This window comes from Alteromonas sp. DY56-G5, assembly GCF_041414725.1.
GTDB lineage: Bacteria > Pseudomonadota > Gammaproteobacteria > Enterobacterales > Alteromonadaceae > Alteromonas > Alteromonas macleodii.
Map to the genome: position 1 here is coordinate 1 of NZ_JANHZQ010000040.1, position 42,531 is coordinate 42,531.

A 42,531-nucleotide genomic window follows, 5' to 3' on the forward strand; every position below is an offset into this window, starting at 1 on the left:
GTCATGAATGTTCCCTTTATTTTTTATCTTACTGAATTTTAGTCATTATTTGTGGGGATACCTCAGACTCTGACCCCTTTATTTTTAGAAACGTCGCGTTGGCTCAACTAGCTCAAACCTGCGAACACTTAACCACAAACTGTTTGGAAATAAGTTAATGTACTCTGACCCCATTTTTTATATCGCGACTTGGAAGCTTATTAATGTACTCTGACCCCAATATTTTGCAGCAGCTGTTTGGTTTTTCGGCGTTTCGCGAGGGACAGAAGGAGGCAGTGGAATCACTGCTTGGTGGAAATTCAACGCTAGCGATTTTTCCCACTGGCTCGGGCAAATCATTGTGCTATCAGTTTGTTGCTACGCAATTGCCACACTTGACCTTGGTTGTGTCGCCACTATTAGCGCTGATGAAAGATCAGCTGGAGTTTCTTCATAGCAAAGGCATTGCAGCAGCGAGTATCGACTCTACGCTAACGCCCGAGCAAAACAAGCAGGTGATGAACGACGTGCGTTCTGGGCAGTGTAAAATTTTAATGGTGTCAGTGGAGCGTTTTAAGAACGAGCGTTTTAGACAGTTTATTGAATCTGTTCAAGTAAGTATGCTAGTTGTCGATGAAGCACACTGTATCTCTGAGTGGGGCCACAACTTTCGCCCTGACTACTTAAAACTCCCCGCGTATCAGAAAGAGCTTAATATTCCGTTAGTACTTCTGCTCACAGCTACTGCCACTAAAAAAGTAAAAGAAGATATGGCAGCGCGCTTTGATGTTGCGCCAGCCAACATTATTCAAACAGGGTTTTATCGACCCAACTTGAATTTGCATGTTCGCCCAGTACATGAACCATATAAAAACCAAGCCTTACTTGAAGAAATTCAAAAACAGAAAGGTGCGGGTATCGTTTATGTCACGCTGCAAAATAGTGCAGAAGAAGTAGCCCGGGTCCTACAGCAACAAGGGTTTGCTGCAAAGGCTTATCACGCTGGTCTCGACAGTGATGTAAGACAAGGTATCCAGCAAGATTTTATGCACAATAAGCTTCAAGTTGTTGTGGCTACCATTGCATTTGGCATGGGCATTGATAAGTCGGATATTCGCTTTGTTGTTCATTACGACTTACCAAAGTCTATTGAAAACTACAGTCAAGAAATTGGCCGAGGTGGACGAGACGGTAAAGCCGCAAACTGCACGGTTTTAGCTAACCTTGACGGGCTAGTCACCATAGAGAACTTCGTTTATGGCGATACACCAGATAAAAGCGCCATTCAATGCGTAATAGATGATATCAGCGCACAGGCCCCCGCTCACATAAATTCAGCGGCGCACAATGATTCACCTACCAACGGCGAAAACAATGTTTACCAGTGGGAAACGCAAATTAATAGCTTATCGAGTGCCAGCAACATACGACAGCTTCCGCTTAAAACCCTGCTGGTACAGCTTGAACTCGCCAACGTTATTCGCCCTTTGTATGCCTATTTTGCTGAATACAAATTTCGCTTTATTTCAGAGAAAACCACCATACTCGGCCTTTTCTCAGAAGAACGGGCTCGCTTTCTAGACGCCGTATTCACTCATTCAAATATGAAAAAGGTGTGGGGCATTGTAGATTTCGACAGTATTTATCAGCATTACGGCGCAGAGCGTGCAAGAGTGGTTGCCGCACTAGAGTATTTACATGAACACAATCATATTGAGCTTGCCTCGCGCTTAATAACTGACGTATACCGCGTGGACTACGAAAAACTGCAAAATGCCGACTTAGCTAATAATCTGGCTCACTATTTCGCTGAAAACGAGCGCAAAGAAATAGAACGTATCGCCGCGCTGGTAGGCTTCTTCGAACTTAATACTTGCTTAAGCTATAACTTATCGGCGTATTTTGACGATTCCCAAGCGCCCAATGAATGCGGGCACTGCAGTGTATGTCAGGGAAATGTGGCTAAGCTCAGCTATTCAAACCCAATTCCCACACCGAACCCAGACCAAATATCAGAGGCCATAGCAGCACTAAAAGCGCATTTGAGCGGAAAATTTGATGGCCCAATCACATCATCTATTTGCTGTCGTTTTCTAACTGGCATGACCATGCCTTTGTTCACTCGATTTAAAGTGAGACAAGTAAAGGGCTTTGGGTCTTGTGAAAACTGCCGATACGCTGATGTGAAAGCAATGGTAGATGCTATAAATCAGTGAACGTAGCAAATACCCTAAATCTAATTTATAGTGTTGAGTGAATCACAATTAGCAAGTGGTAAAGGAAAATATGACGCTAATTCAGGGACAAGAACATACTCCTAAGGGATCGCTAGTTGTAGTTGGCACTGGAATCAGTGTTGCGGGTCAAATGACGATAGCGACCAAAAGCCACATCGAAAATGCTGACATTGTGTACATGGGGATTATGAACAAAATTGGTGAACACGTGGTCACCAATATTAACCCGAACAGTGTGTCTTTAGACGACCTTTATCAAGAAGGGAAATCTCGCGCTGTCACCTATGCCCAAATGGCCGACCGCATCGTGCAATCAGTTGTTGAAGGTAAAAAAGTATGCGTGGCTTTTTATGGTCACCCAGGCGTATTTGTTACGCCTTCTCATGAGGCTATTCGCAGAGTGCGGGAACTTGGCCTAGATGCGCAAATGCTCCCCGGCGTGTCTGCAGAAGACTGCTTAATTGCGGATTTGGGAATAGATCCCTCTCGCTTTGGCTGTCAGTCTTATGAAGCAACTCAATTTTTGTTTCGCGATTACCGCATTGATCCTCACATGACGCAAATCATCTGGCAAATAGGTTTAGCCGGAGAAGCAACGCTAAGCGTGTTAGATGCTAATCACAGTGAATCTGGGCTTGCCATGCTGGCTGACATTCTGGCCGAGCACTACCCAGAAGATCACGAGCTGATTATTTACGAGGCAGCCACCCTGCCCCTTTGCGAGCCAAAAATACAAAAAGTGTTGCTTCGCGAATTACAGTTCGCCAAGCCAACATTAATTTCGACCCTAGTTGTACCCTCACTTGGCATGCCAGCATACCGTCAGGATCGTTTGGCAAAGCTAGGTTTAACTGAGCAGCAAGTTATTGACTTTAGATCTCCAAAAGTAAACTAAAAGGAAAAAACGACATGGCAAAGAAAACAATTGTAGATTTCTTGGTTGAGCTAGACAGCAACAGCAAACTAATGGATGCGTATAAAAAGGACCCTGTGGGCACTGCAGAAAAGTACGGTTTATCTGGTGAAGATCTTCAGCTAATTAAAGACCAAGACTGGGACGAAGTAGCCAAACGCTTTGATGATACAAGCAAGGCTACCCGCGTAATTAGCTACTAGTCGTTATCTTTTTAAGCTAGCTGAAGTAGAAAGTGAAGCGCCGTTTGAAATGTATCTTCGCTATCGTTTGTTTTACGATGGCGCTTCCTACTTTTGCGCTTTTAAAAGAACCACTTAACACCACATCATCAGTCACTACGCTAGACGAACTGAAACAGCGTATTCAAAACAACGATGAGTCTGTAGAAACCACATTCACCGAGCTAGGCTACTTCTTCGACGCCCATCCGAATGCTTTTCAACAAGCCCGCTTATTCAACCTAAGAGCTTATAAGCACATACTTGAGCAAGACCTTGTTGCGGGGTACGAAACTCTGTTGGAAGCCCGCAAGCTTGCGAAAAAAGGCGGCAACACCATGGCGCTGGCAGAATCTTTTCGCTTAGAAGGGCTAATTTTGGACTTGTCAGGTGAGCATGCTCGTGCACTCGAAGCGCTCAACAAATCCCTTGCTGCTTTCATTGAAGTAAATAGCGATAACGCCTTGCTTGTATATAGCGCTATGGGCAATGTGTACATGTCGCTGCAAAACTACGAAATGATGTTGCAGCTAGGTCAAAACTTCCTCGCCGCAGCCCAGCGTTTAAATGATAAAGAAAACAAAGCCATTGCTTACTTTTTCCAAGGTTACGCGCAAACGGAACTGGGCGACTATCAAGACGCTAAAATAAGCCTTCTGCTGGCAGAAGAATTGTTCAAAGAGGTGCACTACCCCTTTATTGGCATTGTTCATACCAAAATGGCTGAGCTACATATCGCCCAAGGCAATTTAACTGAAGCGCTGACCATGTTGAACCGCGCTGCGGAATCAGATCGCAAAGTTGGTTTTAAATACAACGAAGGGTCTAGACTACTGCGCTTGGTCGACATCTACATTAAACGCAATCAAATAGACTTGGCTATTAGCGAACTTGAAGGTGGATTAAAAAAAGACGCCATAAAGAACGACAAATCAGTGGTTTTAAGCATGTTGGAAAAGCTCATTTCACTCCTTGAATCAACCAACAATTTTGAAGCCGCATTAGAATATTCAAAGCTATACACGAAAACTTATGAAGAGAGTTTTAATGAACAGCAGTCAAGATTGTTAGCCCTTAACCGCGTGCGGCTTTCTATTTCCGAAAAAGAAGAAACCATCAAGCTTCTAGAGAAAGACAACCAGTTAAAAGAGCAGCGTAACCTTATACAGAAAAAGCAAAACACGTTTCAGCTGTATTTCATCGGTTTCGTGATCCTTTCATTGGGCTTAGTCGTTGGCCTATGGCTTAGAACTCGCCAACAACGTAAGGCGCTCGATGCACTTACTCAAGACCTTCAGAAAGCAACAAAAGCAAAATCTGACTTTCTTGCACGCATGAGTCACGAAATTCGCACGCCGCTTAACGCCATTATCGGCCTGACCAAGCTTTCGCAGCGGGCTGCAGAAGATAAAGATCAACAAACGAACCTTATTCAGATAGAAGGCGCATCGCAAACCCTACTAAGTATAATTAACGACATACTCGACTTCTCGAAAATAGAAGCGGGCAAGCTTGATATTGAATCGACGCAATTCAATTTAGACGCGCTAGTAAACCAAACCATTAGATTGCATTTAGGGCGCGCTGAGGAAAAGCACATAGAGCTTATTCAGCATATATCACGTGACGTACCGTTAAACCTTATCGGCGACCCGTTACGCATACAGCAAATTCTAAGCAATTTAGTTAGCAACGCTCTTAAGTTTACCGAGGATGGACTGATTTCGGTAAGCGTTAGATGCACGCATAATGTAGAAGACATTCAGCTTGAATTTGAAGTTAAAGACACAGGGATTGGGCTAAACAGCACGCAAAAGGCATTGCTATTTCAACCATTTAACCAAGGTGATGAGTCTATATCTCGCCGATACGGCGGCACCGGCCTAGGCTTAGCAATATGTAAGCAGTTAGTCACATTAATGGGCGGAGAGATCTGGGTTGAGAGCCAACTTGGAAAAGGCGCAAGCTTTCATTTTACCGTAACCGTTAAACAGGATGCTTCCCAACAAATTGTATCGCCGTCTAAGCAACTTTCGTTACTTAAGGTGCTTATTGCTGATGACATTGGCGTGTCGCGCGACGCTATTATCGAGTCGCTATCGGTAGCTAACATTAGAGCGGATGTTGCGACCGGCGGTAAAGAAGCCGTAGCCAAAATGCGTGCTGCTGTGGGAAACAGTGCGCCTTACGACGTACTTATTTTAGATTGGAATATGCCTGACATCGATGGATTGGAAGTCGCAGCCATCATGAAACAGGAATTTTCAATTAAGCCACCGAAGGTGATAATGCTGTATGCATTCGAGTCGCCTCATATGCGAGAGCAGGCGAACCAACTAGGTATTCGAACCTTCATTAAAAAGCCTTTTAGCACCAGTGAGCTTGTAGATAAGCTACAAGAGCTTTGCTTAAACGTGAACACAAGAACCCTACCAGCAGATGCTGCGCCTGTGCCTAATCTGCGAGGAACGAAGATCCTTTTCGCAGAAGACAATACGCTGAATCAAAAAGTAACCCTTGGTCTGTTAAACGACACCCACGCGAATATTGAAGTGGTTAGCAACGGCTTTGAAGCCATAAAAGCCTTACGTGAAGATAACAGCTATGACGTGGTATTGATGGATATTCAAATGCCCGTTATGGATGGGTTAACAGCAGCTAAAAAAATCAGAGATGAGCTGAAGTTAACGTTGCCGATTATTGCCATGACGGCTCACGCCATGCAGCAAGACATCGACAAGAGCCTGGCAGCGGGCATGGACGGCCACATCAACAAACCGGTTGACCCAAACCGCTTCTTTGACGTGCTTGTTGAAGTGCTAAATAAAGGAAAGTCGACGGCGACCACTGAAGTAACCGGCGAGGCGAGAATAGAGGCATCATCATTGACATCCATAGACAAGCCTAAAGCATTACAGGCGGTAATGGGTGATGATGAACTTTATAATGACCTACTAAACGATTTTCTAGAGCTAGAAGATGAGCTTAACGCGCTTAAACAAGCCATAGATAATCGTGACTTCCCTTCTATTTCGCGAAATGCGCATATTTTCACAACTGCTCTTCGGTACATCGGCGCTTATACGCTTGCGGAATTGGCAAGTTCAATAGAATTAACCATAAAACGTAACGAGCACAAAACAGCAGATAAATTCAGTAATCAATTAGAAGTGCTATACAACGCTTTATTAGAATTAAGAGAAAAAGTTAAGAAAAGGTAATTTAAAGGAAGGACGCAAAGAACGTTCATTTACTCTCGCACTATGAACGTTAGTAATCATTGTGGGCTTACACAATGAGACAATGAAACCGCGAACTGATTTTTTCCTTGTTTTTTAGCTTTATAAAGAGAACTATCCGCCTTTTGATAAGCAGATTCATACTGTGCGTAAAAATCGTTAATTGGTGCAACTCCAACGCTTACTGTAACTTGGATATTCACACCATTATCTAAATAAAAAGATTCGCTAGAAACGCTTTTTACCAACCTATCAGCTAACTTTTCTATTTTATCTTCAGAGCACACAAAAATTACGAACTCTTCTCCTCCTAATCTAGCGAGAACATCTCCGCTTCTAACTACACTTGATAAACGTGTGGAAACTTCCTGAAGGACTTTATCGCCATAAGAGTGTCCATAAGTATCGTTAATCTTCTTAAAGTCGTCGATATCTACAATGAGAAGAAAGCCACTGGCATCGTCTTTTATACTCATTGCAGCTTCAAAACCTCTGCGATTAAGTAATGCAGTAAGCGGATCATGATTCGCAGACGTTTCAGCCGCTTTTAAAGCTGATACTCGCTTTTTATTCAAAATTCCGGCTATCGTTAAAAGTGAAAAGAAAAACAATAGGTTTAATGCCAATATAATAGAAAGCATGATGGTATTAGCCGCGACTTCTTGATACTCAATGACGGCATCGGACACTGCTTCTACTGCAGAGGAAGAAAACAAAACAGCCAAGAAAGATAGCTTTTTCACTGATGTCCCTTTCGCTTAAGTAAATAAATAATTTCAATGAAAAAACAAGGAATACTAAAATAGACGACAGAGATTAACCCCACAGCTAAAACAGGCCCTGTAAGTAATATAGGTAATGATGAGAGCAACACGAGCTTTGCTGCTAGAAGATGCATCCACCCCATAACAAGCAACATTAATCCACAATAGCGAAATGGCAATTGCGTCATGTTACGGTGAAAAATCATTAACCCAATAAGGAAAATGCTTAAAGAAATGGCAGCGTATACGTTTGCTGTAGTGTGTAAATTTGCTAATAGGTTACTAAACGTTAAATCACTGAAATTCCAAAATTCAGGCAATCGAGCTAGAGCAAAAAACTCTAGATTGGCGAAGAGGTTTATAAAATCTAAAACCGGGATGGATAGCTTGTCTTCATCGATATCCAGAAGAAATATAAGCCTAGCAACAAAGAAAATTGAGAAAACAGATAAGAGCAGAGTAGTGTAGTTAAGCTGCGGTGACAGCTTTGGTGAGTACTTTGCTCTTGCTGCCAATTTAGTTTGGGAACTAAATTGATTTGTTTAGTGACTCAAAATTCCCAAAGTAACAACAACTTCGACTCTAGCATTCCAATTTTTATTTTTAAGGCCTTGATACTACTACTTGAGAGTATTTGGTAGTGTTAAGGCTCTATATCAAAACAGCGCGGTTCTGATGCAATGAGCGCCCTTCGTTAATTCAACTGACCAATATAGATTGAGTCGCAACTATTAATTTTTTTATTCTTCGAAAAAGCCAACTCATCATTAGCCACGCGGCTTTTAATGAAATAACGTATAGTTTAACCACACCATGAACCTAATTAAACTTTTCTTCATGTTTAAGTGAAATTTCGACGACGCCTGCTTTATTAACCTTCTTGTGTTTCACCAACCGAATTTAGTCAACATATTGAGGTACTCACATGAGAAAAAAATAAATTGATATCCTGGCTGAGTCAAAGAGGGACAATAGTATAAATAAGCAATTTAAGTTCCGCTCTACCTTATCTGTTTTCCGCTCATTTTCAATGCAGACGAATCACTCGGTGCACTGACGGTCGTGGCTATATAACGTTAAGGTATTTGAACAGGCAGCTATGAGTGAGGATCGTTCTAGCTAACCCCTTTTACGCAATTTCTCTATAAGGCTGCCTAGTCAGCCCAGCTCGGAAAGCCGCATCACGTTGCTGATTGCGGCTTTTTTACTCCCTTTACAGAATTTAATTACACAGGGCTAAATTTCTATTTAGTCGCGCGTCAACACGTGAAAACCTTTCTAATATTCATAAAAGCACATCAAAAAGATGGTAAATTGGTTAAATCGTAGAAGCCGCGCTTAAAAACTACGTAAATCAAACGCTGTTACCTTTTCTAATAGAGTCACAAAATAAAGGTACGTTTAACGCGAGACAAGGTGACGTGCGTTGAGGTTTTACCAAGGAGTAAAAAGTTGTTCAGGGTTGGACTATTCATTTTAATAACATTAATGAAATTTGCTCATGCAAATTCGAGTGACAGCATTGAGCAGAATAATGTTCTGGCGTTTCACGCAGACAATGCATTTCTTACTGAAAGGGTAAATCTGCAAGGCAATCCCTATTCTACTTCTGTCGATACGGTACAAATGCTAGTTGATGAAATAGGGTATACAGATCCGGTGCTTCATGTTCCTCTTGTGCGTTCTTTTGCGTATATGCAGCATGGCGAAAACATTTGCGTACTTAATAAAATAAAAGCACCTGAACGCGAAAAAAATCACCTTTACTCACTACCGCTTAGCTTTTTCCAGACACAGCGTTTTTACCAACTGGCTTCACTGCCACCAATAGAAAAAGAATTTTTGGATGAAAAAGGCAGAATACTGAGCATATCTCGTGTATTAGAAGCCTTTCCAGACTCTTTTATTGTGTTACCAGAAGAATACTCATTCGGTGAAAGGATAGATGACGATCTAAAGCAAGTTAATCGAGAGCAAATCCTTCGTATAGCAAATAATATTTATTACTCTCGCTTTATGGAAATGTTTTCAAAAGGAAAGTCTGATTTTGCGCTCATTTTTCCAGCAACTTTATACAGAAGTTTTGGAGAGAACATGCCTATTAAAGTGCGTAGTTACTCTATTGCAGATAACCCTGACTACGTATCAGGCCACGTTATCTGTCCCAATACGCCTCAGGGTGCAGAACACATAGAGCGTATAAACGCTGCAATTAAACGCATCTATTTAACACCTGCGTTTATTAATGCTCATACGCGCTATTTGCCCGCTCAGGACAAACAAAACTTGCGAACTATCATCGAGCAATCTATTGAAAAGTTAATGCTGTCCAATTAATGACTTGGTTATTTTTTGACAAGTTTGAGTGACTATGACAGCTTAGGTAAATTCAATTATAAAAAGAAACTCGCGCCTGATAGCGGGAAAGGGAATTTCAAATGTATCAAAAGCTTGTCTGTGTTTTTATCGGCGCCTTACTTACTTTTAGCCTTAGCTTTCACGTAAACGCCAAAGTGCGTGGCGAGGCCGTGGTTACAACAATAAAGTCAGAAATTTTGAATGAGTCGCGAGAACTGCTTATTCACTTACCTAATAACTATTCCCGCTACAAAGAATCCACCTACCCAGTTTTATACTTGCTAGATGGACAGCGTAATTTTGCCCATACCGTAGGCACGCTTGATCTGCTAAATCAGTCTGGAATGGCGCAGGAAATGATTGTTATCGGTATTACCAACACCGAGCGCACGCGAGACTTCACACCTACCTATGATGAAAGCTACAACCAGTGGGGAATATCTGGTGGTGCCGACAACTTTTTAGACTTTCTAGAAAAAGAACTAAAGCCTTACGTAGGGGCAAACTATCGCACCAATAACTACGCGATTGTTTCTGGGCATTCATTAAGCGCCCTTTTTACCTTATACGCACTGCAAGAGCGGCCTGAACTGTTTCAAGCTTACTTCGCATTTAGCCTAAGTTTGTGGTGGCACGACGAAGTGATATTTCCAGAGGCAAAAGCGTTCTTTGCGTCAGATAGCGACCTTAACAAATATCTATACATAAATATGGGTAACGAAGGTGGAAACATGCTAAGCGCATACGAACGTTACGCTGAACTGCTAAATAGCAGCGAACGAAAAGGGCTTACCTTTGATACCGAACTAGATACATCTGAAAGCCACAATACGACTGCTCTTGCAGGTATGAGCTTGGCGCTTCAAAAGCAGCTTAATTCGCTACGCCCAACAGGTGCGATAATACAAGAAGGTATTCCTGCGGTAGAGCAATACTATAAAGACCTTTCTGCAAAATACGCTTTTGAAGCAAAGCCAGAATATAAAGCCGTAAACCACGCGGGTTATGCGGCGCTAAACAACCAAGAGTTTGACTCTGCCATTACAATTTTTAAGAAAAATATAGCTCGCTTCCCTAACAAATCTGATGCCTACGACAGCCTGGCAGACGGTTATGAAGCTAACGGCGATTTAACCATGGCACTTGAAATGCGAGAGAAAGCGCTAGCAATGAGCTATGAAGAAAATGTTGAAAATGGTGCTTTTAAAACGCGGCTGGCAAACTTACGACAGAAGATTGCGGAAGGTACAGGCGACTAGCTATCAAGTGCCTGAACTAGAAAATCGTCAGCATTGACCGAATAATAGTAGGAACGTACTCTGGTACGTTCACTCGTAATGGAATACACATAATGACATCAATCAAGCTCTTTTCCTCTTTAACACTTTCGTTTTGTTTAGCTTCGTTATTGGGCTGTACAGAGTCTGAAACCCTGCCCGCCTCCCCTTCTGCTGCCGCAGAATCGCAAGAAGCCAACCTTTTAAAAACTGGGCTTACTGAACGCATTCGAATTGAAGGGCAAGAGGTTGATTACCAATCTTTGGAGCAAAGACAAGCGCATTATGATGTACCTGGTGTGTCTGTCGCGTTTATGAGAAATGGACAAATAGCTTGGACCATGCAAAGCGGCGTTAAAGATTTTACTTCTGAATTGGCTATTGATGAAAACACGGTGTTCCAAGCAGGCAGTATTTCAAAACCCGCATTTGCGGCAGTATTGATGAAGTACCGCGAAGATAACCCACTAGATTTAGATGCAGATGTTAATACCTTACTCACCAGCTGGCAGTTGCCTGAACATGAATGGACTGGGCAAGACGTTGTTTCTTTACGCAGATTGTTAAGCCACACGGCGGGTACCACAGTACATGGTTTTCCTGGTTACGCAGCGGGCGAACCAGTACCTAACTTGCAGCAAGTGCTAGAAGGTGCATTTCCAGCTAATACCGATGCCGTTGTTGTTGATATTCAACCTGGCACGCAAATGCGTTATTCCGGTGGCGGCACTACGCTTGCTCAGCTTACCTTGCAGGACGTAGCTAACGAGCCCCTGCCAACTATGTCACAACGGCTTATGTTTAAACCTTTAGGCATGACGCGTTCTGGCTTCGAACAACCCATATCGACCAACTTATCAAACAATATGGCTACGCCGTATGACGGAGACGGTGCGCCAATTAAGGGTGGCGCGCATACTTACGCTACGCTTGCAGCAGCAGGTATGTGGAGCACGCCATCAGACATGTTGAAATTGGCAAGTGGCGTGCGCAGTGCGTATTTAGGGCAGAAAACCGACTGGATATCGCAAGCCACCGCGCAGGAAATGTTAACCAACAATACGCCAAGCACTGAGCCGCCTAATGTAGGAATAGGCTTTTTTATCAATATGGATGATAACGGTGAAATTTTAGGCTTTGGTCACGGCGGCGCAGATGCTGGGTTTATGTCCCAACTATACATTGAGCTAGATACCGGCAACGGCTACGCCATTATGACGAACGGCAACAACGGTAGGCAGTTAATAACTGAACTAGAAATACGGCTAAAAGAAGCGTTAAACGTAGGCTACTCGGAAGCTGAAGTTAGGAAGTTAGTACCCATAAGCCAAAAGGAATTAAGTAAATATACTGGAACCTATGTGGTGACCAACCCAGTGAATGTTGATGTGGTGTTAGAAAAAACAGCCAATGGCTTTGTACTTAACGCGTTACCTTATGTTGAAAATGAAAAGTATTTTCATGAGGGCGGCGGTCGATTTTTTGCCAAGAATGGGAGTAGTATTCGTTTTGAGGGTGATGCTGAAAGCGATGGCGGATTGGTTAAGGCGCTTGTGATGGATGGGGGGATTCGGGGTGTTAGGAAAGAATAATTGGTAAAAGAAAAATTATTGAATTGTATTTAAAAAGTAGAGCGCGCTCAAATGTGACTCCATACATCCAAGGTTAGCCTAAGGCGCCCACCACCAACAACTTAATATTATTTCCTAAACCAAAGCAGAAAGCGCTAACCCGCTCTAAAAATGATGGCTCAGCTAGTGAAATTATTATTTTTTGACAATGGACATTCGGGTTATTACTTCTGTGGTATCGAGGCGCCAAGAATACTACTCTTCAATGCAACGAGGTTTTCTTGGTAGTGGGAGAGAATCTCTTCTATAACCACTACGGCTTCGCCCGGTAACCCTTCACGTACCTTCTCTGCTTCGCTTTTTTTATCATTCAGCGTATTAAGTTTTGTCTCTAATATTTGGTAATTACTTAGAAGTTCTGAATTTGTCGTCTGGAATGTCTTTAAGTTACTTTCCGCAGTGGTAAGTGTATTTTTTACTTTTTGCATTTCTTCATTGGCATCTTTGTATTCTCGGAGCAATGTTTTCGTGGGATTATCACTTGCCGTTACTTCAGACTGCTTTGAGGCAAAAGCGTCTTCTGCTTCTCGAAATCGCACTCGCGCAGAAGCGATATTCTGCTGCCTGACATCGAGCTCTTCAAAATAGTTTGTCAACGCCTGTTTCTCTGCCTTCAAGGCTGATTCCGTCGACTGCACTTCACTTTCGAGACTTTTAATCTCGGCATCTTTGGCCTTAATGCGAGCTGCGTAGTCTTCGTAGGTAGATGCTATTCGCTTCCTAATTCGCTGTTCAATGTTGCTGCTTAAGTCATCCGACTGCGTGCCTGTCGAACTACCAAATAACATACTCTGCGCTTGTTGCGTTGCTTGCTGCATGCCCGCCAAATTTCCTATAACATTTTCTGCCGTAGTCATGCCAGACGCTAATTTTGCCGCACTGACTAATAGGTTGGTACCTACTCTTTTATACGCCTGTAACATTTCGCTGGGGTCATTGTCGTAGTTTTTTAGATTCCAGTTTCCAATATCGTCTTTCACAAATACCATACTGGTTTTGCCATTACCCTGGGCAAATGCTGTATTGATTTTGGACCAGTTGTTGTCGTTAATAAGCCTTTCAATCATGCGAGTTCTGCTTTGCACAGGCCATTGCCGACTTTTTCTCGGTGTGGCATCTAACCACTCGAAAAGGTTTAAATAATCTGTACCTTCAGATTCTCTTAAAAACACACTGGTGGGCAAGAATTCCGCTTTTGCTTCGCCTCGCTGTTGCCGCACAATTGCATCAGTGCGAGCAAGAATTTCGTTACCTAATTCAGCAACAGTCACCGCTGCTCTTGCAATGGCGATGCGAGTGCGTTTGGAATTCGGCAAAATAGCCACCTGCGTTGTTGCCCAATGCTCTGCCCCTTCCGTTAAAAGCTTACCAACATTGGCAATGCGAGTAAGGCAGTCTTCGGTGACGCCCAAGCTGTGCTCGTTACCCGTGCCTGTTTTATTTGATTCACTTGGCGATGTAAGCAAGGTTTTTCTGCACTCCAGAATATTGTTTTTACCTTGATCAATCTGTGACACTCCTTTGTTATAAATATAGTTAAGTACGCTAAGTACGTTGAGCTTTACATCCGCTAACTGGGGACAAATTTGATGAGGTTGATCTTCTTTTTTTGTGGGTATGGTGGTATATTCGTACGGTTGTAAGAAGTCAAATTTGAGATGTTCGTCAGACCTATTGCTACTTGTAGGCTCTCGCTTTGTCGTCATCAAACTAAACCAATTGTGATCTTTCTCCGGGAAAATAGTAGAAAATAACCTGTCAACGGTTGCAGGGGCTTTATCTACTGATTCTAAAATATCTAATTCAGAATAGTAGTGTGCCGGAGCAGTACACTGCTTTATCATCTCATTCGGGTGCTCGGTACCAAATTCGCTTCGCGTACCGAAACAACCCAGTCTACATTCGCTGACTTGAATCGCCCGGGTTATGTTTTCCAAAACATGGGCAGTCAGGTTGATTGTGCCTATCAACTCCGCCTTTTGCACTTCCAAGGTTTTGCTAAGTGGGCCGTCGTACACCTCCACATCTATTCGCATAGCCCCTGCAGCATGGACCATAACAGGAAAAAGTGACGCTGCAATTAAAGTGAGTGCTTTCATAGTGCCTCTCCTTGGCAAGACAAACCAGCTGCGCTGACAACCTGGTTGTCATCGTGTAGCGTTGCTTCAACGGCTTTTGTCAGTTCACATAATGACGCTAACTGGTCACTATCCGCAGCCGCGTCAAGCAAATGCTTTTTCTGTGTCAACGCTTCTTTGGCTTCGCTCAACCGTAATTCAGCCTCAACCAAAGGTAGTAGTTGCGGCTCGTTCGCTTGGTGGGCGTTTAAAACTTGCTGTGATAACTGCTTGAGTACTTGTGTAATGGGTGAATTGTCAACGTACATGGCCATAATAAGCCTTTCGTCCTGGTCGAAGGTACGCCACCCTTCAGGCCCAAGTACCTGGAAGCCTTTGTGTTTGCTCATCTCGCAATTTATAGTCTCTGTTTGGTTTGCAAGCATTGCTTTTGTACCTAAAACTGAAGCTGAAGAAGATATTTCGACTCCTGTTGCTGCTTGCAATTTCGCATTCATTGCGGTGCGGATAGAGGCTAGTACACTTCCATAGTTGTTATCGCCATTGAGATAACTATTTTCAGCCACTGCCGCAAGCAAAACGCCGCTTTGATCTATCAGCGCTTTTGCAACGTTATCTTTATTCGCGAGAAGAAGTAACTTTTTCCCATTATCAAAATCCAGCGAATCTGGAAGATTATCAACGCGACTTGGCAGCTGCGAAATGTAGGCCAATATTGTATCAACTCTCTCTGATAACTTCTTTTTTAACGCCTCTCTATGCTCTGGCGTTAAATCTTTGAAGGTATCATCTGAATCTCCTTTTGCTAAATCCTTTAGCCAATCTAGCACCGAGGTAAAATCAGCGGTGACAACCGCCAGTTCTGTATTTTTTGTTTTGGCATCATCCACAAACACTTGAGCAAACTGTTCTGAAAAAGGCGTTGTGCCATCTGAGCCCGCGATATTCGATATGTCTTTGTTATTGACAAGAAATGTCGACAAGGCATTAACGTAAGTTTTTTCGTTAGCGTTAAAGTCCAGCTTTGGGGTTAACTGCCCTGTTATCATTGCATCCCACTTCGTTTTTGAATTTGGGGAGCTGAGAAAATTATCTGGTAACGAAGCAGAGTTAACAGCGCTGTCCAAATTTTCCTTCATCTTTTGGATTACCTGGACTTTTAACCATTCGAGAGACAATGTCTTAAGCTTCGCATTTAAGGCGTCTTTGTTTGCCTTAATCAGCGCCGCTCTTTTTTGAATCACTGCTTCTGCGAGGTTTTCTTTAAATGAGTTGTCGAGGGCACTTTTGCTTTTTAGAATGTCGCCGCTTAATGTTGTGTCAAACTTTGCTGCGTCTGCAATATCCCTTTCTTCAAGCACTTTTAACAATTCAACATGAACAAGGTTTTGTACGCCGGATTGCTCATCCACGAGTTTAAGGATTCTACTGTATTCTTTCTGTAGGCTTAGATACTCATCCCATGCTTGTGCTTTTTCTGCTTTTGCCTGGGTTTCGTTTTCAGATACATACCGATAGCGCTTAATATTTTCATCATAAATTACCGCTGCCCCTAACGGGTCTATTTCCCAACTCTTCAAGCTTCCTGATTCGAATTTGATGTTATTCGTAGACGTGTTGGCTTTACCCGTCATGGTAAACCGATATAACCCATCTGATGCAGGCACATTCGGATGTTTGCCATCTTGCCCTTTGCAATAATCAAATACTCTAAAATAGTAAGTGGTCCTAAAAGCGACGTTTTTATCCTGAAACCTGGGGTCAGACCCTGTTCTGACATGATGCTCTGGTGCAACACTACAACCGGCTAGCATAATAGTAGCAACGCTAATGGCAACTAGCGGCTTTGTTAGCTGCGCTAAACTGACTGTCTTTCTCATCATCCTTCCTTAGATTTCTAATAAATTAATACAACCCCACCGCTTTGCGTAGCACAGCTAAATGTTCATTATCTGAAGGTACTTCGGCACTCTTCCAGTAGGCCGTGTGGGTGAAACCATCTTTTATTTTTGAATAATCCAGTGCAATCTCTTCAATGGGGGTTTTGAACATGTCGCTGGGGGGCGTCATAGTGCCATTGGCCACATCAAACGCCTCAAAGCTATAGTTTAGGCTTACCGGGCCTGAGATAAGATCTCCTTTAATATAGCAGCCGTGTGGCATGTAAATGTTCGTCCACTTCACTGCACCAAATACTGCGCCATGATGCAGGTAATATTCACCATCGCCCCCGTAATACCAGGCACCGTGTTCGGTGAGCGGCGGAGAAGTAGGTAGCTCTCTATCCAGCTTACGCTTTTCAAAGTTTTCCTGATTTTTATAAAGCAACACATCGGCATAAGTAAGTGGCGAACCCAGAGTGATAAAATCTGAAATCAGCCAGTTTTTATCCGGGTCGTTTTCGATGAGAGAACTGAAAAGTTGTCGCTGCGTTTGCCAGTACGTGTCAGCATCGAAAGCATCAGTACCGCAGCTTTTGGCTAGTTCCGTTAACGCGTTGCAATGCTCACGAGAAGCCTCGCTCAAGGGGGTAGGAATGTCGTCATGATCTTTAAATTTATTATGCCGTGCCCACAAATGAGTAAGAATGTCATAGGCCACATAAGACCCTAAGCTATGACCCACAAGCACAATCCTATCGTAATCACCGGTTTGATGAATACGCTCCAGTAACTCCACACCTCCCTGTCTGATAGCTTGGCGGATGGCAATATTGGCGGGCTTAGCTTGAATGTATCGAGCCACATCACCGAAATAATGGGTGAAGAAACTGCGGGCTTTCGCTACAAGGAACGCCCAACCTGCACTGGCTACTGTGACAAACGTCAGGGTTAAGCCCGACAGATCATCCGAACTGCTGAAGATGTCACGCCACCACAACGCTAGAAAAAAGCCAAAGACAATAAGTCCCCACAGGATAAACCAAAGTGGCTTTAGCGTATTGGCATGGTTGTCATAGCGACTGGGTAAACAGAAAAGTAACGCGCTGATCCAGCCCCAAAAATGCTCCCATTTAGTACCTACAGTTCGGTGCGCCCAGTAGTATTCAAAAAAGTCCGTACGCTGAACGGGTTCTTCTTTTCCGCTGGCTTGTGGCCGGTCTGTGGTAAGGCGTCTCTGCTCGAAGGATTCACTAACTGAACTGGGTTTGTTCCAAAAGTGTGGGTAGGTAAGGTTTGGATCCTGTTTCCAAACATGAGTAACAAATTCTCGAATGGTATCCATGGGGCGTTGTTCGCCCATACCGTGAATTACCACTACAGCCTGCTTTTTCGCACTATTTGCGCTAGCTGATGATGTTGCCATTGCCTGTTCCCTTTAGCAGAGATTATCTTGCTCTAAGCAACTGGCAAGTACCGCACTTTGTATTGAACAAATAATAACCAGACACTTTAGTATGTCAATATAAAATTTATAGTGGTTAGTATTACATCGAACACATGAATTTATTAATTTCTCGCCTTTTCTGTTCAGAGATATGTTCTGCAGGAGTAATTATTCGCTTAAAAACTGGAATCTGCAAATAAGTCCCGCAATTTAGCGCTCAATTAAACCGCTGCACAACCTGCGTAAATTTTGAACTTAAATTTTGCGATTTAGACCTATATACCGATGCTTTAGGATGAATTTCGACCTTATTCCGGCTCATTCCCTGATTTCAAACAGATCTTGGCTGTCATCGTAACATCTGATCTACTTTAAACAGGTTCACGAAGGTGAATAGCATGGCTAACTGTGAGTCATTTTTTATCAATTCCTTATAGTGAGTGAAAACACTTAGCTTGTTACACTCACTGACAATCTTAACAAAATAAAAAAGCGAGCACTTATGGCTCGCCTTTCAAATCTATAAACAGCTTAGTCGATAACGAACTTTATTAAAACGTTCACAAACTTCATTCGAAACTGACAAACACCCTATTCCTCAACATAACTCTCAATGCTAGGGCAAGAGCAGATCAGGTTTCGGTCGCCGTAAACGTCATCAATACGGTTAACCGTTGGCCAGAACTTGTTTCTGTGTACTTCTGGTGCTGGGTACGCCGCTAGCATGCGGTCGTAGTTGCGGTTCCAGTCGCTATCACAGATGTCAGCTAGCGTGTGCGGTGCATTGTGTAGCGGGTTGTCAGTCGCATCCCACTCGCCGCTTTCTACTTTGGCAATTTCTTGGCGAATGCTAACCATGGCGTTGATGAAACGGTCTAATTCGTACTTGGCTTCCGACTCGGTTGGCTCAATCATAAGCGTACCCGCTACTGGGAAGCTCATGGTTGGCGCATGGAAGCCGTAGTCGTTTAAGCGCTTCGCGATATCTAGCTCGGTCACACCGCTTGCTTCTTTAAGCGGGCGAAGGTCGATAATACATTCGTGCGCTACGCGGCCATTGTTGCCTTTGTAAAGCACTGGGAAGTGCCCTTCTAGCTTCTTAGCCACATAGTTAGCGTTAAGAATAGCAACTTCGGTTGCACGGCGAAGGCCTGCGCTACCCATCATTTTGATGTACATGTAGCTAATAGGCAGAATTGATGCACTGCCCCATGGCGCTGCCGATACCGCACCACAGTCTTTGCCCGCCGTTTCTACGTTAACAACAGTGTGGTTTGGTAGGAATGGCGCAAGGTGCGACTTAACACCAATTGGTCCCATGCCTGGGCCACCGCCACCGTGTGGAATACAGAAGGTTTTGTGTAGGTTAAGGTGCGATACGTCTGAACCAATGAAGCCAGGTGACGTAATGCCCACCTGCGCGTTCATGTTCGCGCCATCCATATAAACCTGACCGCCGTATTGGTGAACAATGTCACAAATCTCGCGCACGGTTTCTTCATATACACCGTGAGTAGACGGATACGTGATCATGGCGCACGACAGGTTATCGCCCACTTCTTCCGCTTTCTTGCGAAGGTCGTTAAGGTCTACGTTACCTTTGCTATCACACGCTACTACTACCACTTTAAGGCTAACCATTTGCGCAGACGCAGGGTTAGTACCGTGGGCAGAGCTTGGAATTAAGCACACGTTTCTGTGACCTTCGCCACGGCTTTCGTGGTAGCGCTGAATAGCCAATAGGCCTGCGTATTCACCTTGCGCACCTGAGTTAGGCTGCATTGAAAGCGCGTCGTAACCTGTTACGTTAATTAACCACTCGCTAAGCTCGGCAATCATTTCTTGATAGCCCGCTGCTTGGTCTAGTGGCGCAAACGGGTGAAGCTGACCGAATTCAGCCCATGTTACTGGGATCATTTCAGCCGTTGCGTTTAGCTTCATGGTGCACGAACCCAATGAAATCATTGAGTGGTTAAGCGCCAAGTCTTTGTTTTCAAGGCTCTTGATGTAACGAAGCATCTCTGTTTCAGAGTGATACTTGTTAAACACTTCGTGGGTTAGGAAGTCGCTAGTACGTACTAAACCTTCAGGAATAGATTTTACGTCTTGCGTGGTTACTTCTGCATCCAGACCTTCCACTGTTAAGCCGTGCTCTTCACCAAGAAGTACGTCGAATAGCGCAACAATGTCTTCACGTGTGGTAGTTTCGTCTAGCGACACACCTACCGCACCTTCAAGGTCAGCACGTAAGTTCATGCCTTTTGCGTAGGCTTTTGCTAGTACGTCTTCTTTGTTGTCTACCATTACGGTTAGCGTGTCGAAGTACGTGCTGTGCTTTAGAGCTACACCTTTCTGGTTTAAACCAGTAGCAAGAATGTCGGCGAAGCGGTGAATGCGCTCAGCAATAGTTTTAAGGCCTTGTGGGCCGTGGTACACCGCGTAGAAGCTTGCCATGTTGGCTAGCAGCACCTGCGCTGTACAAATGTTCGAGTTCGCTTTTTCGCGGCGAATGTGTTGTTCACGAGTTTGTAGCGCCATACGAAGTGCTGGGCGACCACGGGTGTCTTTACTTACACCAATAATACGGCCAGGTAATGAACGCTTGTAGCTGTCGCGTGTAGCAAAGAATGCCGCATGTGGGCCACCATAACCCATAGGTACACCAAAGCGCTGTGCACTACCAAGTGCAACGTCTGCACCTAGCTCGCCAGGCGACTTAAGCATTACCAAGCTCATAAGGTCAGCGGCTACTGCCACAATACCTTTTTTCGCTTGAACTGCAGCAATGATGTCGCTGATGTCTTTCACTTCACCGGTAGAGGTTGGGTATTGAAGTAGCGCACCGAATACGTCGTGTTCTGCTGCTTCTTCTGTCGCACCTTTGATGATTTCAAAACCGAACATTTCAGCGCGAGTTTCTACCACGTCAACCGTTTGCGGGTGAACGTCGTTTGCAATGAAGAACGCATTCGCTTTTTTGTTCTTAGATACACGCTTAGCAAGGCCCATGGTTTCAGCCGCCGCTGTACCTTCATCAAGTAATGACGCCGATGCTAGCTCTAGGCCAGTTAGGTCAATGGTCACTTGTTGGAAGTTAAGAATGGCTTCCAAACGACCTTGGGCAATTTCTGGCTGGTAAGGCGTGTACGCTGTGTACCAACCTGGGTTTTCTAGCACGTTGCGAAGAATAACGTTTGGTACGTGGGTATCGTAGTAACCCATACCAATGAAAGAACGGTTAATTTTGTTCTTTTGTGCAACGGCTTTAAGTTCACTTAATGCTTCAACTTCTGTCGCCCCCTCACCACATTTTAGTGGCTCTGGTAGCGCAATACCTGCCGGTACAGTTTGCTCAATTAAATCGTCTAGTGAGCTTGCACCAATAGCAGACAGCATTTCTTCAATTTCGCCTTTACCCGGGCCAATGTGACGGCGGATAAATGTATCTTTTTGCTCTAGTTGAGCCAATGTAGGGGAAGTATTCGACATAACGTTGTTAAGCACTCGTAATGGTTGCCGCAAGGGCGCGTTAAATCTTTAAGTTAAAAAGGGGCTGAATTATCTTCATGCCCCTTTTCAAATTATGGTTCTTTTAAAACTGCGTAACGAATTACTCTTCGTCGATGCTGTTTTCGTAGCCTTCAGCGTCTAGTAGACCTTCTACTTCTGCCGCATCGTCAGCTTTAATTTTGAATAGCCAACCGTCGCCGTATGGGTCAGAGTTAACTAGTTCTGGTGAATCTTCTAGGTCTTCGTTAATTGCTACAATTTCACCTGAAATTGGCGCGTAAACGTCAGACGCTGCTTTTACCGATTCAGCAACACATACGTCGTCGCCAGTGCTTACTGCGTCGCCAACATCTGGCAAATCAACGAAAACCATGTCGCCAAGTAAGCCTTGTGCGTGCTCAGAAATACCTACAGTGAAAACACCGTCACCTTCAGGGCGAACCCATTCGTGCGTAGCGGCATAGCGTAAATCAGTTGGGATGTTGCTCATAATCGTTCCTGTTATTCTCTGTTAACTTATAAAACACTTTTTCCATTGCGAACAAAGGAGGGCTTAACCACTTTTACTGTAACCCACTTTTTGCGCATTTCCACTTCTACTGTTTCACCAACATCACTTGGTACTCGTGCCATCGCAATTGAGTGACCTAGTGTTGGAGAGAACGTACCTGAAGTGATAACGCCTTCGCCGCTTTCTGTTTTCACTTTAAGACCGTGACGCAGCACGCCTTTTTCAGTCATCACCAAGCCTACTAGCTTGTCGGTACCTGCTTCGCGCTGCGCTTCTAGTGCTTTACGCCCTACGAAATCACGATCAGCCGGTTCCCATGTAATTGTCCAGCCCATGTTTGCCGCTAGTGGTGATACGGTTTCATCCATATCTTGGCCGTATAGGTTCATGCCTGCTTCTAGGCGAAGGGTGTCGCGAGCACCTAGGCCGCATGGCTTAACGCCCGCGTCTAGTAGTGCTTGCCAGAAGCTTTCCGCTTGCTCAGCTGGCACCATAATTTCGTAGCCTGCTTCACCGGTATAACCTGTGGTGGCAATGAACAAGTCTTCTGCTTGTACACCAAAGAATGGCTTCATGCCCGCTACCGCTTCTTTTTGCGCTGCGCTGAACAGGTTAGCGGCTTTTTCTTTTGCGTTAGGGCCTTGTACGGCAATCATGGCAAATTCAGGGCGCTCGGTGATGGTTACGTCAAAGCCTTCTGCTTTGCTCATTAACCAGTTCATGTCTTTTTCGCGCGTTGCTGAGTTAACCACTAAACGATAGTTAGTTTCGTCGAAGTGATAAACGATAAGGTCGTCTACAACACCGCCTTCTTCGTTAAGCATGCCGCTGTATAGCGCTTTGCCTTTGTCTTTTAATTTTGCCACGTCGTTGGCTAAAAGGTACTGAAGATACGCTTTGGCTTGCGCGCCTTTTACGTCAACAATGGTCATGTGAGACACATCAAACATACCGGCGTCTTGACGCACAGCGTGATGCTCTTCAATTTGTGAACCATAGTTAATTGGCATATCCCAGCCGAAGAAATCGACCATTTTCGCACCGGCTTCTAGGTGCTTTGCGTGTAGGGCGGTGGTACTAGACATTCCACTTACTCTTTTTGATTTGAAAGGTAGAAAACGAAATTGAGTATAGTGAGCTAACGTTTATGCAACAAATTGGAAATTTTTATCAATACATTTAAAAAGCAAATGTATTGAACACTGAACATCAGAAATACAAATATTCAGTATAAGTTAAGACTTTGTGAAGACTCGTAAAACTACTGCAGCTACTTGTCTTTTCTTATACGACAGCACCGACATTTAATCCGACAGCACCAGTTTTAATGCAGCAGCGCAGACCAACAACAAGAAATGCGCTTAAAAGCGCATTTCTTTAAACAGTTGAACCGTGAGCCACACGGTAAAACACTGGCATTTACCAGCGTTGTTTTTTACAGCCCAATACGGCGTAGTAAGCAATAAAGCAGTAGCAAGGTAGCATGATCGCGTAGGCACTTTGACCACCAATTAGCTCACTAGCTGCGCCGTAAACCATTGGCAAAATGGCACCACCTGCAATCCCCATGATAAGCAGTGCCGAACCTTGTGCGGTGTATTTACCTAAGTTATTTAACGCCAGCGGCCAAATTGCAGGCCACACCATGGCATTTGCCAAGCCAAGAAGCGCAATACACGTCACGCTGTTAGGTAAGAAAGGAAGCGATTGCACGCCCGTCCATCCCCACAGCACTTCAGAGATCCCAGTATCAGTGTTTGAGCTCATTAGAATGCATGTGGTGAAAACTACGCCAAACACCGCAGAGCTTAGTAGCGCCGTTTGCTGAGAAATAAATCGAGGAATACAAATAAGGCCTACTGCGTACCCGATAACCATAGCAATCATGGTAAATGACGTAAGCGTGGTCGCGTTTTCTACGCCAATTGAAGAGCCATACAACCCAATGGTGTCGCCAGCGATGACTTCTACTCCAACGTAGAAAAACAGGCTTATTGCGCCCAATACTAAGTGTGGGAAATGCAGGATCTTTTTATCTTTATCTGAGGAAAGCGATGCTTCCACAGTTTCGCCTTCTGCTTGCTCATCATTAATGGCTGGCAATGAAAGGCGCATAAATACCAGAGCCAGTACGCCCAGTGCGATGGCCATTGCAACGTAAGGCTGAACAAGTGAGACAGACATATCGTTAACTAGCGTGGCTTTTACATCTTGTGGCATGGCGTTTAACGACTCTTGATTTACGTCAGGCAAACCACTTAACACTAGACTAGTAAAAACAATAGGAGCCAGCACGCCAGCCGCTTTATTAAGAAGGCCCATAAAGGCAATACGAGCGGCAGCGCTTTCTTCGTTACCCAGGCGAACAATAAACGGGTTCGATGCAGTTTGGAGTATGGTCAAACCGCTACCTACCACAAATTGTGCCAGCAAAAACACGGGGAACATGGCGCTCAGCGCGGCTGGTACAAACAACAAACATCCCACGGCGATAATGCTAAGCCCTAGGCTCATGCCCTTCTGGTACCCAGTTTTTTCGAGGATCTTTGCCATAGGTAGCGCCATGACTACATAAGCGATGTAAAAACAAAAGGCGATAAGCAACGCTTGCATTTCGGTTAGCTCGCACACCATTTGCAAAAACGGAATTAATGCCCCGTTTAACCATGTAATGAAACCGAAAATGAAAAACAGTAAACCGATACTTAGAATAGGTACAAAGCGCCCCATTCCTGTTGCGTTGGGTACTTGCGACTGAGCTTGTGGTGTCATAGCAAAGATCTCTTATTTATTATTATGTTGTTAGTTAGCGCAAAGGCGTTTACTTCCTTTCTGCCACACTTCTAACAGAGTATTGTCGTTGTTTATCACTAAAAAGTTAGCGCGCTTTCCTACCTCTATTTCACCTACCCTATCATGTATTTTGGTGAAGCGTGCTGGCGTTGCGCTTGCCATGGTACTGGCATGTTCTAATGCGATATTGATGTCGTTAATGCTGTTCGTTACTGCGCCGTGCATATCTAAACAGCTACCGGCTAACGTGCCGTCGGGCGTGGTTAACTTGTTACCTTGGCGCGTGATATGAGTATCGAAGAACGCGATGGTATCGTCGCTTGCGCCCACGTGGGCCATGGCGTCAGTTACTAGCATGAGCTGATGCGGCCCTTTCACCTTGTAAGCCAGCTCTACCGCTTTGGGGTGAATGTGATGATGGTCCACAATTATTCCGCAAACACTGTTGTTAAGTAGCGCCGCCCCCACCATTCCAGGCTCTCTGGAAGTCAGTGGCGACATGGCGTTATATAGGTGGGTAAAGCCTGATGCCCCAGCGTCTAATGCATTTTGCACGGTTTCAAACGGTGCGTTTGAGTGCCCTAATGCAACAATAACTCCTTGCCCCACCAAATCTCGGATGATGTCGCAAGGCACGTTTTCAGGCGCAACGGTGATAAGAACTTGCCCAATATCTCTTCGGGTATAGGTTGCCAGTTCACGATCTGAAAGTGCGCGAATATAGCGTGGCAAGTGCACGCCTTTTTTCTCAACAGAAAGGTGCGGCCCTTCAAAATGAACCCCCTCAACACTGGGGTGCGCCTGTTCAATAGCCTCGCTTACTGCATCGGCCGCTTGCTCAATGGTGTCTATATCGTCGGTAATGAGCGTTGGAAACAATGTGGTGGTGCCGTATTTCAAGTGCGCTTTGGCCATCACATTTATGCTTTCAAGCGTGGGAGCATGATTAAACATCGCGCCTCCACCACCATTTACCTGCGTGTCGATGTAGCCTGGAATAACTGCACCACGTATGCGCTCGTTGATTGTCGCCGTTGCGTCTTTCTTAAAGTAAGAAAGAGGTGCAATGTCAGCTATCACACCCTTTTCAATGCTTAGCACCTGATTATGCTGCCAGGCACCGTTCATCAGCACCTTTTCAGCCAGAATAATGGTCTTCATTGGGTTTTCGTTACCTTGTTTAATCCGGGTGGCGTATCTGGGTTCAAACCTAGTTCAACGGCAATTTTCTCTATATCCAGATAGAAGCGTTGCATTAGTAAAAGTGCGTCCAGCCTTGGGTGTGAAGACGTTACTCCGCCTTGCAGATCAATACACTCACCGCCACGGGATCTCACATCTTGCACCATGTTTTGATGAAAAGATGCGCTCTCATCTTCTATGTTTAACGAAATAAGCTTCAGCTTTTTCTCAACTAACGTCACTGGGCCATGGATGAACTCTGCACTGCTAAACGCTTCGGCGTGTATACCCAATACTTCTTTTAATTTAAGCGCTACTTCTCGCCCAACCGCATAGCCAAAGCCGCGCCCTAAAACAATGGTGTTTCGCGTATTTTCAAGATGGGCTTTTGATAACTGAGACGGCGCATTGATTACCGCTTCTAGCTGCGAAGGCATGGCTTTTAGCGCATTAAATAGCGAGGTATTTTCGCTCCAACGGGCACACAAATGAAGAAGCGCCGACAGCGTTGCTAAAAAGCTCTTAGTAGCCGCTACTGCTTTTTCTTCCCCGGCAGATAAAGGAATAACGGCATCAGCCAGCTCGGCTAATGGCGACGTTTCATCATTCACGAAGGCAACCGTAAACGCCCCGCCGTTTTTGGCCGACTCGGTTTGCTTTAGTATATCTGGGCTGCGACCAGATTGAGAGATGATAAAAGCTACCGCCCCCTTCAAATTCAATTGGCGTTTAAATATGCCTGCAATTGAAAGGGCGGCACTGCACACTGGAATACCCATTTCGGTTTCAAAGAGATACTTTCCAAACACGCCGGCATGATCTGACGAACCGCGACCAATGATGTAAATTAAGTTAGGGTTTAATTGCTGTAACCTACCCGCTAACTGACTGATCGCTTCATCATTCTTATCTAACTGCTGTGCAATAACTGACGGAAACTCTCTGGCTTCTTTTGCCATTATAGATAAACTCATTTCTCACCTTCTTTGTGATTAAACGCGGCTTTTGCATGATAAATAGCACCTTGCTGCGGCGTTGCTTTGCAGGGTACTAAACGTGCTTTGATGGATTCTGAAAAATAGGCTGAATAAACATTGCTAAGCCCACCTATCATGGCTAAACAATGGTTGTGATTAGCAAGAAGTCGCTTTGCCATACGCTCGATGTAAAGGGCACCTTCTTCAAAAAGTGCGGTAACCTTGTTTTGCTTTGTGTATAGCAAAGGCAGCATACGTTCTACCAAGGCGGCATAGTGATGGGTGTTAAATTCCGCACATTTCGCTACGATTTCTTGGGTACATGATGATTGCAGGGCGTTACACACTTCTGCTGCAAGTTCATCCTTTTCTTCCAACTCATCTAAACACAATAGCGTGTGCTGCACGGCCTTTAAGCCTAGCCAAGCCCCACTGGCTTTGTCGCCGATAGGAAACCCGTGCCCACCAACATCTTGAAAAGATTCATCTTGCCACATAGTGCCCGATGAACCCGTACCAATAATTATCGCAGCTCCCGGGTTTCCGTTATGTGCTCCAACGCATGCGGCGTGTAAATCGCTTAACACGTGTAGCGAATGAAACGGGTGCTGCCATTGTTCAAACTGTTGCTTCGCAGACTCAATGTTTGCGCCAGCTAGACCGGCGCCTACCACGCACTGCGACAGCGAAATTTGCTTAGATGTGTTGGCGTTCCCTGCATTCGAAATAGCGATATTAATCGCATCTACTATCGACGCTTTAGCTAAATCGCTATCGCGCATAATATTGGCAGGGCCACTTACGCCCTCACCTAAGACATTTCCGTCAACGTCTTCTAATCGTGCTCGGCACTTGGTGCCACCACCGTCTATGCCAATAAAAAATAAATCAGAGCTCATTTAAACATCTCAGTATAGATAAATGCATAGATACACTTGGTAAAAATATGACAAAGCTGTCATTTTAACCAATAAAAACAGGCACTTACAGCTGCACCTGTCGACTCATTTGCTGTGTTCCCGCAATTCTAGCGCGAACAGTTACGTTCCCCTTCACTTCAACAGGAGCAGTAAAGGTTTCCCACTTATTATCTGAAGTTAAGTACTCCATCGTAAAACCAGACACTGGCTTCATATGTAACTTACCATTGTTAATTACCGCTGCTGGCGTAGGTACACGCACATTCACTCCCTGCAGCACTAGCGCGGGTGCATGGCGGTTAAATAACGCTAACTCAAACGCTTGACAGTCGCTTACCTGCCGGTTTACTAAACCGCCTTTTTCATGAAGTGCTTTCGCGTTTTGTTGCCATGGTGCGTAGTGCCAAGCGCGTTCAGCCAAGGCCAATAGTCGGGGAAACACCATATATTCCACGGCATCTTGATTCACGGTGACTTCTGACCACAGCTGCCCCTGAATACCGATTACTGATGATGTGTCGGCCTCAGCAGAACTGCTGTAACTGTGGCCCATACGGTCGGTCCATAACTCGGCATGAAGCGGCAGCTGTTCGGGCATAAACGAAAATACTTTTTCGGTATCGGTTGCCCGTGAACCCCAGTAATAGCCAGGCTCATAAGGATTACTTTGGTAAGGAAAGTCGAAATAAAGCACGTCTGGAAACGAAAGTACTACCGGAATATTCTCCTTCGCAAAATGCGATACTGTTTTCTCTCCACCCGCCGCAAGCAAATGCCAAACGTTGGTATACGCGCTGCTGTTATCCAGTGTATTTACGGCTTTTTCCATGCCATCGCTCCAGCCACCAATTGATATATTGTGCTTTTGCGCAATTTTCTGCACTTCGGTAACAAAAGCCGGCAGTATTTCATCTGCCTTTTGACCTTTCGCAGCGCATACAGGGGATTTCACCCAAGCACCGGCGGTTTCATCGGCGCCAACATGGAAGTGCGTCAACGGAACGTTGGCCTTTTCATGCAGTGATTTCACAGAAGTAAGTACGGTTTCGATAAAATGATAGCTGCTATCTAAACAGGGGTTTATGGTGTTATCTGAATAGAATTGAACGCTTTCATATTGGGTTTTATCTTCTTTATCTACCAATAAAAACTCATTTGCAGCATCTAATTCACCCTCTGCCATAAGCCGCTTGTAGCGCGCATTCATAGCAACAATCGCTGCGCGGGCATGGCCAGGCATATCAAGCGACGGAATAACTTCAATGCCGCGCGCATGCGCCATTGTTAAAATTTCAATGTAATCTTGCTGCGTAAGAAAGCCGTTACCTGTAGCACTTTTAAAAGGTCCGCTTCCCAGCTGAGGCAGCAAGCACTGTGCTTCAGACAAATCGTGGCATCGAAACGCACCAATTTCGGTAAGCTCGGGCAAAGCATCGATAGCTAATCTCCAGCCCTCGTCATCACTTAGGTGAAGGTGTAGCTTATTGAGCTTGTAGGTGAACATTTGGCGAACAACAGATTCAATCGCTGCCTTTCCTGGAAAGTGGCGAGCAATATCTAAGTGCATTCCGCGAAATTCGAATCGTGGCGAGTCTGCGATTTCAGTGATAGGAAAGCGGCCATGCTGCGCATCAAATACTTGCATTAGCGTTAGCAAACCGTAGTTAGCACTAATGTTATCGTTGGCAATTATCGTGGCGCTTTGCTCTGTTATGCTAAGCGCGTAGCCTTCTTTCGAGTTTATTTTTGCAGCTTCATTTGCTAGGGCGTTCGCATCGTGAGCGCTGCGAATAATAACCTTAAGCGGTAAGCCTGTTTTCTGGTTAGTCAGGCCAAAATAGGCCATTTGCTCAATGGCTGGAGCAAGCATGTCTTGATCAGACTTATCTATATTAATGCCCGCGGCTGCAACAAATTTACCCGAATCATCTCTTCGACTTACGTTGGGAATAACACGATTCTCGGCATCATCTGAAGTTAGCGCTGAATCGCCCTTATTGTATAAATACGCGCTGTCCATAAGCGGTGTATTGTCGTTTTCAGTACGTTTGTACTGGGCTTGTTTGCTCCATAAGCCGGTGTGTTGATTGATTAGCAAATTACTTCCCGGCTCTTTCACACGGGTTGTGGAGGCAACCACCACCGGTGATAAAGCAGGGTAAGTTAAGTAATAGTTCGGCATTGCGTCCGAGCGGGACGCGTGCCAAAAGGGCGCAGATAGCGTTACCTTAACTTGCTCACTTGCGCTCACCTTTTCTTCGAACGCTAGGCGGTGCAGGTCACCGTTTATATGCTCAATGCGAATTGCATTTTTTGAGTCATACCCGCGAATAGGCGCAATATGACTAAAGTAAAGCGACGTAGAGGCTTCAATGGGGGTTGCCATGGTTGCTATCGTAAGCTCTGACGAAAAGCAGTCGCCTTTTGGAATATGTACCCGGCACAAACTATCGTCCACATTACTTAATACTTCGTAGTGTATATCGAGGCTTTCTCCTAGCGCATTCAAGCTGGCTTGCTGTAGCGAAGGCGTTTCAGCCATTGCCGAAGCGCTACCCACTAGTAGTAACGATAAGCTCAAGCACGCTTTGACAAAATTCGTCGAATTGCGGATCACGTCGCACATCCTTAAATCACAATTTCAGAGTAAAACAAGGGTAAAGCAAACGCCCTACCCTATGCTAAGTGAAGATAGTGAACACACGAACTATCTTCACATACTAGCAACTAGAACTTCATGCTAGCGCCAATGAAGAAACGGCGTCCATTGGCACTTTGCGTTCCACCAAGTCGCTTACCGTCACTGCTTCGAACATAGTAGTTCTCCCAGATTTCGTCGGTAAGGTTAAGGGCTTCAGCTTTAAGTGTAATAGTTTCTGTCACGTTCCAGCTTACCTGCGCATCAAGCTGCGACTGTTCGTCGCGGTACTGGTCGCCAATTTCAGCTTGGGCAATAAAGTACTCAGAGCGGTAGTTGTAGTTTAATCGCGCGCTGTAAAGATCAGTTTCGTAGAACACACCTACGTTAAACGAGTCTTTTGACGTGTTCGGGAAGCTTACTGAGCGCGTTGCGATAGTAGCACCAATGATGTTGCCGTCATCGTCTGTAACGGCAACCGCTTCATCTACTTGTGCGTCGGCCACATCCGTGTAGGTGTAGTTAGCGTAACCACCGAAACCGTTGTCGAACACATGCTGAATTTGCATTTCGATACCGTCGATTGTGGTTGAACCACCATTCTCTGGCGTTCTTAGCTGATTGATTTGCTGACCATCAATTTCACGAGATACGGTTTTGGTGAAGATAAAGTCGTTAATATCTTTCTTGAACACTGTTACCGCGGCTACCGACGATTCGCTAAAGTACCATTCTGCACCCACTTCAAATTGGTTAGCAGTTAGCGGGTTAAGCTGCGGGTTACCAGCAGAGCCAGAGCTAGTTTCAGGCGTTAAGTTTACCGCAGGTGCTAACTGAAACGGAGCTGGACGTGTAAGCACGCGTGCTGCCGCCATACGTAGCAACACATCTTCAGATAAGTCGTACGACAAGTTGATGCTTGGCAACCATTCGTTGTAACCACCGTCAAACGCTACCGCTTCGCCTGTTGTTAGGTCGTAACCGTTCGAAGTTGAATCGGTTTCAACGTAACGCATACCCACATTACCTCTGAAACCATCGCCACTAAATTTCGCCATGGCGTAAAGTGCAGTAATATCTTCTTCTATCTCAAATGAAGATTCATCTAAGAATTCATCGGTACGGCGGCAAAGTATAGTAGTATCATCAGCACATTCGGCTACGCTATATAATGCGTTGTACATGCTGTCTTTGTCAGGGAAGAAATAGCTGGCAGCCACGCCGTTGGTGTTGTCGTGAGACACGTTAATCATGTCGCCATTCCAAAACGATGACGCGGGGCCAAGGCTACCTTCACCCACCGGCGCTAAATTGGCCAAGTCAGTTCTGTAGCGAGATTGCGCAAAGCTGCGATCGCGACGCTTAATACCCGTTTTGATTTCGGTTACTGCACCCCAGTCTACTGAATGCTCGTAATCAAATTGGATATAGTTTTCTTTATCTTCCGTTGCATTTAGCTGGTCGAATATTCCTCCCAACCACATTTCATCCGTTGGGTTAGCTAGCCATGGGCTTGCCGTTGTAAAATCGATATACGGGTTGTCGCCACCTGGGTTGTAAAAATCGATGGCTGCACGCGGGTCGTTTGCGCTAGCCCAAAATTCAGTAAAGAAATCTCGGTTTTCGCCTTCACCGGTAGTTGTACCTAACTGGAAGTGCAACTTGCCATCACCCATTAGGTAGTGCCCCTCAATATCTACAATCTCGGTAGACATTTCAGAACCATCGCGGAAGATGTTGTCATACGCCATAAAGCGCGCCCACTCAGGGCGGTTATCTACACCCATCATGCTAAGCGACTCTACTACGTTGTCGCTGCTCACCGTACCCGGGCTGGTGTCTGTACCTGTGTACGCCACACCGCGAAACGGAATACCAATCAAGTTAGAGTTTACGTTGTCAGCTTTAAGCGTTGACGATAGATAGTGGACAGACACGTCGAAGTCGTCGGTAGGTGCCCATTGGGCAGTTACATCAAAACCAACGCGCTCACGGTCTTGCTTAAACAACGCTGAGCCCATTCCCCATGGAATAGCGCCTTTTTGTGAAGCGCCAACAGGTGCTTCAATAAGTGGGTCGATACGAGGAATGCTAGGGCCGAACCAGCCGAAGTCTTCGTTAGTTTCACGCTCTACCGTTCTTTCTTGATAAGAGCCTGAGAAAAGAATACCAAAGGTTTCGTCATCGTTTTTCCAGCTGTACAAACCAGATAGCGTTGGGTCGAGTGAATCGGCGATATCACCATACTGGCCTTCTACCGAGATTTGCCCAGAATTAGCGTCAAGGTCGAACGGTTTACGTGTTTTCAGAATTACCGTTCCGCCCAATGCGCCTTCATCAATGTCTGCCTGAGACGACTTGTACACTTCTAAACCCGCAATCATTTCCGACGCTAAAATTTCGAAGTTAAAGTTACGGGTTGCGTCTGATAACACAAACCACTGACCGGTTCCCACGGCTTGACCGTTCACTAGGGTCAAGTTTTGGTCTGGCTGAACGCCGCGTATAGTTACGCCTTGCCCTTCACCAAAATCGCGGTCGATGGTAATACCCGGAACACGGGCTAATGTTTCTGCTACGTTTTTGTCGGGGAACTTACCAATGTCTTCAGCAGTGATAGCGTCAACAATAGCGTTAGAAAAACGCTTGGCATTGATGTTGGCCTTTTGGCTTCCGCGGATCCCTGTGACTTCGATGATTTCAGTTTCACCTGCTTCCTGTGCTACCGCAATAGGTGCTGAAATACTTGTTAATGCGCCCATAGCTATGGCGAGGCGAACACTTCTTGTTAGTTTATGTTGTTGGTTTTTGAACATTGTATTTACCTTCTCTCAGCCAAAAATGACAACGCTGTCATTTATTGAAATAATAAAATGACAGGCGTTGTTGTGGGGTACAGCTTTTTGATGACAACGCTGTCATTGAATGTTAACTTACATGACACAATGTAAGGCTGCAATTAATTTTTTAACAAAAAAGTAACACAAGCTTCTTAATTGTTGAAAATTAAACCAATTTTTAGAGTGAGATCGAATTTGGCTGCTACCATCAAAAGTGTTGCCGAAATGGCGGGTGTTTCGATAAAGACCGTTTCGCGCGTAATTAACAAGGAAGGCACGGTAAAACCCGACACCTTGCAACGTGTTGAAGAGGCGATAAAGGCCTTAAAATACACGCCGAATAAGGCAGCACGAGACTTAGCAAGTAAAGGAGCATCGGTACTGGGTTACGTATACGACAACCCCAACGCTTACTACATAATCGATATGCAAAAAGGCATATTGGATGTGTGTCGCAAAAACAATTTCGAATTGTTAATTCACCCGTGCGATGCAAGCTCTAAAAACATAGCGAAAGAACTGGTGGACATGGTAGACACCGCGCAATTGGCTGGCCTTATCCTTTCGCCTCCGCTGTCAGAAATGCCCGAGGTATTATCGGAACTTGATCAAAACCAAATAAGTTATGTGCGTATTTTATCTGGAGATGGCCTATTTCCATCGCCCCTCCCCTACGTGTTGGTGAACGACTTCAAAGCGGCATACGATATTACTGAGCACCTTATTGGCCAGGGTCACAAAAACATTGCGTTTATTGCCGGTGAAGAAATTCACAAATCCACCATTGAGCGTTTGAACGGCTACAAAGCGGCGTTAGAAAAAGCGGGTATTGCAATTGATGAGTCGTTAATTATCAAGGGCACCTACTCATTTGAAACTGGGGTTAAAAGCTCTGAAACGCTGCTTGCCATGTCGCCGCCCCCTACCGCTGTGTTTGCGTGTAACGATGAGATTGCAGCGGGTACGTTGTTTGGTGCACGAATGAAGGGGGTAGATGTTCCTCAAGAACTCGCAATTGCCGGGTTCGAGAACAGCCCCTTTTCTCGTCAGACTTTTCCGCCGTTAACTACGGCATCTCAGCCAACTAATGAGATAGCGCAGCATGCTGCGGCGTCGTTAATTCAGTATTTACGAGCTAAAAAAGCCAAAGCCGCCCACGACAATCTTAACCATACTTTCATCCCTGAACTGGTAGTGCGCGCGTCAACCGAGAAACAGTAATGAACAAATTACCTCAAGAAATCGTGATTGTGGGTGGCGGAACAGCAGGCTGGATGACGGCGTGCTACTTAGCAAGAACCGCCGAGTTGATGGCCAATAACAATAATGTACCTGCCCCCGCCCCTAAAATAACGCTTCTTGAATCTGCGGTTATCAGCACCGTTGGCGTAGGCGAAGGTTCAACGCCTTATCTGCGCCACTTTTTTGAGTTTTTGGGAATAAATGAAAGTGAGTGGATGCTGAAGTGCAGCGCCACGTATAAGATGGGCATTAGCTTTGAGCGTTGGACTACAACGGCTGAATCAAAAACAACGCGCCCCGCGTTCATCGATTCAGACAGCTATTTTCACCCGTTCTTCTCTTCTTTAGATATTCCCACCGCGGATATGTACTTCAATGCGGTAAATGAATACAGAAAAGGCGCTTCGCACGACATTAACCCGTCGCACTACTTTACTGCTGCGCACATGGTAGAAAAAGGCATTACGCCCGACGCCATTTGTAGTTCTGCGAATATTGATTACGCCTATCATTTTGATGCAGGGCTGTTAGGTGACTTTTTAAAAGAATATGCTCTGAATAAAGGGGTTTCCCACCAAATTGGTACTGTGGCAAATGTAGAATGTCATGAGCACACTATTAACTCGCTAAAACTGGATGACGGAAATACATTAAGCGCAGACTTTTTTATTGATTGCTCGGGGTTTCGAGGGCTTCTTGGCAAACAAGCCCTGTCGCGAAAGTTTACAAGCTATGCCGACACCTTGTTTAACGATTCAGCAGTAGCCATTGCCAGCGACGCGACAGCATCACCAGCAACTGCATTACAAACTCGCTCTATTGCGCTTAATCACGGCTGGCAGTGGCACATTCCCCTAACTAGCCGCACCGGCAACGGTTATGTATACAGTTCACAATTTTGCACTGAAGCCCAAGCAGAAGAAGAACTTAGACTTGCATTAGAACCAAACCAACCCCATCAGCAAGCTCGGCATTTGAAAATGACCGTAGGCAGACTAGAAGAACACTGGAAAGGTAATTGTTTGTGCATAGGGTTGTCTCAGGGCTTTATTGAACCATTGGAAGCTACCGCACTTATGCTGGTGCAGTACGCACTGCATCACTTTATCGATTGCTGGCAAAGTAACAATCCGCGAAGAGTGGAACGCTATAATTCTGAGATAAACCGAATGTTCGATGGTATTCGGGATTACATTGCTGCTCATTACTATTTAAATACTCGCGACGATTGTGCCTACTGGGTTGCCTGTCGCGAAGACTTAAAGGTGCCGGATACCCTTTCTTATTTGCTGAATGCGTGGGACAAAGGCGCCAGCTTTGAACAAGCGCTTAATGAAGTAGATAACAAATTGGTTTATTTGCGACCTTCGTGGTACTGCATTTTTGCGGGAATGAAGCGCTTTTCTAATAACACAACGCCACTTGCGCAACCCAACACCCTTGCACTTCGCACTGTGCAGCAATCGGTAGAGGGAGCGTATCGAGCAAGGTAACCCCAACTAAGCTAGAACGCACGAACATATAAAATTACGCCTTTCGCCCGCTTACATTTAAAAATATAATAAAAGCAGGCAAATTCATTAGAAAGTGTAATTAACTATGAAGCAGCTTTCCCTTGATACCTTACGCACCTTCGTTAGCGTTATTGAGCTTGGTGGCTACGCTAAAGCAGGCGACTTTTTGGGCCGTTCTCAACCGGCAATAAGCCTACAAATTAAAAAGCTAGAGTCGCAGTTAGACCGCAAGCTATTTACTAAAGTTGGGCAACGGCATGTGCCTAGCGCTGACGGCAATTGGCTGTACCCAAAGGCGAAAGAACTGCTAGAGCTTAACGATAACATCTTTCGCAGCTTAACCCCTGCTCCGCTAAGCGGTCGCTTGCGTCTTGGCATTCCCAATGAATTTGCTTCTACATTATTGCCGGGTCTAATTGGCGAATTTTCAAAGCGCTATCCCGATGTATCACTTGAAGTGACCTCGGCCTTAAGTCGCGATTTGCTGCACCCGTCGCAGCGCGATCATTTCGATTTAATTTTGGCGTTAGTAAATCCGGGCGAGCAGACAGAAGGCGAAGTAGTGTTAGAAGATGACGTAGTTTGGGTTGGCGACACGGCTCATCCATTGGTTGGCAACAATATTCCTTTGGTGCTTGCTCCCGACGGTTGTATGTATCGAAGCCGCGTTATTGAGCAGTTAAAGCAGCAAACCTTTGCATGGAAAATCAGCTATACCAATGCAGATTTAGGCGGATTGGTTGCCGCCATTCAGCAAGGTTTAGGCGTGACAGCTCTAGCAAAATCAAGCTTACCGGCAAATCTGGTAGCGCTAAACCACCCGCACCTGCCCAAATTAGGCAAGGTAAATATTTGCCTGTTCAATCAAGATACACAGCACCCTGTGATCAGTAAAACTCTTGCCGAATTCTTTAAAGTTCGGCTAACCCAATAAAAATGGGGTCAGAGTACTTTTTCTGCCCCACCGTTCTTATTCAATTAGCTTTAGCCATCACTCGTGATGGTTTCGATAAGCTCGCCGAGTACAGTTTCGGCTTTGCTGGTTTCAACCTGACATGTACCTGCGTTCATGTGACCACCGCCGCCATACTTCAAGCACAATTCTCCCACATTGGTTTTTGAGCTACGATTAGTAATGGATTTACCAATAGCAAATACCACGTTTTGCTTTTTCAGCCCCCACATCTTGTGAATAGAGATATTGCAGTCGGGATACATGGCGTAAATAACAAACCGGTTTGTCGCGTAAATGGTTTCTTGGTCGGTTAAATCAAGCACAACTAAGTTGTCGTATACGGTAGAACACTTGGCAATTTGCGCCTTCGCCATTTCATTGTGCTCGTGATACAAACTCACGCGCTCGGCCACGTCTTCCATTTGCAGTATTTCTTCAATGCTGTGGTCTTTGCACGCATCTATTAGCTTCATCATTAGCTGATAGTTAGAGATTTTGAAATCTCTGAAACGACCAAGCCCAGTTCGCGCATCCATGATGAAATTCATGAGCACCCAATCTGTGGGCTCAAGGATTTCTTCTTCGCTAAACTGTGCAGAGTCTCCTTTATCTACCGCGTCCATCATATCTACTGAGATATTAGGAAATTTATCTGCACCACCGTAATAGTCGTAAACAACGCGCGCCGCCGACGGCGCTTTCGGGTCAATGATGTGATTATCAATATCGCCTGAGTTACGCACTGTTTCACTTAAGTGATGGTCGAAGGCAATATGGCAACCCGCAACGTAAGGCAGGTTAGTGGTGATATCATTCTCGGTAATATCAATTTTACCGTCTTGCATGTCTTTTGGATGAACAAACAAAATATCGTCAATTAAGTCTAAATCTTTCAATAAAACCGCACATACCAGTCCATCGAAATCACTTCGCGTAACCAATCTAAATTTTCTTTCAGGCATAGTTTATCCATCATTCACTTAGGTAATAATTTTAAGTGTAACAGCTAATAAAAATTTTGAGAGACAGGTTTATTAACTTCTTATTTAGCTTTTTAAGTTCAGTAATTTACCCAGCGGTTTCGCCAAACTTTCTGGCGGTTCGGTAAAGTAAGCGGGGCCGGTTTCTGTCATGTACAAACAGTCTTCTAAGCGAACCCCAAATTCACCCGGAATATAGATACCCGGCTCATTAGAGAAGCACATGCCTTTTCTAAGTGGCGTATTTTCACCGCGCACAAAGTTAACGCTCTCGTGTCCTTCCATGCCGATACCGTGACCTGTTCTGTGACTTAGCCCAGGCAATGCATAGTCTTTGCTGTACCCCTTGCTAGCATAGTATTGACGCACTGCGTCGTCCACTTTGCCTGCTGGCTCACCAATTTTAGCTGCGGCAAATGCTACGTTCTGCCCTTCCCTTACTGTATGCCATACGTCCTGAACTTTCTGAGACGCTTTGCCAAATACCAAAGTACGGCTTATGTCGCTTTGGTAACCGTGCACGCTGCAACCGCTGTCTAGCAAGATCACCGAGCCTTCTTTGATAGTTTGTGCTGCGTTTGTGCCATGAGGATAAGCACTTGCATCGTTAAACAGCGCCAAACACCATGTACCGCTGCCGCCTAAGTGCTGCTGTGCGGTGTTCATCAAACTTTTTACATCCTGCTGACTCATGCCAAGCTTTAGGTTGCTAAAAACAAACTCGTAAGCACGTAAAGTAACTTCATTGGCCTTATGCATAAGTGCCAGTTCACTCGCAGTTTTATACATGCGACAGCCAAGGGTAATTGGCTCGGCGGGAACGATATTAATGTTTGGCAGCGATCGGCTGACTCCGGTAACTACAAAGTAGCGTACGCTGCTTTCAAAGCCGATATTGCCGCTTGTTATACCGCGCGATTTTAAAATATTGGCTACGACATCAAACGGGCTTTCATGCTCTTGCCACACTTTTACATCATCGCCTATAGCTAACGACTCAAGCACACTTGGCTTTTCGAAAAATGGCGTTACCACCGCCATGTCACCTTTTTGAGGGATAACCAGCGCGGTCAAGCGCTCACTACGCCACCATTTAATCCCCGAAAAATAATCCATAGCTGCGCCAGGCTCGACCAGAATCGCCGCAATGTCTTGGGCTTTCATAAGCGACTGCGCTTTTTCGATACGCGCTTTACGCTCTTCTACGGTAATCGGCTTCGCATTTGTGGTGATATCGCTTAGCCCGCTTATATCGTTAATGTTTGTTGTATTGGTTTGACTAATTGCAGCCATAGAAGCCACAGGCGCAAGTGCAAAGCTAGCGCCCGCTAATTTTAAGAAATGTCGCTTATTCATGTTCCCTTCCTGTCGTTTTAATTAAGGTTGTTTAGCACCTTTTTATTTTATGAACATAACATTGAATTAATTTTGTACTAAAAACTTTAGTGTTTACTATTACTAGCACTTTATGCCCACATAACGAAGATCGCGGCAAGCCCAATAAGAAGTAAGCCAGCAATTTCGCGTTTTGTGACTGTATTTTTTAGCCAGTAATGTGAGAGTACCAAGGTAAGTAACACCTCTAACTGCCCAAGCGTTTTTACTAGCGCCACATGTTGCAATGCCATAGCGGTGAACCAACAAATTGAGCCCAAACAGCTTACCGTGCTAATCGCTAGCACCTGCTTTTTAGCGTTGGTTAGCTGTCTGAACACGAAGGGTTTAGTTAGCGCAATATAACCACTTAAACTTATCGTTTGTACACACAGTACCCATAACAACACCCAAGCAGCAGCCACCGTATGCTGAACATTTAGCATATGACTTGCCTCGCGCACCAACAGTGATGTCAGCGCAAAACAGGTACCGCAAGCAAGACCTATAACCATGGTTTTCACACTAATGCCATGGAGCCGATTGCCGCTGCTTAACACAAATACTGCTATTGCGCCTATTACTATGCCCGCCCACCCAAGGGGCGTTAAATAACTTCCGAAAAAGAGCATGCCTACAACGCCGGCCACCAAGGCCTCACTCTTCGCTAGACCTGCGCCAATGGCAAAATTCTTCTGCTTGAACAAAATCACCATTAAAGAAGTGGCCGCTATTTGAAGTAGCGAAGCACACAGTATCACTGCAATAAAAGAGCCTGAGAACTCAGGCACTTGACTGGCGCTACTGCTGTAGAGAATGAGTAAATAGACGAGGGCTATTGGCGGAGCCAAGATAAAGCGAGATAGCGTCACCCCAGAAGTGTTAACTGCGCCGCTCAATTTGCTCTGCAGTGCATTGCGCACGGTTTGCATAACAACCGCGCCCAACGTAAATAAAATCCAACTCATTAGCGTCGCTTTACCTTGTTATATCGCTACCTACAGTTAGGCGCGAATTACTTTGCCTCTTTAGCTTCCATTGCCTGTACGCGCTTGTCTTTAAAATCAGAGTCGCGTTTCCAGTATGGCCACACATCGCCTTGGGCATAGTAGTTCAGCATAGAGCCGATAAGTGAGAGGTCTTGTTGCACACCACCTAATGTCCAGCTTGGAAGGTAGTCGTCATCTGCTTTATGGTAGCGTTTGGCGATAAAGCTAGGGTCGGTATCGCCTAAGCTCATGAACAAAATTGAAGGCACGCCCTGCTTAGCGAGCGCGAAGTGATCTGAGCGGAAGAACAGTCCATTTTGAGGTCGCGGATCCATTTTGACCATTCGCCCTTGTAATGCAGCAGCTGTCGCTAAATCGTCTTCAATAGACAAATAGCCTTCGCCGTACTGCAAAATGTAATCAACATCATCGTTTACATTCATGCCGTCGATGTTTAAAAAGGCCACCATGTTCGATGTTGGTACCGGTGGATTATTTGCAAAATAATCGGCACCGAGTAGCCCTGTTTCTTCAGCGGTAAACGCACTAAACATTAGTGTACGTGCAAAGCCCTCTTCGCGTTTTGAAAGCGCATCTGCCAATGTAATTACACCTGCTACGCCTGACGCATTGTCTACCGCACCATTGTAAATAGTGGTTTGGCCGTTCTTCTCAACTTTGCCTAGGTGGTCCCAGTGAGCGTGAAGCATTACCCATTCTTCTGGCTTATCTGTACCTTCTAAAATGCCTGCAACATTTTGCGACTCGGCACGCTCAATAGTATTGGTGAAATCCAATGATGCTTTTGTGTTTAGCGCGATGGGCATAAATCCTGGCTTTGAAGCTTTGTCTTTAAGCTCGCCATAGTCCATACCCACTTTTTCAAATAGCTGTCTTGCGGCATTTAAATGAAGCCAACCCATTACACCGACTTGTGAAGCATTGTTGTTGTCGTCGACTAAACTGAATTTGGTATTGGAATTTGAGTTTTCGACTACGCCCCACCCGTAACCCGCAGGCATCGTTTCATGAATAATGAAAACCGCTTCTGCCCCCTGCCTGGCTGCTTCTTCGTACTTATATGTCCAGCGACCGTAATAGGTCATTGCGTTGCCTTGAAAAAGATCTGGATCTTTAGAAGCGAAACCCGGGTCGTTTACCAGCATTACAACGGTTTTTCCTTTTACATCCAGGCCGGCGTAATCATTCCAATTGTACTCTGGGGCATTAATGCCATAACCCACAAAAACTACATCACTATTAGCAAGTGAGTAGTCATTAACAATTCGCTGAGTACGGGCGGTAAACTCGCTGCCTGCGCTAAAATCAAGCCCGCCTATTTTTAACGATGAAATGTTCTTCGGCGTTATTTTGGCTAAAGGCACAGCTTGGGTGTAGCTATCGCCAAAGGCTGGCTTAAGCCCTAGCTTTTTGTATTGGGTTATCAAGTAATCGACTGTTTTCTCTTCACCTTTCGACAAAGGCCCTCGCCCTTCAAACTCATCGCTTGCCAGTGTTTTAACGTGCTGACGATATACGTGCAAATCGATAGAGGCATTACTCAGCGTCATCTTTTCGCCTTTTTTTGTCGCCGACAATTTAACCGGAGCTAAATTAGAAGCAGGTACTTCGGCATTCGCCGAACCAGTCGTTAAAGTAGAAGTAAGTACAGAAGCAGCGCAGACAAAGGAAAAGGCGCGATAAGGTTTGCAAAGATAAGTAAACATAAGCCATTGGTACAAATAAAAAAGGATACCGAAGAGTATCCTGTACCGCTGACTATCTCAACGCCGAAACGACTAAACCAAAAGAATGGGGTCAGAGTACATTTCTTTGCTTTTGGAGCGAGATAGATAATTAGAGAGCTTTGCCGCCTGTTTTCTGTGATGTATGAAAAAGTACACTTCCAAGCTTCAATAATGGGGTCAGAGTACATTTATTCGGTTTTGTAATAGGGAAAGCCAATAATGTACTCTGACCCCACTATTCGGGGGTGGCGAAAAAAGTACTCTGACCCTGAGGGATCCCCACGAATTTAATTCCATGTGCTTCCGGCCCATGCACTGTCTACTATGGAGCTGT

The 42,531-nt window shown here is 45.0% G+C and carries 28 protein-coding genes; 10 read left to right on the forward strand and 18 right to left on the reverse strand.

Features of this window, described 5'->3' with window-relative positions; translation table 11 throughout:
- Positions 1-203: 203 nt before the first annotated feature.
- From NO989_RS16940 to NO989_RS16955, 4 genes are all read left to right on the forward strand, one after another.
- Entirely contained in the window at positions 204-2,195 is a 1,992-nt protein-coding gene (locus NO989_RS16940) for an ATP-dependent DNA helicase RecQ (RefSeq protein ID WP_156086763.1), read from the forward strand.
- Between the two features lie 70 nt (positions 2,196-2,265).
- Positions 2,266-3,111, forward strand: coding sequence for an SAM-dependent methyltransferase (locus NO989_RS16945; protein WP_269350901.1), 846 nt, complete (start codon positions 2,266-2,268; stop codon positions 3,109-3,111).
- Between the two features lie 14 nt (positions 3,112-3,125).
- Complete coding sequence (locus NO989_RS16950) at positions 3,126-3,332, forward strand: hypothetical protein (RefSeq protein ID WP_014977183.1); 207 nt, start codon at positions 3,126-3,128, stop codon at positions 3,330-3,332.
- A 77-nt stretch (positions 3,333-3,409) separates the two neighbouring features.
- A complete protein-coding gene (locus NO989_RS16955; RefSeq protein WP_348671050.1) occupies positions 3,410-6,571 on the forward strand; it encodes a response regulator in 3,162 nt (1,053 codons plus the stop codon).
- 56 nt (positions 6,572-6,627) lie between these two features.
- On the opposite strand, the gene NO989_RS16960 is transcribed toward NO989_RS16955, so the two are convergent.
- Together NO989_RS16960 and NO989_RS16965 are read right to left on the reverse strand one after the other, a co-directional pair.
- Entirely contained in the window at positions 6,628-7,332 is a 705-nt protein-coding gene (locus NO989_RS16960) for a GGDEF domain-containing protein (protein ID WP_101565503.1), read from the reverse strand.
- On the reverse strand, positions 7,329-7,868 hold the full coding sequence (locus tag NO989_RS16965; RefSeq protein ID WP_371342934.1) for a hypothetical protein: 540 nt from the start codon (positions 7,866-7,868) through the stop codon (positions 7,329-7,331). The genes NO989_RS16960 and NO989_RS16965 overlap by 4 nt, the downstream gene beginning before the upstream one ends.
- Before the next feature lie 973 nt (positions 7,869-8,841).
- Between NO989_RS16965 and NO989_RS16970 the strand changes: the two genes are divergently transcribed.
- The 3 genes from NO989_RS16970 (at position 8,842) to NO989_RS16980 (ending at position 12,580) form a co-directional block, all read left to right on the forward strand.
- The gene (locus NO989_RS16970; protein ID WP_231506548.1) at positions 8,842-9,690 is read left to right on the forward strand and encodes a hypothetical protein; all 849 of its coding nucleotides are present in this window, start codon (positions 8,842-8,844) and stop codon (positions 9,688-9,690) included.
- A gap of 101 nt (positions 9,691-9,791) precedes the next feature.
- Positions 9,792-10,970 (forward strand): alpha/beta hydrolase-fold protein, encoded by a 1,179-nt coding sequence (locus tag NO989_RS16975; RefSeq protein WP_348670897.1) that lies wholly within the window; start codon positions 9,792-9,794, stop codon positions 10,968-10,970.
- A 92-nt stretch (positions 10,971-11,062) separates the two neighbouring features.
- On the forward strand, positions 11,063-12,580 hold the full coding sequence (locus tag NO989_RS16980; protein WP_348670898.1) for a serine hydrolase domain-containing protein: 1,518 nt from the start codon (positions 11,063-11,065) through the stop codon (positions 12,578-12,580).
- A gap of 203 nt (positions 12,581-12,783) precedes the next feature.
- Here the strand turns inward: NO989_RS16980 and NO989_RS16985 are convergent, their stop codons facing one another.
- The 12 genes from NO989_RS16985 to NO989_RS17040 all read right to left on the reverse strand — a co-directional run bounded on the left by NO989_RS16985 (position 12,784) and on the right by NO989_RS17040 (position 33,371).
- Complete coding sequence (locus tag NO989_RS16985) at positions 12,784-14,718, reverse strand: hypothetical protein (protein ID WP_348670899.1); 1,935 nt, start codon at positions 14,716-14,718, stop codon at positions 12,784-12,786.
- On the reverse strand, positions 14,715-16,577 hold the full coding sequence (locus NO989_RS16990) for a hypothetical protein (protein WP_371342935.1): 1,863 nt from the start codon (positions 16,575-16,577) through the stop codon (positions 14,715-14,717). Before NO989_RS16990 ends, NO989_RS16985 begins: the two co-directional genes overlap by 4 nt.
- A gap of 25 nt (positions 16,578-16,602) precedes the next feature.
- Positions 16,603-18,003 (reverse strand): hypothetical protein, encoded by a 1,401-nt coding sequence (locus NO989_RS16995; protein ID WP_348670901.1) that lies wholly within the window; start codon positions 18,001-18,003, stop codon positions 16,603-16,605.
- Positions 18,004-18,615: 612 nt separating this feature from the next.
- Positions 18,616-21,513: an aminomethyl-transferring glycine dehydrogenase gene (gene gcvP / locus NO989_RS17000; RefSeq protein ID WP_371342942.1), complete on the reverse strand. Its 2,898-nt coding sequence runs from the start codon at positions 21,511-21,513 to the stop codon at positions 18,616-18,618.
- A 121-nt stretch (positions 21,514-21,634) separates the two neighbouring features.
- The gene (gene gcvH / locus NO989_RS17005) at positions 21,635-22,024 is read right to left on the reverse strand and encodes a glycine cleavage system protein GcvH (RefSeq protein WP_014950360.1); all 390 of its coding nucleotides are present in this window, start codon (positions 22,022-22,024) and stop codon (positions 21,635-21,637) included.
- Between the two features lie 26 nt (positions 22,025-22,050).
- Positions 22,051-23,130: a glycine cleavage system aminomethyltransferase GcvT gene (gene gcvT, locus NO989_RS17010; protein ID WP_156078713.1), complete on the reverse strand. Its 1,080-nt coding sequence runs from the start codon at positions 23,128-23,130 to the stop codon at positions 22,051-22,053.
- A gap of 334 nt (positions 23,131-23,464) precedes the next feature.
- A complete protein-coding gene (locus tag NO989_RS17015) occupies positions 23,465-24,817 on the reverse strand; it encodes a sugar MFS transporter (RefSeq protein WP_371342936.1) in 1,353 nt (450 codons plus the stop codon).
- A 30-nt stretch (positions 24,818-24,847) separates the two neighbouring features.
- Positions 24,848-25,999 (reverse strand): N-acetylglucosamine-6-phosphate deacetylase, encoded by a 1,152-nt coding sequence (gene nagA / locus NO989_RS17020; protein ID WP_371342937.1) that lies wholly within the window; start codon positions 25,997-25,999, stop codon positions 24,848-24,850.
- Positions 25,996-26,994, reverse strand: a complete 999-nt coding sequence (gene nagB-II / locus NO989_RS17025; RefSeq protein ID WP_061486370.1) for a glucosamine-6-phosphate deaminase NagB-II — start codon at positions 26,992-26,994, stop codon at positions 25,996-25,998. The genes nagA and nagB-II overlap by 4 nt, the downstream gene beginning before the upstream one ends.
- On the reverse strand, positions 26,991-27,896 hold the full coding sequence (locus NO989_RS17030; protein ID WP_061486371.1) for a BadF/BadG/BcrA/BcrD ATPase family protein: 906 nt from the start codon (positions 27,894-27,896) through the stop codon (positions 26,991-26,993). Before NO989_RS17030 ends, nagB-II begins: the two co-directional genes overlap by 4 nt.
- 85 nt (positions 27,897-27,981) lie before the next feature.
- A complete protein-coding gene (locus NO989_RS17035) occupies positions 27,982-30,534 on the reverse strand; it encodes a family 20 glycosylhydrolase (protein ID WP_371342938.1) in 2,553 nt (850 codons plus the stop codon).
- A 110-nt stretch (positions 30,535-30,644) separates the two neighbouring features.
- Positions 30,645-33,371, reverse strand: coding sequence for a TonB-dependent receptor (locus tag NO989_RS17040; protein WP_014950367.1), 2,727 nt, complete (start codon positions 33,369-33,371; stop codon positions 30,645-30,647).
- A 219-nt stretch (positions 33,372-33,590) separates the two neighbouring features.
- Between NO989_RS17040 and NO989_RS17045 the strand changes: the two genes are divergently transcribed.
- The 3 genes from NO989_RS17045 (at position 33,591) to NO989_RS17055 (ending at position 37,085) form a co-directional block, all read left to right on the forward strand.
- Positions 33,591-34,616 carry a LacI family DNA-binding transcriptional regulator gene (locus NO989_RS17045; RefSeq protein WP_081106107.1) on the forward strand — a complete coding sequence of 342 codons (1,026 nt, stop codon included), beginning with the start codon at positions 33,591-33,593 and terminating at the stop codon, positions 34,614-34,616.
- Positions 34,616-36,130, forward strand: coding sequence for a tryptophan halogenase family protein (locus NO989_RS17050; RefSeq protein WP_371342939.1), 1,515 nt, complete (start codon positions 34,616-34,618; stop codon positions 36,128-36,130). The genes NO989_RS17045 and NO989_RS17050 overlap by 1 nt, the downstream gene beginning before the upstream one ends.
- 106 nt (positions 36,131-36,236) lie before the next feature.
- Positions 36,237-37,085, forward strand: a complete 849-nt coding sequence (locus NO989_RS17055) for a LysR family transcriptional regulator (protein ID WP_014950370.1) — start codon at positions 36,237-36,239, stop codon at positions 37,083-37,085.
- A 50-nt stretch (positions 37,086-37,135) separates the two neighbouring features.
- Here NO989_RS17055 and NO989_RS17060 read toward each other — a convergent pair whose 3' ends face one another.
- From NO989_RS17060 to NO989_RS17075, 4 genes are all read right to left on the reverse strand, one after another.
- Entirely contained in the window at positions 37,136-38,068 is a 933-nt protein-coding gene (locus NO989_RS17060; protein ID WP_039228034.1) for an exopolyphosphatase, read from the reverse strand.
- A gap of 84 nt (positions 38,069-38,152) precedes the next feature.
- Positions 38,153-39,442: a M24 family metallopeptidase gene (locus NO989_RS17065; protein WP_371342940.1), complete on the reverse strand. Its 1,290-nt coding sequence runs from the start codon at positions 39,440-39,442 to the stop codon at positions 38,153-38,155.
- Positions 39,443-39,552: 110 nt separating this feature from the next.
- A complete protein-coding gene (locus NO989_RS17070; protein WP_371342941.1) occupies positions 39,553-40,428 on the reverse strand; it encodes an EamA family transporter in 876 nt (291 codons plus the stop codon).
- A gap of 47 nt (positions 40,429-40,475) precedes the next feature.
- Positions 40,476-42,020, reverse strand: coding sequence for a M28 family metallopeptidase (locus tag NO989_RS17075; RefSeq protein ID WP_321824736.1), 1,545 nt, complete (start codon positions 42,018-42,020; stop codon positions 40,476-40,478).
- Positions 42,021-42,531: the final 511 nt, after the last annotated feature.

Excerpts from the sequence above, each read along its gene's own strand:
- NO989_RS17075 (WP_321824736.1), bottom strand. The coding sequence starts at position 42,020 with ATGACGCTGAGTAATGCCTCTATCGATTTGCACGTATATCGTCAGCAC.
- gcvP (WP_371342942.1), bottom strand. The coding sequence starts at position 21,513 with ATGTCGAATACTTCCCCTACATTGGCTCAACTAGAGCAAAAAGATACA.
- NO989_RS17050 (WP_371342939.1), top strand. The coding sequence starts at position 34,616 with ATGAACAAATTACCTCAAGAAATCGTGATTGTGGGTGGCGGAACAGCA.
- NO989_RS17070 (WP_371342941.1), bottom strand. The coding sequence starts at position 40,428 with ATGAGTTGGATTTTATTTACGTTGGGCGCGGTTGTTATGCAAACCGTG.
- NO989_RS17055 (WP_014950370.1), top strand. The coding sequence starts at position 36,237 with ATGAAGCAGCTTTCCCTTGATACCTTACGCACCTTCGTTAGCGTTATT.
- NO989_RS16950 (WP_014977183.1), top strand. The coding sequence starts at position 3,126 with ATGGCAAAGAAAACAATTGTAGATTTCTTGGTTGAGCTAGACAGCAAC.
- gcvT (WP_156078713.1), bottom strand. The coding sequence starts at position 23,130 with ATGTCTAGTACCACCGCCCTACACGCAAAGCACCTAGAAGCCGGTGCG.
- NO989_RS16980 (WP_348670898.1), top strand. The coding sequence starts at position 11,063 with ATGACATCAATCAAGCTCTTTTCCTCTTTAACACTTTCGTTTTGTTTA.
- nagB-II (WP_061486370.1), bottom strand. The coding sequence starts at position 26,994 with ATGAGTTTATCTATAATGGCAAAAGAAGCCAGAGAGTTTCCGTCAGTT.
- NO989_RS16975 (WP_348670897.1), top strand. The coding sequence starts at position 9,792 with ATGTATCAAAAGCTTGTCTGTGTTTTTATCGGCGCCTTACTTACTTTT.
- NO989_RS16945 (WP_269350901.1), top strand. The coding sequence starts at position 2,266 with ATGACGCTAATTCAGGGACAAGAACATACTCCTAAGGGATCGCTAGTT.
- NO989_RS16985 (WP_348670899.1), bottom strand. The coding sequence starts at position 14,718 with ATGAAAGCACTCACTTTAATTGCAGCGTCACTTTTTCCTGTTATGGTC.
- nagA (WP_371342937.1), bottom strand. The coding sequence starts at position 25,999 with ATGAAGACCATTATTCTGGCTGAAAAGGTGCTGATGAACGGTGCCTGG.
- NO989_RS16940 (WP_156086763.1), top strand. The coding sequence starts at position 204 with ATGTACTCTGACCCCAATATTTTGCAGCAGCTGTTTGGTTTTTCGGCG.
- NO989_RS17065 (WP_371342940.1), bottom strand. The coding sequence starts at position 39,442 with ATGAATAAGCGACATTTCTTAAAATTAGCGGGCGCTAGCTTTGCACTT.
- NO989_RS17030 (WP_061486371.1), bottom strand. The coding sequence starts at position 27,896 with ATGAGCTCTGATTTATTTTTTATTGGCATAGACGGTGGTGGCACCAAG.
- NO989_RS16955 (WP_348671050.1), top strand. The coding sequence starts at position 3,410 with ATGGCGCTTCCTACTTTTGCGCTTTTAAAAGAACCACTTAACACCACA.
- NO989_RS16995 (WP_348670901.1), bottom strand. The coding sequence starts at position 18,003 with ATGGCAACATCATCAGCTAGCGCAAATAGTGCGAAAAAGCAGGCTGTA.
- NO989_RS16990 (WP_371342935.1), bottom strand. The coding sequence starts at position 16,577 with ATGAGAAAGACAGTCAGTTTAGCGCAGCTAACAAAGCCGCTAGTTGCC.
- gcvH (WP_014950360.1), bottom strand. The coding sequence starts at position 22,024 with ATGAGCAACATCCCAACTGATTTACGCTATGCCGCTACGCACGAATGG.
- NO989_RS16970 (WP_231506548.1), top strand. The coding sequence starts at position 8,842 with ATGAAATTTGCTCATGCAAATTCGAGTGACAGCATTGAGCAGAATAAT.
- NO989_RS17015 (WP_371342936.1), bottom strand. The coding sequence starts at position 24,817 with ATGACACCACAAGCTCAGTCGCAAGTACCCAACGCAACAGGAATGGGG.
- NO989_RS17060 (WP_039228034.1), bottom strand. The coding sequence starts at position 38,068 with ATGCCTGAAAGAAAATTTAGATTGGTTACGCGAAGTGATTTCGATGGA.
- NO989_RS17040 (WP_014950367.1), bottom strand. The coding sequence starts at position 33,371 with ATGTTCAAAAACCAACAACATAAACTAACAAGAAGTGTTCGCCTCGCC.